We start from the raw sequence: 56,749 nt of genomic DNA, 5'->3' as shown, positions 1-56,749 counted from the left end.
CGCGTCACCCAGGTTCTAGCCTGGGTGGCGCGGCATCGACGTATGCGCACAGTTGGGACGCGTGCAGGTACGCGTCAGGCACAGGAACGAGGCACCACATGACCGACCCCGTGACGCTGGACGGCGAGGGCACGATCGGTGAGTTCGACGAGAAGCGCGCTGAGAACGCCGTACGCGAACTCCTGATCGCGGTCGGTGAGGACCCGGACCGCGAGGGCCTGCGGGAGACCCCGGCGCGGGTGGCCCGGGCGTATCGGGAGCTCCTGGCCGGGCACACCCAGGAGCCCGAGGACGTCCTGACGACCACCTTCGATCTCGGTCACGACGAGATGGTGCTGGTCAAGGACATCGAGATCGTGAGCCTGTGCGAGCATCACATGCTGCCGTTCCACGGTGTGGCCCACGTCGGGTACATCCCCGCGGAGACGGGCAAGATCACGGGCCTGTCGAAGCTCGCGCGTCTGGTGGAGGTGTTCGCCCGCCGTCTGCAGGTGCAGGAACGGCTCACCACGCAGATCGCCGACTCGCTGATGCGCATCCTCGAGGCCCGGGGAGTGATCGTGGTCATCGAGGCGGAGCACATGTGCATGTCGGTGCGCGGTATCCGCAAGCCGGGCGCCAAGACGACCACGTCGGCGGTGCGGGGCCAGCTCCGGGACGCCACGACCCGAGCCGAGGCCATGAGCCTGATACTGGCGCGCTGAACCGGCTGCCGGTGCCGCCCGACAACCGTTTTGAATCGGTGGACCGGCCGGTCGACCCGTCGCCGAGCAGGGGTGTCAGGGGAACCTCAGGCGGCCGGGGCCGCGCCGGCGCCGTTGTGTTCGTCGTCCTCCGGGAGCTTGCAGATCTTCTCCAGGAAGATCGCGGCCGCTATGACGGCGACGCCCGCGACCACCGAGCTGCCGGCGTAGATGGCCTGGTCCCGGCGGGCCGGGATGTCCAGGAACTCCAGCAGGAAGACGCCCGCGCCGCCGTACATTCCGGCGACCAGGGCGGCCACCAGGGCGCTGGCCTGGCCGAAGACAACCGCGCGGGCCGCCATCAGCGGGTCGACGCCCTTGGCGCCGGGACGGCGCTCGCGCTGGGCCCTGAACCGGGCGCGCAGCGAGAGCGCCGTGGCGAGCAGCACCGCGGCGATCAGGGCCAGGACGACGGGGGCGGCGAGGGGGACGCTCGGGAGCGTGCCGACCGAGTTCCAGAGGCGGGCGCCCGCCCACGACAGGATGCCCGCGACGACGCAGACGCCGGCCAGCACCCTGATGCGCAGCTCTCTCACGGTGTCCCTTCGGTTCCCCGGATCCCCCGGACTGTGGTCGTCTCGACCTTAACGACTACTCGGGCAGCCGGAGTTCCAGGTCCGCGCGGGCGGCCACCCCGTCGCGGGTGACGACGCCGAGCAGCTCGGCGACGGCGCCACGGCCGGGAAGCTGCGCGTCGGGGTCCACATCGTGCCAGGGGGCGAGGACGAAGGCACGTTCGTGGGCGCGCGGGTGGGGAAGCGTGAGCCGCGGATCGTCGGAGACGACGTCCGCGTAGGACACGATGTCGACGTCGAGCGTGCGCGGACCCCAGTGCTCGTCGCGGATCCGGTGGAAGGCCTCCTCGACCGCGTGCGCCCGCTCCAGGAGCGAGGACGGGGGCAGGGTGGTCTTCAGGACCAGCACCGCGTTGAAGTACGAGGGCTGGCTGCCGGGCTCGACGCCCCACGGCTCGGTCTCGTAGACGGGGGAGACGGCCTTGACGCGCACGCCCGGGGTGTCCTCCAGGGCGTCGATGGCGCCCTGGAGGGTCTCCAGGCGGTTGCCGAGGTTGGAGCCGATGGAGATCACGGCCCGTTGGGGGTTGTGCAGGGTGGTGTCGGCGGCGTCGACCGTCTCGACGACGGAGGCGGGTACCGGCTGAACGGTCGGGTCGCTGTGACCCTCGGTGAACGAGGCAGTCATACTCGGCTCCGGGTGATGGTGACGGTCACGTCGTCGAAGGGGACCGTGATCGGTGCGTCCGGTTTGTGGACCGTGACCTCGACCTCCTGGACGCCCTCGTGCTTCAGGCAGGACTGGGCGATGCGTTCGGAGAGCGTCTCGATCAGGTTGACGGGCTCGCCCTCGACGACGGCCACGACCTCCTCGGCCACGACGCCGTAGTGGACGGTCTTCGTCAGGTCGTCGTCGGCTGCGGCCGGCCGGGTGTCGAGGCCGAGGACGAGGTCCACGATGAAGGTCTGGCCCTCCTCGCGCTCCTTGGGGAACACCCCGTGGTGCCCGCGGGCCTTCAAGCCGCGCAGCGCGACACGATCCACGCGAATCACTCCTGCAATCGTCGGATGCGACCGGTACGTACCGTGTGCGGGCGGCACACCGGCCTCGAACGAATCTACCTGCGGACACCGACAGCCCCGGGACACGGACGCGGAAGCCCCGGCGGTGGCCGGGAGGTTTCATCACGTGTTCTCCCTGGGGAATCCGGCGGCTCACTGCCTGGTGGCCGCTCATACCCGGGGTTCGTGATTCCCACCACTTCTTGGTCCCTTCGGGCCCCGCGACGGCCCGGCCCGAGGTGCCGCGGGGACGCCCACCGGTTCAGGCGGGCGATTCGTCCTCCTCGTCCTCCTCGCCGTTCTCGGTCAGCACGGGGGAGGCGTGGTGCGACCAGAGTTTCCAGCCGTCGGGAGTGCGCCGGAAGACGTTGGTGGCGACCACCAGCTGGCCGACGAGCGGTCCCGGGCCGTCTCCGTCCTCGGGGGCGGGGCCGCCGCTGAGGATGTTCTCCGTGCAGCTCACCAGGGCGGTGTCGCCGGTGACGGAGACGTGCACGTCGGTCAGGAAGAACTGGATGTACTCGGTGTTCGCCATGATCAGGGCGTACGACCGGAGCACCTCGCCGCGGCCGGTGAGAACCGGCCAGCCGGGATGCACGCACGAGATCACGCCGCTGTCCGCAGGGTCGTGGTAGGTCTCGTCGACGCCCAGGTCGGAGGGGGTGAGCCAGAGCGTGGACAGCTCGTCGAAGTCGCCGCGCTCCAGCGCCTCGTAGAAGGCCGTGTTGGCGAGTTCGACCTCTTCGACATCGGTGTGCGGAACGGTCACCGGGCTCCTTCCACGGCGCGCGCGACGCGTACCGCGTCGGCGGTGGCGCGGACCTCGTGGACGCGCACGGCCCATGCGCCGGCGTGCGCCGCCAGCGCCGAGACGGCGGCGGTGGCCGCGTCGCGTTCCCTCGCCGGGGGCGGCGCGCCTTCCGGGCCGGCCAGGACGCGGCCGAGGAAGCGCTTGCGGGAGGCGGCGACGAGCAGCGGGTGCCCGAGGCCGCGCAGGCGGTCGAGGTGGGCGAGCAGGGTGAGGTCGTGCCCGGCCTCCTTGGAGAAGCCGAGCCCGGGGTCGATCACGATCCGGTCGGGGGCGACGCCGCCCTCCAGGACGGCCTGCACGCGCGCGTGCAGTTCGTCGGCGACCTCGGCGACCACGTCGTCGTACACGCCCTTGACGTTGCCGCCCTCCAGGAAGCCGCGCCAGTGCATGACGACGAAGGGGGCGCCGGTCCGTGCTACCACGGGGATCATCGCGGGGTCGGCCAGGCCGCCGCTGACGTCGTTGACGAGGACGGCGCCGGCGGTGAGCGCCTGTTCGGCGACGGACGCGCGCATGGTGTCGACGGAGACGGTGACGCCTTCGGAGGCGAGGCCCCGGACGACGGGGACGACGCGGCGGAGTTCCTCGTCCTCGTCGACCCGGGAGGCACCGGGGCGGGTGGACTCGCCGCCGACGTCGACGAGGTCGGCGCCCTCGGTGACCAGGTCGAGGCCATGCTTGACGGCGGCGGTGGTGTCGAACCAGCGGCCGCCGTCGGAGAAGGAGTCGGGGGTGACGTTCACGACCCCCATGACCGCGCAGCGGTCCCATTCCGGAAGGCCCGCGATCCGCCCGCGCCCGCTGTGATTGCTCATACGTTCAGCGTAGGCCCAGGGTGGGGCCGGGCTCCTCACCTGGGCGGGCCCGGCGGGGAGCCCGGCGGGGCGGGGCGGTGCGTGCTCCCCGAGCCGCGTGAGGCGTGTGAGCGGTGTGCGCGGCGCGACCGGGGTGGGGTGGGGGCCTTCGCGGCGGGCCTGTCCGGGTCGGACCGGGCCGCGGATGCGGTGGACGGGTCCCGAAAGCGCGGGGCGGCCGCCGGACCTCGGAGCGTCATGGACGGGCTGACCGACCGGTGACTTCTGCCGCTGTCGAGTTGTCACAAAGTGGCCCCCGCTTCGGTCTTTCATGTGAAAGGGGTGAAGTGGGTTCCATGGCTGATATTGCTCTCGATTGTCCGTGAGCCACAGCGTGACGGCCGAGTCCGGCGCCGACCGAGTGACCCCCGGTACGCAGCTGAGGACGGCTGTGAACCGTGGCGGGCGGGTTCGCCGCGCTCGCGGTTGCCGTCGCTCAGGAGAGCTCCGACGACGAGCCGTCGTCCGGCCCTCGTACGGCCGCTGACAGGCCGTCCCGGCCGGCCCGCCCGGGCCTGACCCGTCCCCCCTTGATCCCGTTCCATGCCTGTCGAGCAGGCATGTCACCGACCCGCGCACTTCTGGAGTCGTGCAATGACCGCGCTCACCGACCTCCTCTCCCTCTCTGCCGTCCGGCTCGACGTCGACGCCTCCGACTGGCGTGCGGCGATCCGCGCGGCCGGACAAGCTCTGACCGACGACGGGATCAGCACCGCCGAGTACACCGCCGAGATGCTGGCCAACGTCGAGGAGAACGGTCCCTACATCGTCATCGCCCCCGGCCTGGCCTTCGCTCACGCCCGACCCTCGCCCGCCGTGCTGAAGACCGGCATGTCCTGGGTGCGGCTGGCCCGCCCCGTGCCGTTCGGGCACGACACCAACGACCCGGTCGGCCTCGTGGTCGCTCTGGCGGCCACCGACTCCTCCGCGCACACGGAGGCCCTGGGAGCCCTGGCCCGTGCGCTGACCGACCCGGCCACCGCCACCGGCCTGGAACAGGCCCGCACCGCCGAGGAGATCCTCGCGCTGCTCGACGGCGGCCGGTCCGAGGCCGCCACCGCGAAGACCGGCTCCGCCGCGCCCGTCGAGCCCGTCGCCGCGCCGTCGGCGTCCCATCACAAGATCCTCACGGTCTGCGGCAACGGTGTGGGCACCAGCGTGTTCCTGAAGCACACCCTCGAGCAGGTCCTCGACCGCTGGGGCTGGTCCTCGCACGTCGACGTCGAGGCGACCGACACCATCTCGGCCAAGGGCAAGGCCTCGGAAGCCGTCGCCATCCTGACCTCCCGCGAAATCGCCCGCACCCTCGGCGACGTCGGCGTGCCCGTGAAGGTCATCCAGGACTTCACCAGCACCGCCGAGGTCGACAGCGCCCTGCGGGACACCTACAGCGTCTGACCGGGAAAGGACCCCCTCTGATGGACTGGCTGATCAGCCTTGCCAAGTTCCTCGTCAACGAAGTACTCAGCCAACCGGCCTACCTCATCGGCGGCATCACCGCGGTCGGTCTGATAGCCCTGAAGAAGTCGGTGGGGCAGATCACCGGCGGTGCGATCAAGGCCACCCTCGGTCTGCTGCTCGTCGGCGCCGGCGCCGGCCTGGTCACCGCTTCCCTCGATCCGCTGGGCAGGATGATCCAGGGCACCACGGGTGCCCATGGCGTCATCCCGACCAACGAGGCCATCGTCGGTATCGCGCAGGACCAGTTCGGCGCCCGCGTCGCCTGGCTGATGATCACGGGCTTCCTCATCAGCCTGCTGCTGGCGCGCTTCACCCCTCTGCGTTATGTCTTCCTGACCGGCCATCACATGCTGTTCATGGCCACCATGCTCACCATGGTCATGGCCACCGCCGGGCAGTCCGCGGTGGCCGTCGTCCTGGGCGGCGGAGTCCTGCTGGGCATCCTGCTGGTGTCCCTGCCCGCCCTCGCCCACCCCTGGACGAAGCGGGTCACCGGCAACGACAGCGTCGCCATCGGTCACTTCGGCACGGCCGGCTACATCACCGCGGGCGCCACCGGCCAGCTCGTCGGCAGGTTCGGAAAGCCCAGCCGCAGCACCGAGGACATGCGCCTGCCCGAAGGACTGCGGTTCCTGCGCGACTCGATGGTGGCCACCGCCCTGTCCATGGTCCTCATCTACCTCGTGATGAGCGTGCTCTTCCTCGCCAAGGCCGGTCGCGAGACCGCCTTCAAGGCCTTCGCGGCGCCCGGCGGCCCCGGTGCCACCGGGCTCGGCGACTACCTGATGCAGTCCCTCATGCAGGGCCTTCAGTTCGGCATCGCCGTCGCCGTCATCCTCTTCGGTGTGCGCACCATCCTCGGCGAGCTCGTCCCGGCCTTCCAGGGCATCGCCGAACGGGTCGTCCCCGGTGCCAAGCCCGCCCTCGACGCCCCCATCGTCTTCCCCTACGCCCAGAACGCCGTCCTGATCGGCTTCATCTTCAGCTTCCTCGGCGGACTCACGGGCCTGGCCACCCTCATCTGGTTGCTCAACCCCGCGTTCGGCCTCGCACTGGTCCTGCCCGGCCTCGTCCCCCACTTCTTCACGGGCGGTGCGGCCGGCGTCTACGGCAACGCCACCGGCGGTCGGCGCGGAGCCATCGTCGGTTCCTTCCTCAACGGCCTGCTCATCACCTTCCTGCCCGCCCTCCTGCTGAAGGTCCTGGGCGACTTCGGCAGCGCCAACACCACGTTCGGCGACGCCGACTTCGGCTGGTTCGGCGGCGTGCTCGGCTACATCGCCAAGCTCGACGGCACCGCGGGACTCGTCGGCATGCTCGTCTTCGGCGCCCTCCTCCTGGCCGGCGCCTGGATCATGCAGACCCGCGTGGTGGACGCCGGCTGGATGCCCGGTTCCCTCACGGCTCCGGCGGGGCCCGCCGCGGCGCCCGCCGGCGCCGACCCGGCCCTTCGCGCCTTCGGCAAGATCGCGCCGCCGGCCGGCGCCCCCGCACCGCCGCCGGCCCCCGCGCGGCAGGAAGCGGCCCGCTGACCTGCCCGGAACATCCCTCAGGCAGCGGAGCCACCACCCCGCGTGCGCGCCGGGGACGCCCGGTCCTTCGACCAGGCGTCCCCGGCGCCGTACGGCAGCGGGAGCGCGCGGGCGGCACCGTCGCCCGCCCGCACCCCTGACGCCCCGACGAGCCGGCGGAGGGGGAGGTGCGCTCCGTCGCGCACAGCCGTTTCCACGGCCGCGGTGTCGCCGTGTCGCGGGAGCGCGCGGTGGTGCCGAGGCCGGGTCGCGGGCGGGGGTGTTCCCCGGAGACGGGGTGGCACGTTTCAGGGGCTTGTGGTGGCCGTGTTTTTACCACCGGGGGCACCACGATTCGCCTACGCGCGGTAAGTTTCTGGCCATGCCACGTGGACGTCACCGCCATTCACCGCCTTTGCACAGGCTGCTGCCCCCGTCGGCGATCGCAGGCGTCTCCCTCGTCTGCGCTCTCGGCCCCTGGGTGTTCACGGAACAGGCGCTGCTCCGCGGCCTCGCCGCCGCCGCGGCGGCGACGGCCGCCGCCGGTGCGGTCGTCATGCGCCGCTGGGACATCCAGGCCGGCAAGCAGGTGGCCGACCTCCTCCGCGCGCGGGCGAGCGACGAGTGGCGGCACGAGGAGCGCGTCGCCGAACTGGAGACCGATCTGGAGGAGTCGCGCGAGCTGCGCGGCAAGCTGGAACAGCGCCTCCGTGCCAAGCGCACCGAACTCGCCGGACTGCGCAACGAACACGCCGCTCTGCTGCGCCGGTACGCCAACGCCGAGACCGAGCGGGCGAGCGCCCTGGAGGGCCGCCGCCGGCTGGAGATCGAGGCCGCGGTTCCCGCGCCCGCGCTGCCGCCCGGGGCGGTCGCGGTCGCCGAGGACGCCGCCGAGGCCGGGGGCGAGGGCACCGACGAGGTCCTGACCGACGTATCCGACGCGGTATCCGACGAGGTCTCCACCGACATGTCCGACGCGGTATCCGCCGAGGTCTCCACCGACATGTCCGACGAGGTCTCCACCGACGTGTCCGACGAGGTCTCCGCCGAGTCCGTGGAGGAGAAGCCCGAGGCCCCGAAGCTGTTCTCCCCGGAGGGGTCCCGGCTGTTCCTGCGGGCCCAGGCCGCGTTGGTCCGCTTCGAGGCCGACCGGAACGCCGAGCCGGTACTGGAGCCGGCCGACGGGACGGAGGCGTCCGTCAAGGAGCCCGTGCCGGCCGATGCCGGGCGCGCCGCCGGTCCGGAGGCCGCGCAGGAGGACGAGGCGCGGGGGAAGACCGAGGCGGCCGACGCGCACGTGCACGCGGCCGCCACCACCCCCAGGGCCCCCCTGCAGCAGCCCACCGGCCACTACACCGTGCCCACCGCCGTCGCGGTGGTGCCCGCGTCCACGCCGGTACGCCGGCCCAGGGTCGAGGGCGGGTTCGACTTCTTCGGTACGAAGGGCGAGGCGTCCGCCGCGCTGGAGTCCGTCCAGAACGAGGACCTCGCCGACGTGGTCGGCCGGGAGGCGCTCGACCTGCACAAGGCCGACGCGGAGTTCAAGCCCGTGACCGCGGAGTCGCGGGGCGTCGGCCAGGTGATCGACCTGACGGCACACGACGAGACCGAGCAGATCGACATGCAGGGGCTGCGCAGCGCGGCCTCCTGAGCCCGCTCACCCGGAACCCCGCTCACCCGGAACCCGTTCCCGCGGGGGACTTCTCGGACGGCTTCACCGGAACGCCGTGCCGGGCGCGTCGGCGCCGGGCACGGCGTTCCTCACGCCATCCACCGGTCCGGCCGCGCCTCCCTGCGCCCGGTCCGTGACCGCTCGGCCTGGGCGCGCAGCATCCCGGCTGCCTCCTCGGCGTCCCGCAGCCGGGCCGTGACCGTCTTGCCGGCGCCCGTGTCCACGTGGACGTCCGCGAGCCGCCAGACCCGCATCCAGGGCCCCCGCGCCCACCGGACGCTCTGCACCTTGGCGTGCGGCACGAGCGCGACGGTGCGCCGGAGCAGTCCGTGCCGGGCCACGAACGCCGTGTCCGTGACGGTGCAGCCGTAGCCGCGCCACCACAGCGGCACGCAGCGGCCCGCGCGCCGCGGCGGGCGGGACAGGGACGCGGCGGGCGGTACGGTCACGCCGGGCAGCACGCGCGTGACGAGGGACTCCGCGATCTCGCGCGGGGCGACCGGCAGCAGCAGGGAGTTGGGCGAACCCGCCACGTCCAGCTCGACCCGCACCCAGCCGCGCCGCCGCCACAGCAGCGGCTCGACGATCCGCACCGTCTGGACCCGGCCCGGCGGCACCGTCTCGTGCGCGCGGTCCAGGAGCCCGCGGTCGATCCGGATGCCGTCCGGGGACTCGGCCACCGTCCAGTCGTACTCGGCGACGAACCGGCCCACACTGCTCGCGCCCGCCGCGCCGATCAGCGGGACGGCCGTCGCGACCACCGTCCACAGGTTGTGGGTGAAGAGCCACAGCACGATCGGTACGACGACGGCGGCGGCCAGCGTGGCCCAGGTGGCGCCGGTCAGCAGCAGCGAGACGGCGAGCACGCCGCCCGGCACGTGCAGCAGCCGCCGCTCCGGCGCCTCGCCCACCTCGTGGGCGGTCTCGGGCGCGAAACCGGCGGCACGCGCGAGGAGTTCGGCCCGCAGGGCGCGTGCGTCCGCCTCACTTAGGTAGGCGAGCTCGTCCTTCTTGTCCGTTCCTATGACGTCGAGTCTGAGTTTGGCGACGCCCGCCACGCGCGCGAGGAGCGGTCTGGTGACGTCGACGGCCTGGATGCGCTCCAGCCGGATGTGCGCGGTGCGCCGGAACAGCAGGCCGGTGCGGATGCGCAGTTCCGTCCCGGTCACCGCGAAGTGGGTGAACCACCAGCTGAGGAAGCCGTACAGCGCGGCGGCCGGTAGGACGACGGCCAGTGCTATGAGGAGCGTGGTCGTCGTGAGCCGGCTCAGTTGGCGGTGCGCCCCGTCCGGGTCGTGGACCGCCCATCCGATGAGCACCGCGACCGGTGCCCAGGCCCGCCGGAACGGCGTGACCGGGTGCAGCCGCCGCTCGGTCACCGTCACGTCGCCGCGTGCCTTGCCGTCGGTGCCCGGCTCGTCGGTGCCCGGCGTCGTCACAGCCCCGCCGATCGGGCCTGGCCCAGCTCGGTGAGCCGGTCGCGCAGCCGCTCCGCCTCGGCCGGGTCGAGTCCGGGGATGGTCGCGTCCGTCGCGGCGGCGGCCGTGTGGAGCTGGACGCTGGCCAGCCCGAAGTGCCGCTCGACGGGACCGGAGGTCACCTCGACCAGCTGCATCCGGCCGTAGGGCACCACCGTCACGGTGTGCCACAGCACGCCGCGGCTGATCAGCAGGTCGTCGGCGCGCTCGGCGTACCGCCAGGAGCGCCAGTTGCGTCCGATCAGCCACCAGCCCCACACCAGGAGCGCCAGCGGCAGCAGGGCGAAAGCGGCCCACGCGGGGCCAGCCAGCAACCCCGGCAGCAGGCCCGTGGCCAGCGTCAGCGACCCCATCCACACCACCAGCAACAGCCGCCGCATGCGCAGCAGGCCGGGCGGCAGCGCGGTCCAGGCCGCCTCGGCTTCCGCCGTCACCGTCGCCGTCGCCGGTCCGGCTTCCGCCGCTGCCGTTTTCCGGCCGTCCGCCGTCGTCGGCCCGGCTGCCGTCGTCCTGCCCTCCGCCGTCGCCGGCCCGGCTGCCGTGGTCCCGCCGTCCGCCGGTGCCGTCGTCCCGCGGTCCGCCGGGCGTGTGGACCCGCCGTCCTGCGGACCCGCCGTTCCGCCGGCCTCAGTGCTCCCCGTCTCCATACGGCCAGCCTACGTAGGACAGACTGTGTCCATGACTCCCAGGACGGAGACCACGGTCGGAATCGGCGGCGCCGCGGAGAGCACCGACATGGTGCTCAACATCGGCCCGCAGCATCCGTCCACGCACGGCGTGCTGCGCCTGCGACTGCTCCTCGACGGCGAGCGCATCACGAGCGCCGAACCGGTGATCGGCTACATGCACCGGGGCGCGGAGAAGCTGTTCGAGGCGCGGGACTACCGCCAGATCATCATGCTCGCCAACCGGCACGACTGGCTGTCGGCCTTCTCCAACGAGCTCGGCGTCGTCCTCGCCGTGGAGCGCATGCTCGGCATGGAGGTGCCCGCGCGCGCGGTGTGGACCCGCACGCTGCTCGCGGAGCTCAACCGGGTGCTCAACCATCTGATGTTCCTGGGCTCGTACCCGCTGGAGCTGGGCGGCATCACGCCGGTCTTCTACGCCTTCCGGGAACGGGAGGTCCTGCAGAACGTCATGGAGGAGGTCTCCGGCGGGCGGATGCACTACATGTTCAACCGCGTCGGCGGCCTCAAGGAGGACCTGCCGGCGGGCTGGACCGCACGCGCGCGTACCGCGGTCGCGGGGGTGCGCTCACGCATGGACCGGTTCGACGACCTGGTCCTCGGCAACGAGATCTTCCGCGGGCGCACGCGCGACGTCGGCAACCTCACGCCGGCCGCCGTCCACGCGTACGGCGTGAGCGGCCCGATCGCGCGTGGCTCGGGCGTCGACTTCGACCTGCGCCGCGACGAGCCGTATCTCGCCTACGGGGAGCTCCAGGACACCCTCAAGGTCGTGACCCGCTCCGAGGGGGACTGCCTGGCCCGGTTCGAGTGCCTGCTGGAGCAGACGCACAACGCGCTCGACCTGGCCGACGCCTGCCTCGACCGGATCGCCGAGCTGCCGCCGGGGCCGATCAACCAGCGGCTCCCGAAGGTGCTGAAGGCGCCCGAGGGGCACACGTACGCGTGGACCGAGAACCCGCTCGGCATCAACGGCTACTACCTCGTCAGCAAGGGCGACAAGACGCCGTACCGGCTGAAGCTGCGCTCGGCCTCGTACAACAACATCCAGGCGCTGACCGAGCTGCTCCCGGGGACGCTGGTGGCGGACATGGTGGCGATCCTGGGGTCGATGTTCTTCGTGGTGGGGGACATCGACAAGTAGGCGGTCCCGCGGGTGGCCCGGCCCGCGGCTCAGTCGGTGAGCGGGTCCCGGACGCCGACGGGCTGCACCAGCCAGCCGAAGCCGCCCAGCCCGCCTGGCGCCGTCAGCTCGGCGGCCTCGCCGGCGCCCGCGAGGGCGCGCAGATAGGCGGCGGGGTCGGTGGTGGCCAGCGTGAGCGGGGGGCGTGCGCCCGCCACGCCCAGGGCGCGCAGGGCGTCGCGCTGGGTCAGCGCGCGCCCGCCGGGGAGCCCGCACGCGTCCAGCGCCACATGGGCCGTGATGTCGCACGACCCGTCCGGCACCGGCGCCGTCCCCCGCCCGTCGCGGAAGCCGGTGAGGGTGCCGAAGGGCGGGCGGGCGTCCGCCGTGTGCCCGTAGTCCACGGCGACCGCCAGTCCCCGCTCGACGCGCGCCACGACCGACGCCCACGCCGTGTCCCTCGGCAGCCCGATCTCCGCGCGCCGCCCCTCCTCGGCCGGCCCCGGCCACCAGCGCGCGAGCCACTCGGCCGCCGCCCCGGCCACCGGCTCCCCGAGCCGTTCGGTGCCGTCCCGCCGTACCAGCACCAGCCGCCACACCCCCGCGGAGTCGGCCTCGGCGACGTCCAGGGGGACGTTGTCCAGCCACTCGTTGGCGAACAGCAGCCCCGTGACGCCCTCGGGGCACTCCGTCCGCCACTCGATGCGGTGATCGAGCCCGGCCGGACGGTCGGCGATCTCGACGGCGTACGCGCGCGTGCGGGCGGCCAGTGCGGCGGGCAGCGCGGCCAGCACCCCGGTCACCAGTTCGCCCCGCCCGGCCGCCATGTCGACGAAGTCGAGGTAGTCCGGGTGCCCCAGCGCGTCGTCGAGGCGGCTCAGCAGCCGTGCCACCGCCTGCGCGAACAGCGGCGACGCGTGCACCGACGTACGGAAGTGCCCGGCAGGTCCCTCGGGCCTGCGGTAGAAGCCGCCGGGGCCGTACAGCGCCGCCTCCATGGCCGCGCGCCACCCCCGCCACCGCTCTTCCCCGGACTCCGTGCCGCCCGCCGCGCCGCTGTTCACGGGGCAAGGCTAGGCGCATGCCCGCAGGGCGGGGCCGGGTGCAGGGGAAAGCGGAACCTCCACCTTGCGGAGTACACGTATCGCGTCCGGATCGGCCCTCCGGTTGACTCCCGCACGCACGACGCTTCCCTACGCTGGGTCACGTGCAGCGCCTCTACGACTTCCTCCGCCGACACCCGACATGGGTCGACGGCTTCTGGGCCCTCGTCCTGTTCGGGATCTCCGTCGTGGGCGCGGTCACCGCGGAGGAGAGCGGCCGGGGCGATGAGCCGGCCTTCTTCGTGCCGGTCACGCTGGCCCTCTGCCTGGTGCTGACGCTGCGCCGGCGCATGCCGGAGAAGATGCTGGTGCTCGCGGCGGCCGTGGGGGTCGCGCAGCTCGCACTGGACGTGGGTCCGCTGCCCGCGAACTTCGCGATGCTGGTGATCGTCTACACCGTGGCCGCGGTGGGGGAGCTCTGGGCCTCGCGGTTCGCCCTGGCCGGCGGTCTGTGCGCGGCACCGCTGGCGCAGTTCCGCTGGCCGGAGCCCGGGACCGGCGTCGCGGGCAATATCGCGCTGGGGATCTTCCTGACGGTGCCGTTCGCCCTCGCCTGGGTGCTCGGCGACTCCATCCGCACCCGCCGCGCCTACTTCGCGCAGCTGGAGGAGCGCGCCTCCCGGCTGGAGAAGGAGCGCGAGGCGCAGTCCAAGGTCGCGGTCGCCGCCGAGCGCGCCCGGATCGCGCGCGAACTGCACGACGTGGTCGCGCACAACGTGTCGGCCATGGTGGTGCAGGCCGACGGCGCCGCGTACGTCCTCGACGCCGCGCCCGACCAGGCCAAGAAGGCTCTGGAGACCATCTCCTCGACCGGCCGCCAGGCCCTCGCCGAGATGCGCCGCCTGCTCGGCGTGCTGCGCACCGGCGAGCACCAGGAGGGCGGGGAGTACGTCCCGCAGCCCGATGTCCAGCAGATCGAGGACCTGGTCGAGCAGTGCCGGACCTCCGGACTGCCTGTCGACTTCAAGGTCGAGGGCACGCCGCGCCCGCTGCCCAGCGGCGTCGAGCTGACCGCCTACCGCATCGTGCAGGAGGCGCTGACCAACACGCGCAAGCACGGCGGGCCCGACGCCGGCGCCAGCGTGCGCCTGGTCTACTTCGACGACGGCCTCGGTCTGCTCGTCGAGGACGACGGCAAGGGCGCCCCGCACGAGCTGTACGAGGAGGGCGGCCTCGACGGCCAGGGCCACGGCCTGATCGGCATGCGGGAGCGCGTCGGCATGGTCGGCGGCACGCTGGACGCGGGCCCCCGCCCCGGCGGAGGATTCCGCATCAGTGCGCTGCTACCGCTCAAACCGGCGCATTGACGCATTCGCACGCCGCCCGTTGACACCTGTCACGCCCCGGACGACTTCGCACCCACGACCTTCGAGACGGATACGGAAGAGGACCCCATGACGATCCGCGTGATGCTCGTCGACGACCAGGTGCTGCTGCGCACCGGGTTCCGGATGGTGCTCGCCGCGCAACCGGACATGGAGGTCGTGGCGGAGGCGGGCGACGGCGTCGAGGCCATCCAGGTGCTGCGCTCGACCGCGGTCGACGTGGTGCTGATGGACGTACGCATGCCCAAGCTGGACGGTGTGGAGGCCACCCGGCGGATCTGCGCGGACCCGAACCCGCCGAAGGTGCTCATCCTGACCACCTTCGACCTGGACGAGTACGCCTTCTCGGGGCTGAAGGCCGGCGCCTCCGGCTTCATGCTCAAGGACGTGCCGCCCGGCGAACTGCTCGCCGCCATCCGCTCCGTGCACAGCGGTGACGCCGTCGTGGCCCCGTCGACCACCCGGCGCCTGCTGGACCGGTTCGCGCCGATGCTGCCCAGCGCCGGGAAGGAACCGCAGCACAAGGAGCTGGAGCGGCTCACCGACCGGGAGCGCGAGGTGATGGTGCTGGTCGCCCAGGGGCTGTCGAACGGGGAGATCGCGGCCCGGCTGGTGCTCTCCGAGGCGACGGTCAAGACACATGTCGGGCGCATCCTCACCAAGCTGGGGCTGCGGGACCGGGTGCAGGTGGTCGTCCTGGCGTACGAGACGGGGCTCGTACGGGCCGGCGGCAACGGCTGAGCCGCCGCGGCCGGCCGACCACGGCTGCCCCGGGAGCGCGGGCGTCGGGGTGTACGACGAGATCGTCGCGGTGAAGGAGGCACGGCTGCCCTCGGCGCGCGGGCGTCGGTAGGGTCTGCGCATGCTCCTGTGGATCAACGGCCCCTTCGGGGGCGGCAAGACACAGACCGCACACGAGATACGGCGCCGGCTGCCCGGCAGCGTGCTCTGCGACCCGGAGCAGGTGGGCTTCGGCCTCCACCGCATGCTCCCGCCTGCTTTGCGCGGCGACTTCCAGGACCTGGTCTCCTGGCGGCAGGGCGTCGTCGAGGTCCTCGACCTCGCCCTCACCCGCCACGAGGGTGTCGTCGTCGCCCCGATGACGGTCACCGACTCCGGCCACTTCGCCGAGACCGTCGGACGGCTGCGGGAACTCGGCCACGACGTGCGGCACTTCACGCTCCTCGCCGAGCGCGAGACCGTGCTCGAACGGCTGCGGGAGCGGAGGATCGGACATCAGCTCCAGCACGTCGCGGGGAGGAACCCCGGGCCGGGCGGCGAGAGTCGGGCGGTACGCCAGCTCGACCACTGCCTGGAGCGGCTGCGCGAGCCGGAGTTCGCCGAGCATCTGTGGACCGACCACACGACCGTGCCGAAGACGGCCGACCGGATCGCCGTCCTCGCCGGGCTGAGCCTCCGGCCCAACGACGAAGGGCCGCTGCGCACCCGGCTGCGGCAGGCGCGGGTGGGCATCCGGCACATCCGCTTCGACTGACGCGCGCTCCCGAGGTCGCACCTGGCTCAGCGGGGCCCTGCGGGGCCGCCGACGGCTGTCTGAGGATGCCCTCCAGGAAGTCGCTGCCGAGCCGCGCCACCACCGACACGTCCAGCTGGTGCAGGACGTACCGCCCGCGGCCTGCCTTCCCGTCGGCGCCGGCCGGGATGCTTCCCGCCCACGACAGGGAAAGACGCTCCCGCTACGGCAGCCGGAACGCTCCCGCCGGCGGCAGCCGGAACGCTCCCGCTACGGCAGCCGGAACGCTCCCGCTACGGCAGCCGTGCCGCGAACTCCGCGACCGCCGCCCTCACGTCCTCGGCCGTCCACTCCAGGCCCGGGGCCCTCATATGGACCTCGGTGAGGGACAGCCCCGGGCCTTTCCACTCCCAGCCGTGGGTGAAGAGCATGGTCCCCGTCTCCTCGGCCGTCCGGACCGCGGCCTCCATGGCGACTTCGGCGTCGTAGGGCAGCCAGACCTGGAAGTCGTGGGTGTGCGGCACCTCGGGGTACACGCGCGCCCACGGCACGCCGGCCGCCGCGAAACCCTCGCGCAGCGCGGCGGCCACCACGCGCGCGTGGGCCACGTACCGCGGCAGCCGGGGCAGTTCCCGCTCCAGACCGATCAGCGCGGACAGCACGGTGGGGAACTGCTGGAACACCTGCCCGCCGTACCTGTGACGCCAGACCTTCGCCTCCTCGACGAGGGTCTTCGGGCCGGCCAGCGCGGCGCCTCCGAAGCCGTCGAGCGACTTGTAGAACGACACGTACACGCTGTCCGCCAGACCCGCGATCTCGCTCAGCGGGCGGTCGAAGTGGACGGTGGTCTCCCACAGGCGCGCGCCGTCGAAGTGCACCACCGCGTCGCGCTCCCGGGCGGCCTCCACCACCTCGGTCAGCTCCTCCCAGGTGGGCAGCACGAAACCGGCGTCCCGGAGGGGGAGTTCGAGCATGAGCGCCCCGAAGGGCTCCTCGAAGTCGCGGACCTCGGCGGCGGTCGGCAGCCGTGGCTCACTGGTCACCCGCACCGGACGCAGACCGCTGACCTGGCTGAAGGCGTTCCGCTCGTGCACCTCGGGGTGGCTCAGCGCGTGCAGGGCGACGGTGGTGTCGCCGGTGCGGCCGGCCCAGCAGCGCAGGGCCACCTGCTGTGCCATCGTGCCCGTCGGGAAGACGGCGGCGGCCTCCAGGCCGAGCAGTGCGGCGACCCTCTCCTCCAGAGCCTCGACGACGCCGTTGCCGTAGATGTCCGACGGCTGGTCCAGGTCGTAGACGTCCTTCGCCGCGTCCAGCACGGCCAGGCGCTCCTGGAGGGTCTTCTGGAATCCGTGGCGCGCGAACACGCGCCGCGCACCGCGCTGGGCGGCGATCCGCCGGTCGCGGAGCCGCTCACGCCGTTCCTCGTCGGACACCTGGTCCTCGTCGGACACCCGTTCTTCGTCGGCCACCTGGCCCTTTTCGGGTACCTGGCCCTCGTCGGCTACCTGGTCCTCGTCGGACACCTGGCCCTGGTGGCCTTCGCCCCGCCCCGTCGTGTCAGTCATGCCCGGATCATGCCCCGCGACCGTTCGCTCCGGCACCCGCATTTCCCCGGGGCGCTCCCCGCGTGCGCGGCGTGCGACGGCCCACAGCCTGTGGACGACCGGACGCCGCCCGAACCAATCGCGTTAACATGACGAGAAATCGTCCGGTACCCGGAGCGGACTGGAACGGGAAGGCCACCGTCGCGTGAGTACAAGCCAACAGCCAGATCCGAGGGAACGCCCCGCGCGGCTCAGCGTCGGCGTCGTCGGCGCCGGCCGGGTGGGCCCTGTGCTGGCCGCCTCGCTCCAGCTCGCCGGGCACCGCCCGGTGGCCGTCTCCGCCGTCTCCGACACCTCCAGGAAACGGGCGGCGCTGCTCCTGCCCGGCGTTCCCGTGGTCCCGCCCGCCGAGGTGCTGGAGCGCGCCGACCTGGTCCTGCTGACGGTCCCCGACGACACCCTGCCGGGCCTCGTGGACGGCCTCGCCGCCACCGGCGCGGTACGGCCGGGGCAACTGCTCGCGCACACCTCCGGGCGGTACGGCGCGAAGGTCCTGGAGCCCGCTCTGCGGGCCGGGGGGCTGCCGCTGGCCCTGCACCCCGCCATGACGTTCACAGGGACGCCGGTGGACGTCCAGCGCCTCGCAGGGTGCTCTTTCGGGGTCACCGCCCCCGAAGAACTGCGGCTGGCCGCCGAGGCGCTCGTCATCGAGATGGGCGGCGAGCCGGAGTGGATCGCCGAGGAGAGCCGCCCGCTCTACCACGCGGCCCTCGCCCTGGGCGCCAACCATCTGGTCACGCTGGTCGCCCAGTCCATGGAACTGCTGCGCGCGGCGGGCGTGGACGCCCCCGACCGGATGCTCGGCCCGCTGCTCGGCGCCGCCCTGGACAACGCGCTGCGCTCCGGTGACGCGGCGCTGACCGGTCCCGTCGCGCGCGGGGACGCCGGTACGGTCGCCGCGCACGTCACCGAGTTGCGCCGGCACGCCCCGCAGGCCGTCGCCGGCTACCTGGCGATGGCCCGCGCCACCGCCGACCGCGCGCTCGCGCACGGGCTGCTGAAGCCGGAACTCGCACAGGACCTGCTCGGGGTACTCGCCGCGGACACGAACCCGCCCGGGAACGGGGGAGAGCGATGAGCCGCCGCAGGAGCCTCGCACTCGTCCCCACGCCGGACGACCTGGCGGGGGTGCGCGCACAGCACGCCGCACCCGGCCGCGCCGCCGTGGTGATGACGATGGGCGCCCTGCACGACGGCCACGCCACCCTCGTCCGCACCGCGCGCGGGCACGTCGGGCCGGACGGCTTCGTCGTCGTCACGGTCTTCGTCAACCCGCTGCAGTTCGGCAAGGGCGAGGACCTCGACCGCTATCCGCGCACCCTGGAGGCCGACCTCAAGATCGCCGAGCAGGCGGGCGCGGACGTCGTGTTCGCCCCCGCGGTGGACGTGGTCTACCCCGGCGGCGAGCCCCAGGTCCGCATCAGCGCGGGCGTCATGGGGGAGCGCCTGGAGGGCGCCTCACGGCCCGGCCACTTCGACGGCATGCTCACCGTCGTCGGCAAGCTGCTCCACCTCACCCGTCCCGACGTGGCCTTCTTCGGGCAGAAGGACGCCCAGCAGCTCGCCCTCATCCGCCGTATGGCGCGGGACCTGAACTTCGGCGTCGAGATCGTCGGCGTGCCGACCGTGCGCGAGGACGACGGCCTCGCCCTGTCCAGCCGCAACCGCTACCTCTCGCCCCAGGAGCGGCGCACGGCGCTCGCGCTGTCCCACGCGCTGTTCGCGGGCCGCGACCGGCACGCGGCCCAGGAGGCGCTGCGCGCGCGGGCGCGTGAGGTGCCCGCCACGCACGCGCGTGCCGAGGCGCTGAGCGCCATCGGCGAGTCCCGCGCCGCCGCCGACGCGCACGCCGTCGCCAAGGCGGTCCCCGGCGGCCCGTCCGCCGTACGCGCCGCCGCCCGCACGGTCCTCGACGACGCCGTCCGCCTCGACCCGCCGCTGGCACTGGACTACGTGGCCCTGGTGGACCCCGAGGACTTCACCGAGATCGACGACGGCTTCACGGGAGAGGCCGTCCTCGCGGTGGCCGCCAAGGTCGGTACGACCCGGCTGATCGACAACATCCCCCTCACCTTCGGAGCCGCCTCGTGACCAGCACAGGCATACGACTGCACGCCCCCGCTCCGGGCTGGTCCATCTCCGCCGACGTCGTGGTAGTCGGCTCCGGCGTCGCCGGCCTGACGGCCGCGCTGCGCTGCGAGGCCGCCGGCCTGCGCACGGTCGTCGTCACCAAGGCACGCCTCGACGACGGCTCCACGCGCTGGGCGCAGGGCGGCATCGCCGCCGCCCTGGGCGAGGGCGACACCCCCGAGCAGCACCTGGACGACACCCTGGTGGCCGGCGCCGGGCTGTGCGATGAGGACGCGGTGCGCATCCTCGTCACCGAGGGCCCCGACGCCGTTCGCCGCCTCATCGAGACCGGCGCGCACTTCGACGAGTCCACCGAGGGCGAACTGGCCCTCACCCGCGAGGGCGGCCACCACCGCCGCCGTATCGCGCACGCGGGCGGCGACGCGACCGGCGCGGAGATCTCCCGCGCCCTCGTCGAGGCGGTACGCGCGCGTGGTCTGCGCACGATCGAGAACGCCCTGGTCCTCGACCTGCTCACGGACGCCGAAGGGCGCGCGGCGGGTGTCACCCTGCACGTCATGGGCGAGGGCCAGCACGACGGCGTGGGCGCGGTGCACGCGCCCGCGGTGGTGCTGGCGACCGGCGGCATGGGCCAGGTCTTCTCGGCGACGACCAACCCCTCGGTCTCCACGGGCGACGGCGTGGCCCTCGCCCTGCGCGCGGGCGCGGAGGTCAGCGACCTCGAGTTCGTCCAGTTCCACCCCACCGTGCTGTTCCTGGGCCCCGAGGCGGAGGGCCAGCAGCCCCTGGTCTCCGAGGCGGTACGGGGCGAGGGCGCGCACCTGGTGGACGCCGGCGGCGTGCGCTTCATGGTGGGACAGCACGAGCTCGCCGAACTCGCCCCCCGCGACATCGTGGCCAAGGGCATCATGCGGCGGATGCAGGAGCAGGACGCCGAGCACATGTTCCTCGACGCCCGGCACTTCGGCGCCGACATGTGGGAGCACCGCTTCCCCACGATCCTGGCCGCCTGCCGCGCCCACGGCATCGACCCGGTCCACGAACCGATCCCGATCGCCCCGGCCGCCCACTACGCCTCCGGGGGCGTCCGCACGGACTCCCAGGGCCGGACGACGGTCCCCGGTCTGTACGCGTGCGGGGAGGTGGCCTGCACGGGCGTGCACGGTGCCAACCGGCTCGCCTCCAACAGCCTTCTCGAGGGCCTGGTCTACGCCGAGCGGATCGTCCACGACATCGTGGTGACGCACGGTCGTGACGGCCTCCACGCGCGCGTGCCGGCCCCTCTCCCGCATCCGGAGCAGCCCGCGCACCCCCTCCTGGCCCCCGAGGACCGCTTCACGATCCAGCGGATCATGACCGAGGGCGCCGGGGTGCTGCGCTCCGCCGACTCCCTCAGCAAGGCGGCCGGGCAGCTCCAGCGCCTGCACGCCGACGCCCGCGAGGCCCTGCACGAGAACGGCAAGACGGCCGAGCCCGGCGTGGACACCTGGGAGGCCACCAACCTGCTCTGCGTGGCCCGCGTCCTGGTGACCGCCGCGGAACTCCGCGAGGAGACCCGGGGCTGCCACTGGCGCGAGGACCACCCCGACCGTGACGACACCGCGTGGCACCGCCACATCGTCGTCAGGCTCAATCCGGACCGCACACTCGCCGTATGCACCACCGATACCGCAGACTTCCCCCCAACCGGGCAGTACCACCCGGCGCACCGTCCCCAGGAGCAGTGACAGCAGTGAGCACCCCCGACCTTCCCCTCGTCCCGTCCGACGGCTGCGGTGACGGCTGCGCCTGCGGCGCGGACGAGGAGGCGTACCTGGAGTGCGGGCTCGACCCCGCGCTCGCCCAGCTCCTGGCCGACGCCGGACTCGACCCCGTGGAGGTCGAGGACATCGCCAACATGGCGATCCAGGAGGACCTCGCCGGCGGCGTGGACGTGACGACGGTCGCGACCATCCCCGAGGACGCGGTGGCGACGGCCGACTTCGTGGCACGCGAGGCGGGCGTCGTCGCCGGCCTCCGGGTCGCCGAGGCCGTGATGTCGATCGTCTGCGAGGACGAGTTCGAGGTCGAGCGGCACGTCGAGGACGGCGACCGCGTGACGGAAGGCCAGAAGCTCCTCTCCGTCACCACCCGCACCCAGGACCTCCTGACGGCCGAACGCAGCGCGCTGAACCTCCTGTGCCGCCTGTCGGGCATCGCGACGGCCACCCGCGCGTGGGCGGACGCGCTCGAAGGGACCACGGCGAAGGTCCGCGACACCCGCAAGACCACGCCGGGCCTGCGCTCCCTGGAGAAGTTCGCCGTCCGCTGCGGCGGCGGCGTCAACCACCGCATGTCCCTCTCCGACGCGGCTCTGGTCAAGGACAACCACGTGGTCGCGTCGGGCGGCGTCGCCCAGGCGTTCAAGGCGGTCCGGGAGACCTTCCCGGACGTCCCGATCGAGGTCGAGGTCGACACGCTGCACCAGCTCCGCGAGGTCGTGGACGCCGGCGCCGACCTGATCCTGCTGGACAACTTCACGCCCGGCGAGTGCGAGGAGGCCGTCGCCCTCGTGCACGGCCGCGCGGCCCTGGAGGCGTCCGGCCGCCTCACCCTCGCCAACGCCAGGGCCTACGCCGACACCGGCGTCGACTACCTGGCCGTGGGCGCCCTGACGCACTCCGCGCCGATCCTGGACATCGGCCTGGATCTGCGAGCGGCGGAGTAGGGAGCGGGAACCGGCCATGCTGCTGACGATCGACGTAGGCAACACCCACACCGTCCTCGGCCTGTTCGACGGCGAGGACATCGTCGAACACTGGCGCATTTCCACCGACGCCCGCCGCACCGCGGACGAGCTCGCGGTCCTCCTCCAGGGCCTGATGGGCATGCACCCCCTCCTCGGCGACGACCTGGGCGACGGCATCGACGGCATCGCGATCTGCGCCACCGTCCCCTCCGTCCTCCACGAACTCCGCGAGGTGACCCGCCGCTACTACGGCGACGTCCCCGCCGTCCTCGTCGAACCGGGCGTCAAGACGGGCGTCCCGATCCTGACCGACAACCCCAAGGAGGTCGGCGCCGACCGCATCATCAACGCCGTGGCGGCGGTCGAGCTCTTCGGCGGCCCGGCCATCGTGGTGGACTTCGGCACGGCGACGACGTTCGACGCGGTCAGCGCGCGCGGGGAGTACATCGGCGGCGTCATCGCCCCCGGCATCGAGATCTCCGTCGAGGCCCTCGGCGTCAAGGGCGCCCAGCTCCGCAAGATCGAGGTGGCCCGCCCCCGCAGCGTGATCGGCAAGAACACGGTCGAGGCCATGCAGTCCGGCATCATCTACGGCTTCGCGGGCCAGGTCGACGGAGTCGTCAACCGCATGGCCCGCGAACTCGCCACGGACCCCGACGACGTCACCGTGATCGCGACGGGCGGCCTGGCCCCCATGGTCCTGGGCGAGTCCTCGGTGATCGACGAACACGAGCCCTGGCTGACCCTGATAGGCCTCCGCCTGGTCTACGAACGCAACGTCTCCCGCATGTAGCCCCCAGAGCCCCCCACAACAAAGGAACCGACCCCGCACCCGCCCACGCCGGGAAGGGACCGCGCCCGGGCCCGGGCGCAGGCCCGCCCGCAACGGAGCCGCACCCGCGCACGGACAGGAGGGCACCGTGCCGTGGGCGTCTGCCCCCGGGACCCGCAGTCGCACGCGGCGGGAAGGGGTCGGGCCGGGGGGTGTCCGCCCGCAGCGGTTGGCGCGTCAACCCGGGTGAGTCGGTGAGAGACCGATTCCGCGCCGTTCCGAGGACGGACACCCCCCGGCCCGGCCCCGACGAAACCCGCACCGTGGGCGCCACGCGCACCCCCACCGAACAGCCGATGCGCCGCAGGCACCCGGCACCCCACATCCACACCCCACCCCCCGTCCACCCGAGTGGCACCCACGCCACACCCACCCTCCTACCGCCCGGTTTGTCTGATTAGCGCGTATCGTCGCCGCATGCCCACGCCACACGGATCCCGCGGCGGCATGGCGTTCGGTGCGGCGGAGCTGCGTGTGCTCCGACGCGCTCTCGCCCTCGCCCTCCACCCCGGCCAGAGCTCGGCCGAGGACGTCCAGGACTGCCATCGCCTGGCCGAGTCGCTCGACGAGGCGATGCACGAGGGTGCCCGCCTGCGGGCCTTCCTCGTGGCCGACCTGGCCCGGTACCGCGCCGCCCTCCCAGGCACCGCGGCCGGCTACCTCACGCTCCTGGAGGAGGCCATGCGCGCCGGACACCGCCCCCACCCCGACGACCTGGCCGCCCTCCGGGCCCTCCGGGGCAACCCCAGGGCCGCGGCGCTCCTGGACGACCGCCAAGCCGCCGCACCCCTCACCGCCCGCATCCCGGCCTCCCGCAGCCACCTCCACGCCCTTCCCGGCGGTCTGGCGAACCCCGCGTCCGCGCTCGCCCCGCACGCCGACGCGGAGGATCCGGCCGCGACACCGGAGCGCAAACCCGAGAAGCAGCCGACGGAGAAGCCCGCGCCGCCCTCCCCGGCCGCACCCGGCTCCACTCCGAAACCGGCCCGTCGCCCCGTCCCCACCCCCGGCGAGGTCTTCCCCCGTCGCAAGCCACCCCAGCCCCCGGCGACGCCTTCACAGCGGCTCGCGGCGGTCTGACGCCCGCCGGTACCCGCCCGACGCCCGCCCGGCGCTCAGGCGCGGCCCCCGGCGAGCCCCCCGGACGCCCGCCACTACCCTGGACCCATGGACTACGTCTCCGCGCTTCTCCCCCCGGTCGTCATGGCCGTCTTCTTCATCGGCGTGATCCGGGTGATCGTGAAGACCCAGGGCGGCGCCAACAAGGCCAAGGAGGACGCGGCCGTGGACGCCGCGCTCGCCCGCGCCGAGGGCACCCGGCAGTCCTCCACGACCTCCGTGACCGGCGACGCCTGACGGACGGCGGCACCAGCCCAGGGCGTACGACTCGACCCGAGTCGTACGCCCTTTTTGTTCGCCTTCGCCCAGAAAAGTTCCTGTCCGCCACGCCATAAGCCTGATTTCCTACTATTGTGCTGAGTTGTGCCTCGCCCATTGGGAGAACTCGAAGACGCGGTCATGACGCGGGTGTGGAAGTGGAACCGCCCGGTGACCGTCCGAGAAGTCCTGGAAGATCTTCAGCAGGGACGGTCCATCGCCTACACCACGGTGATGACCGTGCTGGACAATCTCCATCAGAAGGGCTGGGTCCGCCGCGAGTCGGAAGGCCGCGCCTATCGATATGAGGCGGTCTCCACCCGGGCCGCCTACGCCGCGGCGCTGATGAACGACGCCTGGTCGCAGAGCGACAACGCCGCGGCGGCGCTCGTCGCCTTCTTCGGCATGATGAGCGAGGAACAGCGCCAGGCGCTGCGGGACGCGATGCGCGTCGTGAGCATCCCGGAAACCGAGCCGGCCCGGAGCGCCGGAGGAGCCGCAGCGGCCGAAGCCGCGAATACCCGCTCCGATACGACGGACAACGGGCCGGACAAGGCGACCGCCGACGAGAACGACGGCAGGCCCGACAAGCCCACCGGTCCCCTCCCCGACATCTCCGCCGAGAACCCCGGCTCCGCCCCGGAGGCCTCCGGGCGATAGCGTCCGCTCATGTCCGCAGAGAGCCCCTCCGCCGAGAACCCCGAAGTCACCGCTAAAGCCATCACCGTCCGCCGGGCCCGGACCAGCGATGTTCCCGCCGTCCGCCGTCTCCTCGACTCGTTCGTCCGCGGCGGCATCCTGCTCGACAAAGCCACGGTGACGCTTTACGAGGACATCCAGGAGTTCTGGGTCGCTGAACGGGACGACAACGCCGAGGTCGTCGGCTGCGGCGCACTGCACGTGATGTGGGAAGACCTCGCGGAAGTCCGCACTCTCGCTGTGAAGCCCGGCCTCAAGGGCGCCGGCGTCGGCCATCAGTTGCTGGAGAAGTTGCTGCAGACGGCACGGTGGCTCGGTGTTCGCCGGGTTTTCTGTCTGACCTTCGAAGTCGACTTCTTCGGCCGGCACGGCTTCGTGGAGATCGGCGAGACGCCGGTGGACACCGATGTCTACACGGAGCTGCTGCGTTCCTATGACGAGGGCGTAGCGGAGTTCCTGGGTCTCGAACGAGTGAAACCGAACACCTTGGGCAACAGCCGGATGCTTCTGCATCTGTGATCGCCGGGGGTATGCCGCCGGTTTGCGGGTATGCCCGAGTATTCCGCCCCGGTCCGCTGCCCGGGTTCCCTATGTCCGAAACGCGTATGTTTCCGGGCGGGGGCCGTCCACCGGCCTGTCCCGGGGGGTTTGTGTTTTTCCAGCAAAAGCGGTTTGCTTTCCGACGTACTGCAGTACTGCATATAACAGGGGGCGGCGAAACGGCGGACGCCGCAGAACCTCGGCCCTCAACGTTATCGATGAAAGGAAATACGGTGGCACAGAAGGTTCAGGTCCTTCTTGTCGACGACCTCGACGGCGGCGAGGCGGACGAGACGGTGACGTTCGCGCTGGACGGTAAGACGTACGAGATCGATCTCACGACCTCCAATGCGGACAAGTTGCGCAGCCTTCTCGACCCCTATGTGAAGGGTGGCCGACGTACCGGTGGCCGTGCTTCCGGTGGGCGTGGAAAGGCGCGTGCCGTGTCCGGTGGCAGCCAGGACACCGCCGCGATCCGTGCGTGGGCGAAGGAGAACGGTTACGAGGTCAACGACCGTGGCCGTGTCCCGGCGTCCATTCGTGAGGCTTACGAGAAGGCCAACGGCTGAGCACACGCGCGTCGCAGCCGGATCCGGTGGCAGTGTGCCGCCACCGTGTCCAGCAGTCGTACGAGATCGGGGGCGCCCCCAGGGCCCCCCATGGCCGACAGTGTCGGCAGCGAGGCCTCGACCTCGCACCCCGGCTCGGGGGGCCGCAACCACACGGCGGCCCCCTGCAGAGAACCCGGCCCCTCCCCGCAGCGGCCCCCGGGAACCCCGGAGCCCTCGCCCACCCCGCTCCCCTCGGGCCGCGCGGCGAACTCCTCGCCGGCCCGGCCGGCCCCCGCCCCGTCCGGCGGAAGCGGAGCCTCGATGGAGGCGTCCCCGACTTCCCCGCCGATGACCCGCAGATCCAGCGGCAGGCCACCCCACTCCAGCCAGTCGAGCACCCCCGGCAGTTCCTCGGCGCTCCCCGGGGCCACCAGCAGCCGCATCCGGTCCCCCCGGACGGCGACGGGAGAGCCCTGGACGAGGTGGCGCAGTCCCGCACGGCCCGCCTCGGCCGGTACGTCCAGGACGTCGAAGCGCGAGCCCACCGACAGACGGACCGGCGTGCCCGGCACGGTCGGCCAGCCCAGCGCGTGCTCGTACCACCGCCTCACCCGATCGCCCTCGTCGAACGGGCTTCGTGGAGGCGGAACCCAGGGCGCTGCGCCGGCCATGCCCAGCGGAACCGTCAGAACGGCGTTCGAGTTACGCTGGGTGGTGCTGTTGAAGCACAGAGTGGCGAAAAAGGGGGCGTGTGGGGGTGCGGGGTGGCGCAAGGTTGTTCGCCCGTAGCGGAGGGAACGGGGGCGCACGGCATGGAGTGTCAGTGCGAGCGGGTAAGACATCCCTAGTGGGAGGGGGCGACACGCAGACAGGGCCGTCTCGCGTTCGCCATCGGCGTACTGATGGTGAGGGTAACTGCCTGGCCTGCGGGAACATCGTCTCGCACCATCAGGTTGGAGCATATGTCGGCGTTCGAGGTCAGGAGGCCATCGACGGTGTCGGCAGTTGGAATGAGCGGTCCCCGCTTGCGGGACTAAGCTGCGGAAGGACAGGGAGGGGAAGTTCCCCCCACTGCCTGACCGCTCTGAGGAGCGATTAACGATGTTCGAGAGGTTCACCGACCGCGCGCGGCGGGTTGTCGTCCTGGCTCAGGAAGAAGCCCGGATGCTCAACCACAACTACATCGGCACCGAGCACATCCTCCTGGGCCTGATCCACGAGGGTGAGGGTGTCGCCGCCAAGGCCCTTGAGAGCCTCGGGATTTCGCTCGAGGCGGTCCGCCAGCAGGTGGAGGAGATCATCGGCCAGGGCCAGCAGGCCCCGTCCGGGCACATTCCCTTCACCCCTCGTGCCAAGAAGGTCCTGGAGCTGTCGCTCCGCGAGGCCCTTCAGCTGGGTCACAACTACATCGGCACGGAGCACATCCTGCTCGGCCTGATCCGTGAGGGCGAGGGCGTCGCCGCCCAGGTCCTGGTCAAGCTGGGCGCTGATCTGAACCGGGTGCGGCAGCAGGTGATCCAGCTGCTCTCCGGCTACCAGGGCAAGGAGACCGCCACCGCCGGCGGGCCTGCCGAGGGCACCCCCTCGACGTCCCTGGTCCTCGACCAGTTCGGCCGGAACCTCACCCAGGCCGCTCGTGAGTCCAAGCTCGACCCGGTCATCGGGCGCGAGAAGGAGATCGAGCGGGTCATGCAGGTGCTGTCCCGCCGTACCAAGAACAACCCGGTCCTGATCGGTGAGCCCGGCGTCGGCAAGACCGCCGTCGTCGAGGGCCTCGCTCAGGCCATCGTCAAGGGCGAGGTGCCCGAGACCCTCAAGGACAAGCACCTCTACACCCTGGACCTCGGCGCCCTGGTCGCCGGCTCCCGCTACCGCGGTGACTTCGAGGAGCGCCTGAAGAAGGTGCTCAAGGAGATCCGCACCCGCGGCGACATCATCCTGTTCATCGACGAGCTGCACACGCTGGTCGGTGCGGGTGCCGCCGAGGGCGCCATCGACGCCGCGAGCATCCTCAAGCCGATGCTGGCGCGTGGTGAGCTGCAGACCATCGGCGCCACCACGCTGGACGAGTACCGCAAGCACCTGGAGAAGGACGCGGCCCTCGAGCGCCGCTTCCAGCCCATCCAGGTCGCCGAGCCGTCCCTGCCGCACACGATCGAGATCCTCAAGGGTCTGCGTGACCGGTACGAGGCGCACCACCGTGTCTCGATCACCGACGAGGCGCTGGTCCAGGCCGCCACCCTGGCCGACCGCTACATCTCGGACCGCTTCCTGCCGGACAAGGCGATCGACCTGATCGACGAGGCCGGTTCCCGGATGCGCATCCGCCGCATGACCGCGCCGCCGGACCTGCGCGAGTTCGACGAGAAGATCGCCGGTGTCCGCCGGGACAAGGAGTCCGCGATCGACTCGCAGGACTTCGAGAAGGCGGCCTCCCTGCGCGACAAGGAGAAGCAGCTCCTCGCCGCCAAGGCGAAGCGGGAGAAGGAGTGGAAGGCCGGCGACATGGACGTCGTCGCCGAGGTCGACGGCGACCTGATCGCCGAGGTCCTCGCCACGGCCACCGGCATCCCGGTCTTCAAGCTGACCGAGGAGGAGTCCTCGCGTCTGCTGCGCATGGAGGACGAGCTCCACAAGCGGGTCATCGGCCAGATCGACGCCGTCAAGGCGCTGTCGAAGGCGATCCGCCGTACGCGTGCGGGTCTGAAGGACCCGAAGCGCCCCGGTGGTTCGTTCATCTTCGCCGGCCCGTCCGGTGTCGGTAAGACCGAGCTGTCCAAGGCCCTCGCCGAGTTCCTCTTCGGTGACGAGGACGCGCTGATCTCCCTCGACATGTCGGAGTTCAGCGAGAAGCACACGGTGTCGCGTCTCTTCGGTTCGCCCCCCGGCTACGTGGGCTACGAAGAGGGCGGCCAGCTGACCGAGAAGGTCCGCCGCAAGCCGTTCTCCGTCGTCCTCTTCGACGAGGTGGAGAAGGCCCACCCGGACATCTTCAACTCGCTGCTGCAGATCCTGGAGGACGGTCGACTGACCGACTCCCAGGGCCGGGTCGTGGACTTCAAGAACACGGTCATCATCATGACGACCAACCTCGGCACCCGGGACATCTCCAAGGGCTTCAACCTGGGCTTCGCCGCCGCGGGTGACACGAAGTCCAACTACGAGCGCATGAAGAACAAGGTCTCGGACGAGCTCAAGCAGCACTTCCGGCCCGAGTTCCTCAACCGTGTCGACGACGTGGTCGTCTTCCCGCAGCTGACCCAGGACGACATCCTGCGGATCGTCGACCTGATGGTCGGCAAGGTGGACGAGCGCCTGAAGGACCGGGACATGGGCATCGAGCTCTCCCCGTCCGCCAAGGAGCTGCTGGCGCAGAAGGGTTACGACCCCGTGCTGGGTGCCCGGCCGCTGCGCCGCACCATCCAGCGCGAGATCGAGGACTCCCTGTCGGAGAAGATCCTCTTCGGCGAGCTGCGCCCCGGCCACATCGTGGTCGTGGACACCGAGGGCGAGGGCGAAGCCAAGACCTTCACCTTCCGGGGTGAGGAGAAGGCGGCCCTGCCGGACGTCCCGCCGATCGAGCAGGCGGCCGGTGGAGCGGGTCCGAACCTGAGCAAGGACGCGTAACTCCGCAGACGAGAGGGGCCGGTGCCGTCGAGGCACCGGCCCCTCTCGCATGCCCGGGTGCTACGAGAGCTGGCCGTCGTAGTCCGGAAGCTTGTAGGTCTTCTCGGCGTGGCCGCCCGACAGGTCGGTCGTGTTGTTGCCGATGTTGGCGATGATCGTGTAGCCCTTGGACTCGATGTTCACCCGCTGGGCCGTCTTGTAGTCGGCGACGTTCTTGAACAGGTCGAAGAAGCCGCGGACGTAGAGGCCGTCGACCTCGTAGCCGACGTGCTCCAGGTTCCACTCGGTGGGCAGGTGGATGATGCCCGGGCGGGCGGTGACGAAGAAGATGTCGACGCCGCGCTCCTGCGCGTACTTCGCCACGTTCAGCGCGGGCTTGTTGGCCGGCTGCGGGAAGCTGAAGCCGAAGTCGGTCTCCAGCGTGGTGTTGTCGATGTCGAAGACGATCGCCTGCTTCTCGCCCGGCTCGGCCTGGGCGATCCGCTGCTTCAGGTACGGCAGAGCCTGGTCCATCACGGCCTGGCAGTCCCGCTGCCAGGTGGCGTAGTCGACGTCCGCGGCGGCGGTGCTCGAGACGGTGCCGGTGGCGGCCTCGGCGGGGGCGGCGATGGCCACGAGGGCGGCCGCGGCGACAGCGCTCGCGGCGGTGCGGCTTACCCAAGGGTGGCGTCTTGTCATGGGGGGTCCCTTCACATCCGTACGCGATGGGTACGGTGACCGGCATGTCGTGTGCATGTTCGTGCGTGAGGGTGGCGCGAGGGGAACCGTAGGGTTACCGGACGGTAGGTGTACAGGGATGTGCGTCACACAACGCCGGTGATTTTCCCGAGAGTTGGCCGTATGGGCAGCCGGGCCAGGGCGTGTTCCGGTACGTCGGTGACCCCCGCGGCGAGGTGGACGCCGATCTCGCGCAGGTCCGGAAGGAGGGCCGCGAGGCCCGAGAGGTCCTCGGTGCCGTCGAAGTCGTTCAGCCGCAGGCTGGTGACGCCGGGCAGGGGCGGCCCCGGCCGGCCGACCGCCCGCCAGTTGAGGCGCAGTTCCTCCAGGGCGGGCAGCCGTGCGATCTCCTCCAGGTCCTCGGTGGTCAGTGCCACGGACAGGGTGGCGAGGCTCAGTTGCCGCAGGGACCTCAGGCGGTGCAGCCCGCGCAGTCCGGTGTGCAGAGTGGCGTTCCTGGTGAGCCGCAGACAGCGCAGGGGCAGGGTCTCGGGCAGCGCCTCGTCGAGGGAGTTCGCCGGCAGCGCGATGCCGAGGTCGAGCCGGTCCAGCGTCGAAGAGCCCGCCAGCTCCCACAGGGCTCCCGGCCGTTCCAGCCCTGGCAGAAGGTGGAGCGAGAGCCGTCGCAGGGGCAGGTGGGCCAGCGGGGCGAGGCTCTGGACGTGCGGGCATCCGGAGAGGTCCAGGTGGGTGAGCCGGTTCAACCCGGCGAGGCACTCCAGATCGCGCAGCCGCTCGTTGCCCTTGACGACCAGCTCGGCCGTGTCGCCGGGCAGCGCCGCGGGGTCGAGGTCGCCGACCAGTTGCAGCGCCCGCCGCCCGCCCAGTTCGCCCAGGATCCGCAGGTGTTCCTCGGAATGCGCGGCGAAGAAGAGCCCGTCCTCGCGCAGGTGCGCGACGACCTCGGTGCCGTACCGCCGGGCCGGGAATCGGTGCCACGTCCAGCTCAGCTGAGCCCGCACCTCCAGGGCCGGGTGGGTGCGGTAGCGGGCCAGGACGGGCAGCGCGGCCTCGGTGCCGATGAGCGACGCCGTGACGACCACGGCACGGGCCTCGGCGTCGTCCAGCCCGTCCGGGCCGGGCAGCAGCTCCAGGGCGAGCGGGCCCACCGACGCCAGCGCGCGGGCCTCCTCCGTCGTCCGGGGCGGGATCAGGGCGGCGGCGTCGCGCTCGACCTCCTGGCGCACCCCCGGATCCAGTTCCGTCGCATGCTCCAGCGCGGCCAGCGCGAGCAGCCGTACCCGAGCGCTCGCGGCGCCCTCCAGGCGGTCCGCCGAGGCCAGCAACTCCCGCAGCAGGTCGGCCCGTTCCCGGGGCCGGGCATGGGCCACCGCCATCCGGATCACGTCGGCCCACTGCGCGTCCGCCGCGCCCCGCACCAGCAGGCCGAAGTCCCCGTCCTCCACGGCCGCCTTCGCGCCCAGGTAGTCCTGGAAGGTGCGGTGGACGAACTCCACGGTGCCGGGGGACGGTTCGCGGAGCAGACCGCTGCGGACCAGCAGATGCCGCAGGATCGACGGCGCGTCGCCCTGGGAGGCCGCGGCCGGGAGGGACGGCAGGACGTCGGCGATCAGGCGCTCGGCCCGCTCGCGGTCCATCTCCGACTGGTGGTTGCGGATCAGCCAGTACGCGAGCCGCTGGAGCAGCTGGATCTGGGGGAGCTCGGTGAGGCGGATGCCGTCGGGTCCGGCCATGTCCCGCTCCTCGTCGCGCCGGGCCAGCAGCATCGACAGGGCGGCGTCGTACAGCTCCTGACGGCCGTGCGGGAGATAGCCCCGCCGGTCGCGGTGCAGGGCGCAGACCAGGCCGCACATCAGGGGGTTGGTGGCGAGGCGCCCCAGGTCGGGCTTGGTGCGCACGGCGTCGAGGAGGGAGCGCTCGTAGGCGTCGAGGCGGTCGCCGTCCTCGGGGGCGCCGGCACGGGCGGCGGTGTGCCAGCGCGTGACGAAGGCGGTCACGTCGTCCGCGCTCATCGGGGTGAGCGTCAGCTCCGTGAAGCCGTCGGGGGCGAGCCAGTCCTCCCGTACCGCCGAGGGACGGGAGGTGACCAGCCACTGGTTGCCGGGATAGACGTCGAGCAGGTCGCGCAGCCAGCGACGGGTGCGCTCGCGTACGCGCTCGGGGATCTCGTCGATACCGTCCACCAGGAGCAGTCCCCGGCCGGCGCCGAGCACATGGTCCGCCCAGCCGTCCGGCTGGTTCGCGTGGAAGGGGACGCGCACGGCGGACAGGAAGGCGTCGGGTGCGGGCAGGCCGTCGGGGCGGCGGACCAGGGTGCGCAGCGGGAGGACGAACGGGACGCGGTCGCCGCGCGCGCCCCGGGCCGCGGTGACCGCGAGCCACTGGACGAGTGTGGTCTTGCCGGAGCCGGCCACCCCGCGCAGCAGTACGCGGTCGTGCGCGGCGAAGACCTGCTCGGCGGGGAGCGCGGTGGCGGCGGAGGGGAGGCCGGGGCCGGCCGTCTCGCCGTCGCCGGAGTCCGGGTGCAGGGCCTGGAGGCTGAGGTAGGCGGCGTCCAGGGGCCAGCGGTCGGGGGAGTCGACCAGGTCGATGCCGTAGATGGTGAGATGGCCGTGCTTGGAGGTGACGTACGTCATGTAGCGCTGCTCGAAGGCGTCGTCGGACGCCGGTGCGGTGCGGGCGAGCAGGGCGTCGATCTTGCCGACGAGCTCGTGCTGGCGGCGGGACTGCTCGACCAGGGTGCGAGGTACGAAGGTCGAGCGCCGGGTGAAGAAGTGCAGGACGTGCAGGCAGGCGGTGCTGAGGGTGCCCAGGTAGAACTGGGCCGCGTCGAGGGAGAGGTCACGGTCCGGCATACCGCTCGCGGCGCGCAGCCGAGCGGCCAGTTCCTCGTGGCCGAGCTCGACCGCCTGCACGTCCGTCATGTCCAGCCCGCCGAGCGCGTACAGGCTGTCGGCGAGGGCGTGCGCCACGGGCTCTTCCTCGTCCGGTGGCAAGTGGCGCTCCCCGCCCCCCTTCAGCGCCTGCCGGACCAGTTCGGAGGCGAGCAGGGTGAGGTCCCCGCGGTCCAGCCGCCGTTTCTCGCCGCGGAACGAGACGTACGAGGAGATCCGCACCGGCCGTTCCACCAGCCCGGCGCCCGCGCCCTCGCCCACGAACAGTCTCTTCACGAGCGGCGCCGCCACGGCCGACGCCAGCCGTACGCCGATGACCGACGGTTCCACCCGGCCTCCCCCTGAGCCCTGTTGGCAGGAAACAGCAGAGTAGCGCCGGTCACATTCCGGGGTGCCGGCAGCCAGGGCCTCGGTGACATGCCGCACAGGCGATATGTCCGGTACTAGGCGGATTAGGAGAGGTGTGAATGCGAATAAAACGGACTATCCACGCAGAACTCATGTGTCGGAATTGAGGAGTTGTCCTTAATTATCCGGAATGGCGACTCTGTCAAGAGTCGGCAGAATATGGGGCGAATTACTAGCTTCTGTAGTACGTCACACGTTTTGGGCTGACCCGGTGCGGCGGGTACCAAGGGATGGCCCGCCCGGCAGAAGGCTTTTGCGCCGAGCGGTCCTTCTGTCCCCGTCTCACGAGGTATCGAATGTTCTCGCGTGTCACGTCCCTTTCTTCCCGTACGCCCCAGCTCCGCACTCGCGCGGCCGTGCTGGCCGCCGGCATCGGCGCCTCGGTCGTGCTGGGGGCCGGGGTCGCGGCCGCCGCCAACACCTCCACGGCCGCCGCCACGACCGCCACCACCGGGGTCGCGCACGCCGTCGAGGTACAGGCCGCGGCCCAGGCGAAGGCGGCCACGGTCGCGTCCGCGCAGAAGGCCAACGCCCAGTCGGTCGCCGCGAAGAAGGCCGTCGGCTGGACCACCCCGGTCAAGGGCTACAGCCTCAGCGCCAGCTATGCCCAGGCGGGCGGCATGTGGCAGTCCACCCACAGCGGGCAGGACTTCGCCGTCGCCACCGGTACCAAGGTCATGGCCGCGCACGGCGGTACGGTCGTCAAGGCCGGCGGCAATGGCGCCGGTGACGGTCCCGCGTACGGCAACGCCGTCGTCATCAAGCACGGCAACGGCACCTACACGCAGTACGCCCACCTGTCCCGCGTCGACGTGAGGGTCGGCCAGATCGTCGCCACCGGGCAGAAGATCGCCCTGTCCGGCAACACCGGCAACTCCAGCGGCCCGCACCTGCACTTCGAGATCCGCACCTCCCCCAACTACGGCTCGGCGATAGACCCGGTCGCCTTCCTGCGGACCAAGGGCGTCACCCTCTGACGACGGTGACCTAGGACACACCTCTGTGGGCCTGGGTCACCATACCGACGGCGACTTCGAGGATGGCTTCGCGCTTCTCCTCGGGGTCGCCTTCGAGTTCCTGCATCGCGAACACCATGCCGGCGTGCAGTGTGAAGATGGCGCTGATGCAGCGGACCTGGTCGGCCAGACCCGCGTCCCGGTCGACGATGATGAGCCGCAGGTCCTTCATACGCTCCTTGAACAGCTCGCCGATGCGCAGCTCGCGGATCGTCGCCTGGTTCTCGTGCATGAAGCGGAACAGCGGTTCCGCGGCGGTGAGGTGCTCGCTGTAGCGCCGTACGATCTGCTGCTTCGTCTCCAGGGTGTGCGGCTGACTCCGGCCCCATTCGATCAGTTCGTCGATCGGCCGCATCAGGTCGTCGAAGATCCCGACCAGGATCTCTTCCTTGGTCCGGAAGTGGTAGTAGAGCGCCGCCTTCGTGACGTCCAGGTGTTCGGCGATCTCGCGGAGCGACGTCTTCTCGTAGCCCTGCTCGGCGAAGAGGTCCAGGGCCACGTCCTGGATGCGCTGGCGGGTGTCGCCCCGTCGGCGCTGCTTGCTGCCGTCCATGCTGCCGCCCGTCCTCGCGCTCTCCCGGCCACTCTTTGGCAAAGAAAAACTTACTTGACGCCCGGCTAGTTCGCGAGCTACGTTCTCGCGGTAACTAGCCGGGCGGCAAGTAAGTTGGGGGAGCGGTGCAAGAGGGGAAGCGGCCGAGGAGCGTGCGGGTGGTCCTGCTCGCCCTGATGATCGCGATGATGCTCGCGATGCTGGACAACATGATCATCGGTACGGCGATGCCGACGATCGTGGGCGAGCTGGGCGGTCTGGAACATCTGTCCTGGGTGGTGACGTCGTACACCCTGGCGACCGCGGCCTCCACGCCGATCTGGGGCAAGCTCGGCGACATGTACGGGCGCAAGGGCGTCTTCCTGAGCTCGATCGTGCTCTTCCTGATCGGCTCCGTGCTCAGCGGCATGGCCCAGGACATGGGACAGCTGATCGCGTTCCGGGCCGTGCAGGGACTGGGCGCCGGCGGTCTGATGGTCGGTGTCATGGCGATCATCGGTGACCTGATACCGCCCCGGGAGCGCGGCAAGTACCAGGGCATGATGGCCGGCGTCATGGCGCTGGCGATGATCGGCGGCCCGCTGGTCGGCGGCACCATCACCGACCACTGGGGCTGGCGCTGGACCTTCTACATCAACCTGCCGCTCGGCGCGGTCGCCCTGGTCGCCATCAGCGCCGTTCTGCACCTGCCGAGGAAGCGCTCCGAGGCCCGGATCGACTACCTCGGCGCCGTGCTGCTGACCGTCGGCATCACCGCGATCGTCCTCGTCACCACCTGGGGCGGTACGGAGTACGCCTGGACCTCGGCCGTGATCATGGGGCTGACCGGGATCGGCGTCGCCGCGCTCGTCGGCTTCGTGTTCCGGCAGACCCGGGCCGCCGAGCCGATCCTGCCGCTGCACATCTTCCGCAGCCTGAACTTCACCCTGATGTCCTTCATCGGCTTCATCGTGGGCTTCGTGATGTTCGGCGCGACCCTCTTCCTGCCGCTCTACCAGCAGTCCGTGCAGGGCGCCTCCGCGACCAACTCCGGACTGCTGCTGCTGCCGATGCTGGGCGCGATGCTCGTCACGTCGATGGTGGCCGGGCGGATCACCACGCAGACCGGGCGGTACAAGCTGTTCCCGGTGGTGGGCGGTGCCCTGATGGTCGTCGGCCTGTATCTGCTGTCCCTGATGGACACCGAGACCTCACGGCTGACGTCCGGTGTCTACATGGCCGTGGTCGGGCTCGGCATGGGCTGTCTGATGCAGATCACCATGCTGATAGCGCAGAACAGCGTGGAGATGAAGGACATGGGCGTCGCGTCCTCCTCCACCACCCTCTTCCGCACCCTCGGCTCCTCCTTCGGCGTCGCGATCATGGGCGCGCTCTTCAACCACCGGGTCCAGGACGAGATGGCCCGGCGGGAGGGAGCACTGGGCTCCAGGACGACCGAGCAGTCCGCCCAGCTGGACGCCGCGAGCCTGGCCAAGCTGCCGGAAGCGGTCCGCGAGGCGTACCAGTACGCGGTGACGTCGGGCACGCACGGGGCGTTCCTGCTGGGCGCGGCGGTGGCCGTGCCGGCGCTGATCGCGGCGGTGTTCGTCAAGGAGGTGCCGCTGAAGGGCGCGGGCCCGAACGACGAGGGCGCGGCGGCGACGGCGCCCGTGAGCGAGGCGGTCTGAGCCGGGTGTCCGCGGGGGGCGCGGGTGCCGGGGGGTTCCGGTACCCGCGCCTCCCGTGTGAGGCCGGTGGCGTTGTCGGTGGCCCGTGTCACCATCGGCTCATGGACAAGTTGCGTCAGCTACGGCTGGCGAAGGACGCGATGGACCGGGACTGGGCCGACCCCGCACTCGACCTGGCCGCGGTCGCCGCGCACGCCGGGTACTCCCGGTTCCACTTCGTCCGCGCCTTCAAGGAGGCGTACGGCGAGACGCCCGGCCAGTACCTCACCCACCGCCGGATCGAGCGGGCCGAGGAGCTGCTGCGCGCCGCCGACCTCACCGTCACGGAGATCTGCCACCTGGTCGGCTTCAGCAGCCTCGGCACCTTCTCCACCCGGTTCAAGGCGCGCACCGGCCTGACCCCGAGCGCATACCGGACCGAGCACGTCGGCAGCGGCGCGGCCCTGATACCCGGGTGCTACGCGATGCTGTGGTCCGGCGGTTTCCCGCGCCGCGCACCGGTGGAGCCGCCCTCACCGGGAGGGCGGGCCGCTGCCGGGGGCGGCTGCTGATCCGGTGCCCGACGCGGTGTGCGCACACCCGCAGGGGCGGCCGCATTCCAGGGAAGCCTCGGCCCGGCAGCGGCAGGACGCCTCCGGCACGAGCGGCCGGTGACGCGGGCGACGGGGCACGGCACACCCGTCCGTGGAGCCCCGATGCGGAAGAGGGACGGCCGGCCCGTCAGCGGGGGATCTCCGCGGCGCGCAGCGCGAGAGCCCAGCCCAGACGGGCCTCGCCCGACTCCGGGGGCCAGCCGGTGAGTTCGGCGACGCGGATGATGCGGTTCAGGACCGTGTTGCGGTGACAGTGGAGCTGCTCGGCGGCACGCGGCGCCGAGCAGCCGGCGTCCAGCCACACCCGCAGGGTCCGCAGCAGCACGGGAGCCTCGGCACCGCAGCCCAGAACGCCGTCGAGGTAGCGGGCGACCAGGCGGCCGGCTATCTCCGGGTCGCCGGTCAACGCCGCCTCCACCAGGCGTTCGTCGAGCTGCGCCACCGCTGTCCCGCCCGGCGGCAGCGTACGCAGGGCGCGCTCCGCCAGGCGCACCGCCGTGTCCGCCGCGGCCAGTTCCGTGAACGGCGGGGAGATCCCGGCCGTGCCGCCCAGTTCCTCGCGCAGCACCCGCGTCAACTGCTCCGGCGCGGCGGACCCGAGCCGTACGAGGCCCGCGTACCGCGCGGCCCGGGGGCGCCAGAAGGACCACATGCCCGCCGCCCGGAGTGCCGGCCCCGGGTGCGGCGGCGCCGCCGGGTTCTGGTCGGCCACCACCACGGCGTAGGTGTCGCGCACCGGCAGGCCGAGCGCCGCCGCCGCGGCGGCGACGACCGCCGGATCACCGCCGCGGCCTTCCAGAAGGGCCTCGAAGAGGGCGCCGCGCCGTGAGTCCTGACGGTGCTGCAGTTCCAGCTGGGTGCGCCGGTACGCGTCCGACATCACCGTCGAGAAGCGGTCGATCGTCTCCCACAGCGCCCCCGCGACGTCGAGAACGAGATCCTGCCCGGCCCCCGTCCGGTCCCGCAGCGGCTCCGCCATCGCCTGCCACAGCGCCCGTCCGCCGCACCGGTACGCCTGGAGCACGTCCTCCAGTGGCATGCCCTGCTCGGCCCGGCGCCGCCCGGCCTCGGTCGCGGCGGCCTCGATGCCGCCGGCGCTCGCGGGCAGTCCGCCGAACTCCTCCAGCGACAGGACGAGGTCGGCGCGGCAGACGGCACGCAGATCGGCGAGCGGGACGGGACAGCCGGAGGCGTACGCCGGGCTGTGGGCGCGAAGGTCCGCCACCACCTCGCCGGTGAGGCGGTCGATGTCCGCGAGCAGCGTCAGCGCCAGCCGGGAGCGCAGCGCCGGTTCCCCATCGGTCATGGCGGCACGGTAGGCGTCCGCGTCGGCGGGGGGTGGCCCCGAGGTGCTCGCGCCCACGCCGTGCGCCCGGATGCTGGGCGACCGCACAGGGGCACTGAGCAATTCCGGAGAAGCGCCCCGGCCGCCGCCCTGCCTACCGTGACCGTGACGAACACAAGCCGTCGACCGCAGCAGGAGAGCAGAGCGATGATCACCGGCCTGGGCATCACCACCGTGTGGACCTTCGACCAGCAGCGCACCAAGGCCTTCTTCACGGAGAAACTGGGCTTCGAGGTGCGCAGCGAGGTGCCGATGGGTGACATGCGATGGGTCACCGTGGGCGCGAAGGAGCAGCCGGACGTGGAGCTGGCGCTGATGAGCCTGGACGGTCCCGGCCTCGACGCCGAGTCGTCCGAGGCGCTAAGAAGCTGGTCGGCAAGGGGGTGATCGGCGCGGGAGCGCTGCGGACGGACGACTGCCGGGGTGACTACGAGACGTTCCGGTCGCGCGGGGTGGAGTTCCTCCAGGAGCCGCAGGAACGGCCGTACGGCATCGAAGCGATCTTCCGCGACGACAACGGGAACTGGTACTCGCTGACACAGCGCAGCGAGCAGCTGGACTTCTCGAAGGACTTCGGCTGCTGAACGGGGCCGGGCCCACCGCCCGGGCGGGTGGTCGGGCAGGTGGTCGGCCGGCCGACCGGCTTACGGGCTGAGGGGCCGACGGGCTGACGGGCTGACGGCACGGGTCTCCGCCGGGCGCCTGCCGGTGTCCCCGGTCCGCGGATCTCCACGCGGCCGGCTGCCGGTATGCCCGGTCTGCGGGCGGGATGTGTCCGGTCCGGCCGCCTGCCGGTCTCCCCGGTCCGGCCGGTGGGATGTCCCCTTCAGGCCGGCGGGATGTTTCCGTCAGGCCGTCGGGACGGGCTCGCTCGACAGCGTCCCTATTCGGCCAGCACCGGATAGCTGCCCGTGTTCGTCGGCGCGTGTTCCGGCAGCCAGAGGACGGCGACCGCCCCCTCGGCCGCCATGTGGTCGGCGGCGCCCGGTGGGCGGACGTTGCGGAAGGTCAGTCGGGCCCCCAGCACCCGTGCCTGGCCGGCCGCGATGGTCAGTCCCAGCCCGTGGCCGACGCCGGCGCGGTCCACGCTGCCGGTGCGGAACCGGCTCGGCCCCTCCGCCAGCAGGTCCTCGGGGAAGCCCGGCCCGTGGTCGCGGACGCGGATCACCCGGCCCTCGACGGTGACCTCTATGGGCGGCCGGCCGTGCCGGGCGGCGTTGGCGAGCAGGTTGAACAGCACGCGTTCCAGGCGGCGCGGGTCGGTCGTCACCTCCGACTCGTGCACCACCTGTACGTCGATCTCCGCGTCCTTCGCCGCGACCCGCCGGGCGACGAACTCGCCCAGCATGATGTCCTGCAGCTCGGCCCGCTCGGACGCCCCGTCGAGACGGGCCACCTCCAGCACGTCCTCGACCAGCGTGCGCATGGCCTTCGCCCGGTCCAGCACCAGCTCCGTCGGGCGGCCCGGCGGCAGCAGCTCGGCGGCGGTCAGCAGCCCCGTCACCGGGGTGCGCAGCTCGTGCGCGATGTCCGCGGTGACCCGCCGCTCCGCCTCCAGTCGCTGCTGCAACGCGTCCGCCATCGCGTCCACGGCCCGCGCCAGGTCGTCGGTCTCGTCCCGGACGACCCCGCCGATGGCCTCGCGCACCCGCACGTCCCGCTCGCCCTTGGCGACCTGGTTCGCCGCGGAGACCGCCTTGCGCAGCCGGCGTGACAGCTGCCCGCCGACGAGCACACCGAGCGCGCTGCCGCCGAGGACCACCGCGATGGAGCCGATGACCAGCGCCTTGTCGAGGTCCTTGAGGATGTCCGTGCTCCGGTCCGTGAACCCCGTGTGCAGGGACAGCACATGCCCGTCCTTGAGCGGGACCGCCGCCCAGATGTCCGGCGCGCCCCCCGGCCGGTCGGTGACGTACGTCGCCCGGCGCCCGGCCTGGACCTTGGCGCGCAGCGCGGACGGCAGGTCCGGGTCGTCGATCTTGATGTCGGGGAAGTTGGGCCGCCCGGACAGCTCGTAGTTGCGCTGGGCGATCTGCACCCGCTCGTCGGCGAGGTCGCGCGCGTTGTCCAGCATCGAGACCCGCGCGGCATTGTGCACGACCAGGCTGAGCACGATCGCGATCAGCGCTCCGACCAGCGCGATCGCCGCGCTGAGCTTCCATCTGAGTCCCGTACGGATGCCCGTACGCCGTACACGCGCCCCGACCAGGCGCCGGGTGATCCCCCGCATCGACGTGTCCCGTCCCGTCCTCAGGCCCTCAGCTTGTAGCCGAAGCCGCGGACCGTCTCGATCCGGTCCTGGCCGATCTTCGTCCGCAGCCGCTGCACATGGACGTCGACGACGCGGGTGTCCCCGCCCCAGCCGTAGTCCCAGACCCGCTCCAGCAGCTTGTCCCGGGACAGCACGGTGCCCGGCGCCGAGGAGAACTCCAGCAGCAGCCGCATCTCGGTCGGGGTGAGCGCCACCGGCCGGCCGGCCTTGCGCACCTCCATGCCCTCGGTGTCGACCTCCAGGTCCCCGAAGGTCAGCACCCCGCCGGCGGCCGGGGAGTCCGTTCCCTCCCGGCGGCCCGCCGCGCCGCCGCTCGCGTGTCCGAACCGGCGCAGCACCGCCCGGATGCGTGCCACCAGCACGGCGCCGTCGAACGGTTTGGTCACGTAGTCGTCCGCGCCCGCCTCCAGACCGAGCACCACGTCGATCGAGTCGGCCCGCGCCGACAGCATGATCACCGGGACGGTCGACTCGTCGCGGATGCGGCGGCACAGGCTGACCCCGTCGAGGCCGGGCACCATGACGTCCAGCAGGGCGATGTCGGGCCGGTTCGCGCGGAACGCCTCCAACCCCGACAGTCCGTCGGGCATGGCGGTGACCGCGAAGCCGTCCCGCTCCAGTGCGAGCTGGGTGGCCTCGCGGATGACGTCGTCGTCCTCGACGAACAGGACGTGGGTCTGCTCTGCCATCCGTGCTCTCAGTCCGTATCCGTCGGGTCGGTACCGGGTATCCGGTACCGGAACCCGGTGTCGATGCCTGTCTCGATGCCTGTCTCGATGCCCTGTCGCGGTGCCTGTCCCGTCGTCCGGTCAGTTGCTCTCGGGTGCCGGCGTCGGTTCCGCGCCCACGACCGCGCTGTAGTCGTTGCGCGTGCGGTACTCCTCGGAGAAACGGTCCGCCCTCCAGCGGTACGTGATCACGTTCTCGCCCGAGGGGCTCGACACCGGGTCGCCGCGCTCGTACACCTGCTTGGTGACCACCAGGTCGCCGCGGTCTATCTCGGCGTAGACCGGCGGCTCCTCGGCCTGGAAGACGTTCTCGTAGGTGCCGTTCTCCTCGCGATACACATACGAGCCGATGCCGACGACGTCACTGCAGGTCACGACGTTGACGACGACGTCCTCCGCGGTCCCGCCGGTCAGATCGCCGTAGGACAGGTCGACCGGGTACTCGTCGGCGACGCACGGCTTCAGGACGCGCTTGACCGCCGGCGAGACCTGCGGATCCGCCTGAAGCAGCTTGACCGCCGTGGCCCGGGTCAGGCTCCTGGACCGGGGCACCGCGGAGACAGGGGCGGCCGGGCTCATCGCGCTGCCCGCCACCGGCTCGTCGTGGGCCGGGCCCTCGTCGCGGGCGCCGGTGCCGCCCGTCGCGCAGGCGGTGAGCACAAGGCTGAGGGCGGTGAGCACGGACGCCGCCGTGGTCACCGCCTGGAAGGTGCCTCGGGCCGGGGTGGGCCCGGGGCCGGTGCCGACACCGGCCCTCCCGGTCAGGCCGCGCAACGCTCCCGCTCCTCACGCTCCAGCGCGCGTGCGTCCAGATCGCGGGCCTCCAGCTCCTCGCGGAGCCGGGCGAGCGCCCGGTGCAGCGTGCTCTTGACCGTTCCGGCCGACATGCCGAGGGCGGCGGCCGTTTCCTCCGTGGACATCTGCTCCCAGTGTCGCAGCACGACCACGCTGCGCTGCTTGGGGGCCAGCACCTTCATGACGTCCATCAGCAGGGCGCGGTCCGCGTGCTGCTCCGAGGAGTCGTCCACGCACGACTCGGGGAGCTGCTCGGTCGGCACCTCCTCCAGCTTGCGGGCCCGCCACCACTCCGTCCGGGTGTTGATCATGACCCGGCGCAGATAGGCGTCCGCGAGCCGCTTGTCGGCTATGCCGTCCCAGCGGCCGAACGTCCGCGCCAGTGCGGTCTGGAGCAGGTCCTGGGCGTCGACCGGGTCCGGGACCAGCCGTCGGGCACTGCGCAGGAGCGCGTCCTGCCGAGTGCGGACGTACTCCTCGAACCCGAGCACCTGGCCCATGTCACCCTGCGCCATGATCAACCGCCCTCCATCCCCGTCTTCCCTTGCCATGCCCTCTGCCGGGCACGGAAATGAAGCTACGGAGGGGTTGTCACGGGGCTGTGCGGAGCAGCCTGCGGTGAACGCTCGACTGTCCGTCGGTTGTGTAACGGAAGGAGGAAACGGTGAAGAGCGCAGGGGAGTTGGGGCCGCTATGGGGTGATTTGTCTGATGAAGGAGTGGCCAACGCTGTGACATGAGGAGGCGCGCCGCCGTGACCCTTCGGCGCGTCAGGTCAGCGGCAGCCGGTACAGACCGCCCTGCAGCGGCTCCACCAGACCGTCGGAGACCAGGCCGTCCAGGGCGCGGGCCCGCTGGACGGGCTCGTGCCACACACGGTCAAGACGCGCCTGCGGGACGGGCGCGTGCGCCTCGCGCAACACGGCCAGCAGCTTGCCCCGCACCTGCCGGTCCGTACCGGCGTACGTCTGGGCGCGCCGCGGCGGGCCCTCGTGCTCCGGCTTGCCCGCCAGCCGCCACGCGCACTGCGCGGCGATCGGGCAGTGGTGGCAGCCCTCGTTCTTGGCCGTGCAGATCAGCGCGCCCAGTTCCATCGACGCGGCGGCCCAGCGGGCGGCGATCCCCTCGTCGTCCGGGAGCAGGGCCCTGGCCAGCCTGCGCTCGGCGGCCGTCGTCGCGTTCGGCGGGTACCGCACCCCGGTGACCGCGCGGGCGAACACCCGGCGGACGTTGGTGTCGAGCACGGCGTGCCGCTGCCCGTAGGCGAACGACGCCACCGCCGCCGCGGTGTACTCGCCGATGCCGGGCAGCGCGAGGAGCTGCGCGTGGTCGGTGGGTACGTCGCCGCCGTGCCGTTCCGTTATGGCCACGGCGGCGCCGTGCAGACGCAGGGCGCGGCGCGGGTACCCGAGCCGGCCCCAGGCGCGGACGGCCTCGCCGGGGGCCTCCTTGGCGAGGTCGGCGGGGCGCGGCCAGCGGGCGAGCCACTGCTCGTAGACGGGCAGCACGCGGTTGACCGGGGTCTGCTGGAGCATGAACTCGCTGACCATCACGCCCCACGCGCCGGCCTCCGGCCGCCGCCAGGGCAGGTCGCGCGCGTGCTCGTCGAACCAGGCGATGACGGGGGAGTGGAGGCCGTCCCCGCTCGGGGAGCCGGTGACGGCCTCGGCGGGGCTGGTGTGCGGGGGCTTCGTGGGAGCAGTCATGGCACTTCCGATCCTGCCATGCCGGTGCGGATCGGCCGTGCTGCTGCGAAGCGTTTCGCGGGCCGGCGGACAGCGGCCCAGGAGCGGGCGGCGCGGGCGCCCGGACCCGCCGCTGTGCCCCTTGCGCCCAACTGACCCCCGTCCGCCCGGCGTTTCCGGGATGATGATCCGGAAAAGTTGTGGCTCCAGGCGGCGGGTGGGGCCAGTGACGCCACCGATCTCTCGTACAGTTTGCGCCGTGGGATCTCTGCGCAATCCGGTCGGGCCGCTTCCCTCCTCCATCTACTGGCGACGGAGGGTGATCATGCTGTCCGTGGTCGCCCTGCTGGCCCTGCTGGTCACCTGGGTCATGACCTCCGGTGGCGGCGGCCGGAGCAGCAACGGCGCAGGAGGCTCCGACGGCAAGAATCCCGCGCCCTCCATCACGCCGGGGCCGTCCGGTTCCGGGCCCGCGATCAGTGAAGCGCCGGGCGGACGCGACGAGTCGGACGACGAGGACTCCGGCGGCGGCGACACCGGGGACGGCGGCGACGCCGGGGACGGATCGGACGAGGGCACGGGCGGCGGCGCCGGCTCGGGTACGGGCGACGGCGAGGGGGCCGGCGGCGCGGACGGTTCGGGTGCCGGTGGTTCCGGCGCGGGTTCCTCCGGCGGTGGCGTCGGTACGGGCGACGCGCTGCCCGCCGGGTCCTCGTTGCCCGACTGCACCCCGAAGAAGGTGACGTTGACCCTGCGCAGTGTGCGCAACGCGTACTCGCCCGACCAGACGCCCGCGTTCCGGCTGACCGCGAAGAACACCTCGGGTGGTGACTGCAAGGTCGATCTCGGCCCGAAGGGGACGGTGCTGACGGTCACCCAGGCCGGTGGTGACGACGACGCGTACTGGTCGTCGGCCGACTGCCCCAAGGGCTCCGGGAGCCTGTCGTACCGAGTCCCGGCGGGGGAGAGCATCACGTACACCGCCAAGTGGAACCGCAAGCCGAGCGCCCCCGAGTGCGGGACGCCTCCGGCGGGGGTGGCCGGGGCGGGGACGTATCTGCTGGAGGGGAAGGCGGCCGGGTTCGGGACGCTGCGGGGCTCGTTCGTGCTGAAGGCGGACTGAGCGCGGCGCTTCGTTGTTTTGCCGCGGGGTGGCTCGCTGGGGCCGGTGTCGTCGGGTGCGGGCCGTTGTGGCGGGGCGTGGTCGCGCGGTGCTTCGGGTGCGGGTTTCGTCGTGGCTGGTCGCGCAGTTCCCCGCGCCTCTTTAGGGAGTCGGGCCTCGGGGGCGTTGATGGCCGCGCAGTTCCCCGCGCCTCTTGAGGGAGTCGGGCCTCGCGGGGTTGATGGTCGCGCAGTTCCCCGCGCCTCTTGAGGGAGTCGGGCCTCGGGGGGTTGATGGGCGCGTGGTTCCCCGCGCCTCTTGAGGGAGTCGGGCCTCGGGGGGTTGATGGGCGCGTGGTTCTCTTGGGGCCTTCAGGGTGTGGGGTCTGGCGGTGTCAGACGTAGCGTTCCAGGATCGAGGACTCCGCCAGGCGGGACAGGCCCTCGCGGACGCTGCGGGCGCGCGCCTCGCCCACGCCGTCCACCGTCTGGAGGTCGTCGACGCTCGCGGCGAGCAGCTTCTGGAGGCCGCCGAAGTGCTCCACCAGCCGGTCGATGATGGCGCCCGGCAGCCGCGGCACCTTGGCCAGCAGCCGGAAGCCGCGCGGTGAGACCGCGGAGTCGAGGGCCTCGGGGGAGCCGGTGTACCCCAGGGCACGGGCCACCGTCGGCAGTTCGAGCAGCTCGGCGTGGCTGAGGGCGTCCAGCTCGGCCAGGGCCTCGTCGACCGTGCGGGAGCGCTTGGCCGTGGGCTCGGGGACATAGTCCCGGACGACCAGCTCCCGCTCGGGCTCCACGCCCGCGATCAACTCGTCCAGCTGGAGCGCGAGCAGCCGCCCGTCGGTGCCCAGTTCCACCACGTACTCGGCGATCTCGGTCGCGATCCGGCGCACCATCTCCAGCCGCTGCGCCACCGCCGAGACGTCCCGGACCGTCACCAGGTCCTCGATCTCCAGGGCGGACAGCGTGCCCGCGACCTCGTCCAGACGGAGCTTGTAGCGCTCCAGGGTCGCGAGCGCCTGGTTGGCGCGGGACAGGATCGCCGCCGAGTCCTCCAGGACGCGGCGCTGCCCGTCGACGTAGAGGGCGATCAGCCGCATGGACTGGGAGACCGAGACCACCGGGAAGCCGACCTGCTTGCTGACGCGGTCCGCGGTGCGGTGGCGGGTGCCGGTCTCCTCGGTCGGGATCGTCGGGTCGGGCAGCAGCTGCACGCCCGCCCGCAGGATCTTCGACAGGTCGGAGGAGAGCACGATGCCGCCGTCCAGCTTGCACAACTCGCGCAGTCGGGTGGCCGTGAACTCGACATCCAGGACGAATCCACCCGTACACATGGACTCGACGGTCTTGTCGGAGCCGAGGACGATCAGGCCGCCGGTGTTGCCGCGCAGGACGCGCTCCAGGCCGTCGCGCATGGACGTGCCGGGCGCGACGGCGCTCAGCGAGGCGCGCATGAGGCCATCGGCACCGGCGCTCCCGCCGTACTTTCCGGGAGCTGCTGCCCGGTCGTTGGCTGCCACTGCACTCCTCCGGTCGCAGGTTCTGGGGCGCCCCCGGATCCGCACGCGGTTCGTACGGACGGGCGAGACCAGGGCAAAGTCTACCGGCGGTCCTCCGCATCCTGGGGGGCCTCTCGGCGACGGGAGCGGGGGAGCACCCTCAGGGCGTCCCCTATATCCGCGACTTCCAGCACCTTCATACCTGCCGGAACCTTCCCCGGGTCGCCCGGTACGAGGGCGTGCGTGAAGCCCAGCCGGTGCGCCTCGCTGAGCCTGCGCTGCACGCCCGTGACCCGTCTGACCTCGCCCGCGAGCCCGACCTCGCCGATCGCGACGAGGTTCTTCGGTAGCGGGGTGTCGCTGGCGGCGGAGGCCAGCGCGAGGGCGATGGCGAGGTCGGCGGCCGGCTCGGACAGCTTCACCCCGCCGACCGTCGCGGAGTAGATGTCCCGCTTGCCCAGGGCGCTGATCCGGCCGCGCTGTTCCAGCACCGCGAGCATCATCGAGACGCGGGAGGTCTCCAGACCGGACGTCGTGCGGCGCGGGGAGGGGATCTGGGAGTCGACCGTGAGCGCCTGGACCTCGGCCACCAGGGGGCGACGACCCTCCAGGGTGACGGTCAGGCAGGTGCCCGGTACCGGTTCGGTCCGACGTGTCAGGAAAAGTCCGCTGGGGTCCGCGAGGCCCGTGATGCCCTCGTCGTGCAGTTCGAAGCAGCCGACCTCGTCCGTGGTGCCGTAGCGGTTCTTGACGCCGCGCACGAGCCGCAGGCGCGCGTGGCGGTCGCCCTCGAAGTGCAGCACGACGTCGACGAGGTGCTCCAGGAGGCGGGGGCCCGCGATCGCGCCGTCTTTGGTGACATGGCCCACCAGAAGGGTGGACATGCCGCGTTCCTTCGAGGCGCGGATCAGGGCGCCGGCCACCTCGCGGACCTGGGCCATGCCGCCGGGCGCGCCGTCGATCTCGGGGGAGGCGACCGTCTGCACCGAGTCCATGACCAGCAGCGACGGCTTCACCGCGTCCAAGTGGCCCAGCACGGCCGACAGATCGGTCTCCGCGGCCAGATACAGGTGGTCGTCGATGGCGCCGATGCGGTCGGCGCGCAGCCGGACCTGACTCGCGGACTCCTCGCCGGTCACATAGAGGGTGCGGTGCTCGTCGCTCGCCGCCTTGGCCGCCACGTCCAGCAGCAGCGTCGACTTGCCGACGCCCGGCTCGCCCGCGACCAGCACCACGGCCCCGGGAACCAGGCCACCGCCCAGCACCCGGTCCAGCTCGGGGACGCCGGTGGAGCGCGCCGCTGCCTGCCGGCCGTCGACCTGGCCGATGGGCACGGCGGACGTCGTGACGCGACCCGGTGTCGTGGTCCGCACCGCGGGCGTGCCGTACTCGTCGATCGTGCCCCAGGCCTGGCATTCGGGGCAGCGACCGAGCCATTTGGCCGTTTGCCAGCCGCATTCCGTGCAGCGGTAGGACGGACGGTCCTTGGTGGTCTTCGTACGGGCAGCCATGACGAAACCGTAGCCGCCGGCACCGACAGCCGGGGCGCGGGCCTCACGGAGCAGTGCGTCGTGGGTCACGGGGCAGGCCGTCGTGGGTCACGCGGCGACGCGTCGTGGGTCGCGGAGCAGCGCGCGTCGTGGGTCGCGCGTGCGCGCCCGGTCGCGCGCCCGCGCGCCCGTGCGCACCCCCGACCGGCGGTCCCGTCACGAACGAGCAAGGGAAGACAGGTTCCTGTCCCCTTATGAGGGATCGTTTCACCCGTACGGATTAAATGTGCTCAAGGGGGCGGAAGCGGCCACGCGCCGCCGCCTACGGTCGCCGGGTGATGAGCAGCAGCCCGGACACCACCACCCGCACGACCGGCGCACATCGTGCGCGCCGTGAGGCGCGTGACCGCGCTGCGGCGCGCACCTTGGTGCAGCGCCCTCCCGCGCGCTACGAGCCCTATGTGGACGGTCTGTTCACGTACTGCCTGTCCGTGCTGTGCGACCACGAGGCCGCCACGGCCGCCCTGGGCGAGGTCCTCGCGCTCGCCGAGCGCCGGGGACAGCGTGCCCCGGAGGCCGCCGGTGACCGCAGGGCCTGGCTCTACGCGCTGGCCCGCTGGGCCTGTCTGCGCAAGCTGGCCGAGGCCAAGCAGAAACGTCAGGCCACCCACGCCGCCGGCCGCCATGGAGCCGACCGCAAGGGCGGCGCGCAGCCCGGCTCGCCCCCCGTCTCCGAGTACGCGCAGGAACAGCGCAGACGCGAACTCGCCCTGCTCGCCTGGCCGGAGGCCGCCGGCACCACTCCCGAGCAGCGCGAGGCGCTCGAACTGGCCGTGCGCCACCATCTGTCCGCCCACGAGGTCGCCGCCGTCCTCGGTATGGACCTGGCCGCCGCCCGGGACCTGCTCTCCTCGGCCGCCTGCGAGGTGGAACGCACCCGCGCGGCCCTCGCCGTCGTGGAGACCGGCGCCTGTCCGAGCGTCGCCCGGCTCACCGGCGACAACCAGCTGGTGCTCAGCAGCGCCCTGCGCCGGGAACTGGTCCGGCACGTCGACGACTGCCCCCACTGCCGACGCACCGCCGAGCGCGCGGCTTCCGGCAGCTGGCCCGGCGCGGGCCCCGCCCCCACCCAGCTGCCCGTCCTGGAGGCACCCCGCGCGGTCCTGCACATGGCCATGGCGCACCACCCGCGCGCGCGGAGCGCCGTACCCCGCTTCGACCGGCGCGGCTTTCCGATGGACCCCAAGGACCGCGCGGCCCGGCGGGACCGTCTTCGCGCGCGTGCCGTCACCACGACCGTCGTCGCCACGGTGGTGGCCGCCCCGGTGCTCGCCCTGTGGTCGGCCTACCGGGGCACGCCGATCACCGGAGAGGGCACGGACGGCCGCGGAACCACCGCCAGCCGGGACGACGGCGCCGGCACGCTCGACGGCGAGACCGCGGACGGCGGCTACCAGAACGCCGGCAACGCCGACACCAGCCGCGGCGGCCGGTTCTCCCGGGGTGACGAGCCCGATGTGTCGGTGGAGGTCGTCAGTGTCGCGGGCACCGGGCAGAAGGGCGCTGGCCGGCTCTCGGTGGCCGCGGACAACTCCGGCGACACCACCCTCATCACCCTCACCGCCTCCGGCTCCGCCCCCGTCCGCTGGTCCGCGACCACCGCCGCGTCCTGGCTCTACATGAGCCGGTCCTCGGGAACGCTCCGCCCCGGCGAGACGTTGACGATCAAGGTGTACGTGGACCCCCTGCGCGAGCCCTCCGGGCTCTGGAGCGCTCGGGTCGCGATCTCACCGGCCGGCGCGATCGTCTCGATCCGGGGGTACGGCAGCGCCCCCACCCCGTCCGACCCCGGCCCCGGTCCGGATCCCGTGCCGAGCACCCCGGGCGGCTCGGGCGAGCCGACCCCGCCCGGCCCCGAACCGACGCCCACGACCCCCGCGCCCCCCGATCCCACGCCGACCGACCCGACCACTCCGCCGCCCGACCCGGAGCCGACGCCGACCGCGTCCAACCCGTCGGCGCCGACCAGCCCGTCGCCGACGCCCAGCGACGGCGGCGACCCGAGCCCCAGCACCTCCTAGGGCCGTGTCGAGGAAACGGCGTCTGCCGCGTCAGCCCACGGGGTCCGCCGGATGCGGCGCCAGCAGCGGCAGCTGGGAGGCCAGCCGCTGCTCACAGAGCTTGGCCAGCCGGTCGTACCCCGCTTTGCCCATCAGTTCGGTCAGCTCCGGCCGGTAGGAGACGTACACCGGCTCACCCGCGCCGTGCGCCGAGGTCGCCGACGTGCACCACCAGTGCAGGTCGTGGCCGCCCGGACCCCAGCCCCGGCGGTCGTACTCGCCGATCGAGATCTGGAGCACCCGCGTGTCGTCGGGCCGGTCGATCCAGTCGTACGTCCGGCGGACCGGCAACTGCCAGCACACGTCCGGCTTGGTCTCCAGCGGCTCACGGCCCTCCCGCACGGCGAGGATGTGCAGCGAGCAGCCCGCGCCGGCCGCGAAGCCGGGGCGGTTCTGGAAGATGCACGAGCCCTGGAAGGGACGGGTCTGCCGGGAGCCCTCGTCGTCCTCGGAGACCCAGCCGTCGCGGGTGCCCTCGGCGTGGTTCTGCCAGATCTCCGGCGTGAGCCTCGCCACATGCCCGGCGACCCGCTGCTCGTCCTCCTCGTCGGAGAAGTGGGCGCCGAGCGAGCAGCACCCGTCGTCCGCGCGGCCCGCCTGGATGCCCTGGCAGCCGCTGCCGAAGATGCAGTTCCAGCGAGAGGTGAGCCATGTCAGATCGCAGCGGAACATCTGCTCGTCGTCCGCCGGATCCGGGAACTCCACCCACGCGCGCGGGAAGTCGAGACCCTTCTCGTCGGCTGCCGGGACGGCCGGGTCCTGCTCCGACTTCTTCGGTGCTTTCGCCCGCGAAGAACCCTGGGAAGAACCCTCGGCCGATTTGGCCTTCTTGCCTGCCTTGTCGTTCTTCGCCTTTTTCGTCTTTGGCACCCGTCCAGGGTAAGTCGCCCGAGACCCGTCCGGGACCGTCCGCGGGGCGGTGCACGGCGCGACTGGCAGTAGCGTTTCCGTACATGAGACTCGGTGTCCTCGACGTGGGAAGCAACACGGTGCATCTGCTGGTGGTGGACGCGCACCCCGGCGCACGCCCGCTGCCCGCGCACTCGCACAAGGCGGACCTGCGCCTCGCCCAACTCCTCGACGCGGGCGGTGCCATCGATTCCGAGGGCGTCGACAAGCTGATCGCCGTCATCCACGACGCGCTCCAGGCCGCCGAGGACAAGGGCGTCGAGGCACTCCTGCCGTTCGCCACCTCCGCCGTGCGCGAGGCCACCAACGCCAACCACGTCCTTGCCCGCGTCCGGGAGGAGACCGGCGTCGACCTGCGGGTACTCACCGGCGCCGAGGAGGCCCGGCTCACGTTCCTCGCGGCCCGCCGCTGGTTCGGCTGGTCCGCGGGCAGGCTGCTGGTCCTGGACATCGGCGGCGGCTCCCTGGAGATCGGCTACGGCATCGACGAGGAGCCCGACGCGGCCGTCTCACTGCCGCTCGGCGCCGGCCGGCTGACCTCGACCTGGCTGCCGGGCGACCCGCCCGCCACCGACGACATCAGGGCCTTGCGCCGTCATGTCCGTGCCGAGATCGCACGCACCGTGGGCGAGTTCACCCGCTTCGGCGCCCCCGACCACGTGGTGGCCACCTCCAAGACCTTCAAGCAGCTCGCCCGTCTCTGCGGCGCCGCCCGTTCCGCCGACGGCCTGTACGTCCAGCGGGAACTCAAACGGCAGTCCCTGGAGAGCTGGGTGCCCCGCCTGTCCGCCATGACCGCCCAGGAGTGCGCCGAGCTCCCCGGCGTCTCGGACGCCCGTGCGGGCCAGCTCCTCGCGGGCGCGCTGGTGGCGGAGGCGGCCATGGACCTGTTCGGCGTGGAGACGCTGGAGATATGTCCGTGGGCGCTGCGTGAGGGCGTCATCCTGCGCCGACTGGACCACATGGGATCCGCAGAGCCGGAGGCCGGGGCGGTGCCGTAGAGCGTGGTGGTGGTGCTGGGGGCGCCGTCGTGGGTCGCGGGGGGTGACGAGGTCGCTGTCGTGGGGCGCGGCGGGTGACGAGGGTTGCTGTCGTGGGTGCCGGGGCGTGACGAGGGTTGCTGTAGTGCGTCGCGGGGGCTGGGGCACGGCCCCAGTGCGTCGCGGGGGTGCTGAGGGCGGTGCCCCAGTGCGTCGCCGGGGGGTGCTGAGGGCGCTGCCGTAGCCGGTGCCGAGGCGCGAGCCCCGGGCGGATCGGCCGCAGGGGTTCGGCGGTGGGAGCCTCGGGCGGATCGGCCGCAGGGCCTCGGCGGCGGGATTCCGTCGGTCGTCCGGCCCCCGGCCTCCGCCCGAACGCCGCCGATCAAGGCACGCCGTTACCCTGTCCCCGTGGCAGAACCAGTCGTACGCGTCCCGGATGCGAAGGTCGCCCTCTCGACGGCCTCCGTCTATCCGGAGTCGACGGCGACGGCCTTCGAGATCGCCGCGCGCCTCGGGTACGACGGCGTCGAGGTCATGGTGTGGAACGATCCCGTCAGCCAGGACATCGAGGCCCTGCGCAGACTCAGCGACTTCCACCAGGTCCCGATCCTCGCCGTCCACGCCCCGTGCCTGCTCATCACCCAGCGTGTGTGGTCGACCGACCCGTGGGTGAAGCTGCAGAAAGCCCGCGCGGCGGCGGAGAAGCTCGGCGCGACGACCGTCGTCGTGCACCCCCCGTTCCGCTGGCAGCGCCAGTACGCGCGTGACTTCGTCGCCGGGATCTGGCGGATGGCGAACGAGACGGATGTGCGCTTCGCCGTCGAGAACATGTACCCGTGGCGCTACCGCGACCGCGAGATGCTCGCCTACGCCCCCGACTGGGACGTCACCAAGGACGACTACCGGCACTTCACGATCGATCTCAGCCACGCCGCGACCGCCCGTACCGACGCCCTGCAGATGGTCGACCGCATGGGCGACCGCCTCGGCCACGTCCACCTGGCCGACGGCGCGGGCTCCAACAAGGACGAGCACCTGGTGCCCGGCCGCGGCACCCAGCCCTGCGCCGAACTGCTCGAACGCCTCGCCCTCGGCGGTTTCGACGGTCATGTCGTGATCGAGGTCAACACCCGCCGCGCGATGTCCAGCGCCGAGCGCGAGGCCGACCTCGCCGAGGCGCTGGCCTTCACCCGCCTCCACCTGGCCTCCGCGGTGAAGGTGCCCCGCCGGTGACCGGCGCGACGTCCCGCGGACGCGGCAGGCCCCCTCGCGCGGAGTCCGGGGACACCCGCGACCGCATCCTCGCCGCGGCCCGCGAGGAGTTCTCGGAGCGGGGCTACGAGAAGACGTCCGTACGCGGCATCGCCAAGGCCGCGGGTGTGGACTCGGCGCTGGTGCACCACTACTTCGGCACGAAGGAGCACGTCTTCCAGGAGGCGCTGGAGGCGGTCTTCGCGCCCGCCCTGAAGGCGCCGGACGTGATCTTCGAGGGGCCTGCCGACCAGGTCGGGGAGCGTTTCGCCCGCTTCCTGTTCGGGATCTGGGAGAACCCCGTCACCCGGACCCCGCTGCTGGCCGTCGTGCGGTCCGCCGTGACCAACGAGGTGGCGGCGGCCGTCTTCCGTCGCCTGGTCGCCGCGCAGCTGCTGCGCAAGGTCGCCTCCCAGCTCGGTCTGCCCGACGCGGAGCTGCGCGCGGAGCTCGCGGCCGCGCAGATGGTCGGAGTCGCGATCATGCGGTACGTGATCAAGCTGGAGCCGATGGCCTCCGCCGACCTGGAAGTGATCATCCGGCGTGTCGCACCGGTCGTACAGGGGCATCTGACCGGGCCCTGACCGGGCGGGAACGAATCACCCTGAGACGGGTATCCCGCATTTCGGACACCTTGTCCATCCCTTGGAGCGGCGGCGTACGCTCGTAACAGTCAGATTTCTCCGAAGGAGCGAGCGACGATGCCCGAGCTGAGGTCCCGCACAGTCACCCACGGCCGCAACATGGCGGGCGCCCGCGCCCTTATGCGCGCCTCCGGTGTACCCGGCGCGGACATCGGCCGGAAGCCCATCATCGCGGTCGCCAACAGTTTCACGGAGTTCGTGCCGGGCCACACCCACCTCCAGCCGGTCGGCCGGATCGTCAGCGAGGCGATCTCCGCGGCCGGCGGCATCCCGCGCGAGTTCAACACGATCGCCGTCGACGACGGCATCGCGATGGGCCACGGCGGCATGCTGTACAGCCTGCCCTCGCGCGACCTGATCGCGGACAGCGTGGAGTACATGGTCGAGGCGCACTGCGCCGACGCCATGGTCTGCATCTCCAACTGCGACAAGATCACGCCGGGCATGTTGAACGCGGCGCTCCGCCTCAACATCCCCACGGTCTTCGTCTCCGGCGGCCCCATGGAGTCCGGCCGTGCCACGCTGGTCGACGGCACGGTCCGCACCCTCGACCTGGTCGACGCGATCTCCGACGCGGTCAACGACAAGATCTCGGACGAGGACATCCTCCGCATCGAGGAGAACGCCTGTCCGACGTGCGGCTCCTGCTCCGGCATGTTCACCGCCAACTCGATGAACTGCCTGACCGAGGCCATCGGCCTCTCCCTCCCCGGCAACGGCTCGGTCCTCGCCACCCACACCGCGCGCAAGCAGCTGTACGTCAACGCCGCCCGCACGGTCATGGACCTGACCCGGCGCTACTACGAGCAGGACGACGAGACGGTCCTGCCCCGCTCCGTCGCCACCTTCGCGGCCTTCGAGAACGCGATGGCCCTGGACATCGCGATGGGCGGCTCCACCAACACGATCCTGCACCTGCTGGCCGCAGCCCAGGAGGCGGAGGTGCCGTTCGGGCTGGAGCAGATCGACGTCGTCTCGCGCCGTGTGCCCTGCCTGGCGAAGGTCGCGCCCAACGTCGCCAAGGACCGCACGTACTACATGGAGGACGTGCACCGCGCCGGCGGCATTCCGGCCCTGCTCGGCGAACTGCACCGCGCGGGCCTGCTCAACGAGGACGTGCACTCCGTCCACAGCCCGTCGCTCGCCGACTGGCTGAAGACCTGGGACGTCCGCGGCGGCTCCCCCTCCCAGGAGGCGGTGGAACTGTGGCACGCGGCCCCCGGCTGCGTCCGCTCCGCCGAGGCCTTCTCCCAGTCCGAGCGCTGGGAGGCCCTGGACGAGGACGCCGAGGGCGGCTGCATCCGCTCCGCCGAGCACGCCTACAGCACGGACGGCGGCCTGGCGGTCCTGCGCGGCAACCTCGCCGTCGACGGATGCGTCGTGAAGACCGCCGGCGTCGACGAGTCGATCTGGACCTTCGAGGGCCCGGCGGTCGTGTGCGAGTCGCAGGAGGAGGCCGTCGAGAAGATCCTCAACAAGAAGGTGACGGACGGTGACGTCGTCGTCATCCGCTACGAGGGTCCCAAGGGCGGCCCCGGTATGCAGGAGATGCTCTACCCGACGTCCTTCCTGAAGGGCCGCGGCCTCGGCAAGACCTGCGCACTGATCACGGACGGCCGCTTCTCCGGTGGCACGTCGGGCCTCTCCATCGGCCACGCCTCGCCCGAGGCGGCCTCCGGCGGCACCATCGCCCTCGTCGAGGACGGCGACCGCATCCGCATCGACATCCCGAACCGCTCGATCGAGCTGCTCGTCGACGAGGCGGAACTGGCGCGGCGTACCGAGGCGTTGGACGGCGCCTACGCCCCCAGGAACCGCGAGCGCAAGGTGTCCGCCGCGCTGCGCGCGTATGCCGCGATGGCGACGAGCGCGGACAAGGGCGCGGTGCGGGACGTCAGCAAGCTGGGCTGAGGCACGTTCGGTGAGAGGGGCCGCCTGTGACGGTGCGGCCCCTCTCGCGTTCCGTCGCCCGCCCTGGTCCTGGTCCCTGGCCTGGTCCCCGTCCTGTTCCAGTGCGTGCACACCGCGGCGGGCGCCCTGCGTCACCGCGGCGCCCGTGCCACGTCACCAGCGTGCGAACAGCACTCCGTCCGGGGGCCCGGCGAACACCTTCCCGTCCGCCGCCACGTCACCAGCGTGCCGCGCCGCTCCCGTCCACCGCGAACAGCACTCCGTCCGGGGGCCCGGCGAACACCTTCCCGTCCGCCGCCACGTCACCAGCGTGCCGCGCCGCTCCCGTCCACCGCGAACAGCAC

50 protein-coding genes and 1 pseudogene are annotated in these 56,749 nt (G+C 72.1%); 29 read left to right on the top strand and 22 right to left on the bottom strand.

What is annotated here, in order from left to right; translation table 11 throughout:
* The first annotated feature begins 98 nt into the window (after positions 1 to 98).
* The gene (folE, locus tag ACWCPM_RS01800) at positions 99 to 704 is read left to right on the top strand and encodes a GTP cyclohydrolase I FolE (RefSeq protein ID WP_263211068.1); all 606 of its coding nucleotides are present in this window, start codon (positions 99 to 101) and stop codon (positions 702 to 704) included.
* An 86-nt stretch (positions 705 to 790) separates the two neighbouring features.
* Here the strand turns inward: folE and ACWCPM_RS01795 are convergent, their stop codons facing one another.
* The 5 genes from ACWCPM_RS01795 to folP all read right to left on the bottom strand — a co-directional run bounded on the left by ACWCPM_RS01795 (position 791) and on the right by folP (position 3,946).
* Positions 791 to 1,279, bottom strand: coding sequence for a DUF3180 domain-containing protein (locus tag ACWCPM_RS01795; RefSeq protein WP_450974149.1), 489 nt, complete (start codon positions 1,277 to 1,279; stop codon positions 791 to 793).
* A 55-nt stretch (positions 1,280 to 1,334) separates the two neighbouring features.
* Complete coding sequence (gene folK / locus ACWCPM_RS01790; protein WP_450974148.1) at positions 1,335 to 1,946, bottom strand: 2-amino-4-hydroxy-6-hydroxymethyldihydropteridine diphosphokinase; 612 nt, start codon at positions 1,944 to 1,946, stop codon at positions 1,335 to 1,337.
* Positions 1,943 to 2,302, bottom strand: coding sequence for a dihydroneopterin aldolase (gene folB, locus ACWCPM_RS01785; RefSeq protein WP_450974147.1), 360 nt, complete (start codon positions 2,300 to 2,302; stop codon positions 1,943 to 1,945). Before folB ends, folK begins: the two co-directional genes overlap by 4 nt.
* Positions 2,303 to 2,582: 280 nt before the next feature.
* On the bottom strand, positions 2,583 to 3,089 hold the full coding sequence (locus ACWCPM_RS01780) for a nuclear transport factor 2 family protein (protein WP_450974146.1): 507 nt from the start codon (positions 3,087 to 3,089) through the stop codon (positions 2,583 to 2,585).
* Positions 3,086 to 3,946: a dihydropteroate synthase gene (folP, locus tag ACWCPM_RS01775; protein WP_450974145.1), complete on the bottom strand. Its 861-nt coding sequence runs from the start codon at positions 3,944 to 3,946 to the stop codon at positions 3,086 to 3,088. Before folP ends, ACWCPM_RS01780 begins: the two co-directional genes overlap by 4 nt.
* A gap of 633 nt (positions 3,947 to 4,579) precedes the next feature.
* On the opposite strand from folP, the gene ACWCPM_RS01770 reads away from it, so the two are divergent.
* The 3 genes from ACWCPM_RS01770 to ACWCPM_RS01760 all read left to right on the top strand — a co-directional run bounded on the left by ACWCPM_RS01770 (position 4,580) and on the right by ACWCPM_RS01760 (position 8,608).
* Positions 4,580 to 5,383, top strand: coding sequence for a PTS sugar transporter subunit IIA (locus ACWCPM_RS01770; RefSeq protein ID WP_450974144.1), 804 nt, complete (start codon positions 4,580 to 4,582; stop codon positions 5,381 to 5,383).
* 20 nt (positions 5,384 to 5,403) lie between these two features.
* The gene (locus ACWCPM_RS01765) at positions 5,404 to 6,978 is read left to right on the top strand and encodes a PTS ascorbate transporter subunit IIC (protein ID WP_450974143.1); all 1,575 of its coding nucleotides are present in this window, start codon (positions 5,404 to 5,406) and stop codon (positions 6,976 to 6,978) included.
* A 361-nt stretch (positions 6,979 to 7,339) separates the two neighbouring features.
* The gene (locus ACWCPM_RS01760; RefSeq protein WP_450974142.1) at positions 7,340 to 8,608 is read left to right on the top strand and encodes a hypothetical protein; all 1,269 of its coding nucleotides are present in this window, start codon (positions 7,340 to 7,342) and stop codon (positions 8,606 to 8,608) included.
* Positions 8,609 to 8,718: 110 nt separating this feature from the next.
* Here ACWCPM_RS01760 and ACWCPM_RS01755 read toward each other — a convergent pair whose 3' ends face one another.
* Both ACWCPM_RS01755 and ACWCPM_RS01750 read right to left on the bottom strand, forming a co-directional pair.
* Positions 8,719 to 10,068, bottom strand: a complete 1,350-nt coding sequence (locus tag ACWCPM_RS01755; protein WP_450974141.1) for a PH domain-containing protein — start codon at positions 10,066 to 10,068, stop codon at positions 8,719 to 8,721.
* A complete protein-coding gene (locus ACWCPM_RS01750) occupies positions 10,065 to 10,541 on the bottom strand; it encodes a PH domain-containing protein (protein WP_450974374.1) in 477 nt (158 codons plus the stop codon). Before ACWCPM_RS01750 ends, ACWCPM_RS01755 begins: the two co-directional genes overlap by 4 nt.
* Positions 10,542 to 10,785: 244 nt before the next feature.
* Here ACWCPM_RS01750 and ACWCPM_RS01745 point away from each other — a divergent pair, with 244 nt between their 5' ends.
* Complete coding sequence (locus tag ACWCPM_RS01745; RefSeq protein ID WP_450974140.1) at positions 10,786 to 11,937, top strand: NADH-quinone oxidoreductase subunit D; 1,152 nt, start codon at positions 10,786 to 10,788, stop codon at positions 11,935 to 11,937.
* Between the two features lie 29 nt (positions 11,938 to 11,966).
* Here ACWCPM_RS01745 and ACWCPM_RS01740 read toward each other — a convergent pair whose 3' ends face one another.
* On the bottom strand, positions 11,967 to 12,914 hold the full coding sequence (locus tag ACWCPM_RS01740) for an SAM-dependent methyltransferase (protein WP_450974373.1): 948 nt from the start codon (positions 12,912 to 12,914) through the stop codon (positions 11,967 to 11,969).
* 209 nt (positions 12,915 to 13,123) lie between these two features.
* On the opposite strand from ACWCPM_RS01740, the gene ACWCPM_RS01735 reads away from it, so the two are divergent.
* The 3 genes from ACWCPM_RS01735 to ACWCPM_RS01725 all read left to right on the top strand — a co-directional run bounded on the left by ACWCPM_RS01735 (position 13,124) and on the right by ACWCPM_RS01725 (position 15,839).
* Positions 13,124 to 14,326, top strand: a complete 1,203-nt coding sequence (locus ACWCPM_RS01735) for a sensor histidine kinase (RefSeq protein ID WP_450974139.1) — start codon at positions 13,124 to 13,126, stop codon at positions 14,324 to 14,326.
* 87 nt (positions 14,327 to 14,413) lie between these two features.
* Positions 14,414 to 15,085: a response regulator transcription factor gene (locus ACWCPM_RS01730; protein WP_450974138.1), complete on the top strand. Its 672-nt coding sequence runs from the start codon at positions 14,414 to 14,416 to the stop codon at positions 15,083 to 15,085.
* Positions 15,086 to 15,206: 121 nt separating this feature from the next.
* A complete protein-coding gene (locus ACWCPM_RS01725; RefSeq protein ID WP_450974137.1) occupies positions 15,207 to 15,839 on the top strand; it encodes an AAA family ATPase in 633 nt (210 codons plus the stop codon).
* 272 nt (positions 15,840 to 16,111) lie between these two features.
* Here ACWCPM_RS01725 and ACWCPM_RS01720 read toward each other — a convergent pair whose 3' ends face one another.
* The gene (locus tag ACWCPM_RS01720) at positions 16,112 to 17,383 is read right to left on the bottom strand and encodes a threonine aldolase family protein (protein ID WP_450974136.1); all 1,272 of its coding nucleotides are present in this window, start codon (positions 17,381 to 17,383) and stop codon (positions 16,112 to 16,114) included.
* Positions 17,384 to 17,567: 184 nt separating this feature from the next.
* On the opposite strand from ACWCPM_RS01720, the gene ACWCPM_RS01715 reads away from it, so the two are divergent.
* The 10 genes from ACWCPM_RS01715 to ACWCPM_RS01670 all read left to right on the top strand — a co-directional run bounded on the left by ACWCPM_RS01715 (position 17,568) and on the right by ACWCPM_RS01670 (position 26,258).
* Positions 17,568 to 18,500, top strand: a complete 933-nt coding sequence (locus tag ACWCPM_RS01715; RefSeq protein ID WP_450974135.1) for a Rossmann-like and DUF2520 domain-containing protein — start codon at positions 17,568 to 17,570, stop codon at positions 18,498 to 18,500.
* Positions 18,497 to 19,513, top strand: coding sequence for a pantoate--beta-alanine ligase (gene panC, locus ACWCPM_RS01710; protein ID WP_450974134.1), 1,017 nt, complete (start codon positions 18,497 to 18,499; stop codon positions 19,511 to 19,513). The genes ACWCPM_RS01715 and panC overlap by 4 nt, the downstream gene beginning before the upstream one ends.
* A complete protein-coding gene (locus tag ACWCPM_RS01705) occupies positions 19,510 to 21,240 on the top strand; it encodes an L-aspartate oxidase (RefSeq protein WP_450974133.1) in 1,731 nt (576 codons plus the stop codon). Before panC ends, ACWCPM_RS01705 begins: the two co-directional genes overlap by 4 nt.
* A 5-nt stretch (positions 21,241 to 21,245) precedes the next feature.
* Complete coding sequence (gene nadC / locus ACWCPM_RS01700) at positions 21,246 to 22,220, top strand: carboxylating nicotinate-nucleotide diphosphorylase (RefSeq protein ID WP_450974132.1); 975 nt, start codon at positions 21,246 to 21,248, stop codon at positions 22,218 to 22,220.
* 16 nt (positions 22,221 to 22,236) lie between these two features.
* The gene (locus tag ACWCPM_RS01695; RefSeq protein ID WP_450974131.1) at positions 22,237 to 23,034 is read left to right on the top strand and encodes a type III pantothenate kinase; all 798 of its coding nucleotides are present in this window, start codon (positions 22,237 to 22,239) and stop codon (positions 23,032 to 23,034) included.
* A gap of 456 nt (positions 23,035 to 23,490) precedes the next feature.
* A complete protein-coding gene (locus tag ACWCPM_RS01690) occupies positions 23,491 to 24,153 on the top strand; it encodes a hypothetical protein (protein ID WP_450974130.1) in 663 nt (220 codons plus the stop codon).
* A gap of 87 nt (positions 24,154 to 24,240) precedes the next feature.
* Positions 24,241 to 24,429, top strand: coding sequence for a hypothetical protein (locus tag ACWCPM_RS01685; RefSeq protein WP_450974129.1), 189 nt, complete (start codon positions 24,241 to 24,243; stop codon positions 24,427 to 24,429).
* A gap of 162 nt (positions 24,430 to 24,591) precedes the next feature.
* Positions 24,592 to 25,110, top strand: coding sequence for a BlaI/MecI/CopY family transcriptional regulator (locus tag ACWCPM_RS01680; protein WP_450974372.1), 519 nt, complete (start codon positions 24,592 to 24,594; stop codon positions 25,108 to 25,110).
* Between the two features lie 9 nt (positions 25,111 to 25,119).
* Positions 25,120 to 25,668 carry an amino-acid N-acetyltransferase gene (locus ACWCPM_RS01675; RefSeq protein WP_450974128.1) on the top strand — a complete coding sequence of 183 codons (549 nt, stop codon included), beginning with the start codon at positions 25,120 to 25,122 and terminating at the stop codon, positions 25,666 to 25,668.
* A 254-nt stretch (positions 25,669 to 25,922) separates the two neighbouring features.
* The gene (locus ACWCPM_RS01670) at positions 25,923 to 26,258 is read left to right on the top strand and encodes a histone-like nucleoid-structuring protein Lsr2 (protein ID WP_450974127.1); all 336 of its coding nucleotides are present in this window, start codon (positions 25,923 to 25,925) and stop codon (positions 26,256 to 26,258) included.
* Here the strand turns inward: ACWCPM_RS01670 and ACWCPM_RS01665 are convergent.
* On the bottom strand, positions 26,237 to 26,911 hold the full coding sequence (locus ACWCPM_RS01665; protein WP_450974126.1) for an SCO3374 family protein: 675 nt from the start codon (positions 26,909 to 26,911) through the stop codon (positions 26,237 to 26,239). The genes ACWCPM_RS01670 and ACWCPM_RS01665 overlap by 22 nt on opposite strands.
* A gap of 430 nt (positions 26,912 to 27,341) precedes the next feature.
* Between ACWCPM_RS01665 and ACWCPM_RS01660 the strand changes: the two genes are divergently transcribed.
* On the top strand, positions 27,342 to 29,867 hold the full coding sequence (locus ACWCPM_RS01660) for an ATP-dependent Clp protease ATP-binding subunit (protein WP_450974125.1): 2,526 nt from the start codon (positions 27,342 to 27,344) through the stop codon (positions 29,865 to 29,867).
* A 60-nt stretch (positions 29,868 to 29,927) separates the two neighbouring features.
* Here the strand turns inward: ACWCPM_RS01660 and ACWCPM_RS01655 are convergent, their stop codons facing one another.
* Both ACWCPM_RS01655 and ACWCPM_RS01650 read right to left on the bottom strand, forming a co-directional pair.
* On the bottom strand, positions 29,928 to 30,545 hold the full coding sequence (locus tag ACWCPM_RS01655) for an HAD family acid phosphatase (RefSeq protein ID WP_450974124.1): 618 nt from the start codon (positions 30,543 to 30,545) through the stop codon (positions 29,928 to 29,930).
* 125 nt (positions 30,546 to 30,670) lie between these two features.
* Positions 30,671 to 33,769: an NACHT domain-containing protein gene (locus ACWCPM_RS01650; protein ID WP_450974123.1), complete on the bottom strand. Its 3,099-nt coding sequence runs from the start codon at positions 33,767 to 33,769 to the stop codon at positions 30,671 to 30,673.
* Between the two features lie 374 nt (positions 33,770 to 34,143).
* On the opposite strand from ACWCPM_RS01650, the gene ACWCPM_RS01645 reads away from it, so the two are divergent.
* Positions 34,144 to 34,824 carry a M23 family metallopeptidase gene (locus ACWCPM_RS01645; RefSeq protein ID WP_450974122.1) on the top strand — a complete coding sequence of 227 codons (681 nt, stop codon included), beginning with the start codon at positions 34,144 to 34,146 and terminating at the stop codon, positions 34,822 to 34,824.
* A 10-nt stretch (positions 34,825 to 34,834) separates the two neighbouring features.
* Here ACWCPM_RS01645 and ACWCPM_RS01640 read toward each other — a convergent pair whose 3' ends face one another.
* On the bottom strand, positions 34,835 to 35,416 hold the full coding sequence (locus ACWCPM_RS01640) for a TetR/AcrR family transcriptional regulator (protein WP_450974121.1): 582 nt from the start codon (positions 35,414 to 35,416) through the stop codon (positions 34,835 to 34,837).
* A 158-nt stretch (positions 35,417 to 35,574) separates the two neighbouring features.
* Here ACWCPM_RS01640 and ACWCPM_RS01635 point away from each other — a divergent pair, with 158 nt between their 5' ends.
* Positions 35,575 to 37,083 carry an MDR family MFS transporter gene (locus ACWCPM_RS01635; RefSeq protein WP_450974120.1) on the top strand — a complete coding sequence of 503 codons (1,509 nt, stop codon included), beginning with the start codon at positions 35,575 to 35,577 and terminating at the stop codon, positions 37,081 to 37,083.
* Between the two features lie 101 nt (positions 37,084 to 37,184).
* Positions 37,185 to 37,634 (top strand): helix-turn-helix transcriptional regulator, encoded by a 450-nt coding sequence (locus tag ACWCPM_RS01630; RefSeq protein WP_450974119.1) that lies wholly within the window; start codon positions 37,185 to 37,187, stop codon positions 37,632 to 37,634.
* A 169-nt stretch (positions 37,635 to 37,803) separates the two neighbouring features.
* Here the strand turns inward: ACWCPM_RS01630 and ACWCPM_RS01625 are convergent, their stop codons facing one another.
* A complete protein-coding gene (locus tag ACWCPM_RS01625; RefSeq protein ID WP_450974118.1) occupies positions 37,804 to 38,982 on the bottom strand; it encodes a PucR family transcriptional regulator in 1,179 nt (392 codons plus the stop codon).
* Positions 38,983 to 39,168: 186 nt separating this feature from the next.
* Here ACWCPM_RS01625 and ACWCPM_RS01620 point away from each other — a divergent pair.
* Positions 39,169 to 39,605, top strand: a pseudogene (locus tag ACWCPM_RS01620) (VOC family protein).
* Between the two features lie 299 nt (positions 39,606 to 39,904).
* On the opposite strand, the gene cseC reads toward ACWCPM_RS01620, so the two are convergent.
* The 5 genes from cseC to ACWCPM_RS01595 form a co-directional block, all read right to left on the bottom strand.
* A complete protein-coding gene (gene cseC / locus ACWCPM_RS01615) occupies positions 39,905 to 41,251 on the bottom strand; it encodes a two-component system sensor histidine kinase CseC (protein ID WP_450974117.1) in 1,347 nt (448 codons plus the stop codon).
* A gap of 20 nt (positions 41,252 to 41,271) precedes the next feature.
* Entirely contained in the window at positions 41,272 to 41,982 is a 711-nt protein-coding gene (gene cseB, locus ACWCPM_RS01610; RefSeq protein ID WP_450974116.1) for a two-component system response regulator CseB, read from the bottom strand.
* A gap of 120 nt (positions 41,983 to 42,102) precedes the next feature.
* A complete protein-coding gene (locus tag ACWCPM_RS01605; protein ID WP_450974115.1) occupies positions 42,103 to 42,795 on the bottom strand; it encodes a hypothetical protein in 693 nt (230 codons plus the stop codon).
* Positions 42,783 to 43,331, bottom strand: coding sequence for a SigE family RNA polymerase sigma factor (locus ACWCPM_RS01600; protein ID WP_450974114.1), 549 nt, complete (start codon positions 43,329 to 43,331; stop codon positions 42,783 to 42,785). Before ACWCPM_RS01600 ends, ACWCPM_RS01605 begins: the two co-directional genes overlap by 13 nt.
* A gap of 254 nt (positions 43,332 to 43,585) precedes the next feature.
* Positions 43,586 to 44,521 carry an A/G-specific adenine glycosylase gene (locus tag ACWCPM_RS01595; protein WP_450974113.1) on the bottom strand — a complete coding sequence of 312 codons (936 nt, stop codon included), beginning with the start codon at positions 44,519 to 44,521 and terminating at the stop codon, positions 43,586 to 43,588.
* Positions 44,522 to 44,759: 238 nt separating this feature from the next.
* On the opposite strand from ACWCPM_RS01595, the gene ACWCPM_RS01590 reads away from it, so the two are divergent.
* Positions 44,760 to 45,623, top strand: coding sequence for a hypothetical protein (locus ACWCPM_RS01590; protein WP_450974112.1), 864 nt, complete (start codon positions 44,760 to 44,762; stop codon positions 45,621 to 45,623).
* A 373-nt stretch (positions 45,624 to 45,996) separates the two neighbouring features.
* Here the strand turns inward: ACWCPM_RS01590 and disA are convergent, their stop codons facing one another.
* On the bottom strand, positions 45,997 to 47,121 hold the full coding sequence (disA, locus tag ACWCPM_RS01585; RefSeq protein WP_450974111.1) for a DNA integrity scanning diadenylate cyclase DisA: 1,125 nt from the start codon (positions 47,119 to 47,121) through the stop codon (positions 45,997 to 45,999).
* An 80-nt stretch (positions 47,122 to 47,201) separates the two neighbouring features.
* Complete coding sequence (radA, locus tag ACWCPM_RS01580) at positions 47,202 to 48,611, bottom strand: DNA repair protein RadA (protein WP_450974110.1); 1,410 nt, start codon at positions 48,609 to 48,611, stop codon at positions 47,202 to 47,204.
* Positions 48,612 to 48,925: 314 nt separating this feature from the next.
* Here radA and ACWCPM_RS01575 point away from each other — a divergent pair, with 314 nt between their 5' ends.
* A complete protein-coding gene (locus tag ACWCPM_RS01575; protein WP_450974109.1) occupies positions 48,926 to 50,671 on the top strand; it encodes a BACON domain-containing protein in 1,746 nt (581 codons plus the stop codon).
* Between the two features lie 30 nt (positions 50,672 to 50,701).
* On the opposite strand, the gene ACWCPM_RS01570 is transcribed toward ACWCPM_RS01575, so the two are convergent.
* A complete protein-coding gene (locus ACWCPM_RS01570) occupies positions 50,702 to 51,580 on the bottom strand; it encodes a hypothetical protein (protein ID WP_450974108.1) in 879 nt (292 codons plus the stop codon).
* 83 nt (positions 51,581 to 51,663) lie between these two features.
* Between ACWCPM_RS01570 and ACWCPM_RS01565 the strand changes: the two genes are divergently transcribed.
* From ACWCPM_RS01565 to ilvD, 4 genes are all read left to right on the top strand, one after another.
* Positions 51,664 to 52,620: a Ppx/GppA phosphatase family protein gene (locus ACWCPM_RS01565; protein ID WP_450974107.1), complete on the top strand. Its 957-nt coding sequence runs from the start codon at positions 51,664 to 51,666 to the stop codon at positions 52,618 to 52,620.
* A 387-nt stretch (positions 52,621 to 53,007) separates the two neighbouring features.
* Complete coding sequence (locus ACWCPM_RS01560) at positions 53,008 to 53,832, top strand: sugar phosphate isomerase/epimerase family protein (protein WP_450974106.1); 825 nt, start codon at positions 53,008 to 53,010, stop codon at positions 53,830 to 53,832.
* Entirely contained in the window at positions 53,829 to 54,434 is a 606-nt protein-coding gene (locus ACWCPM_RS01555) for a TetR/AcrR family transcriptional regulator (protein ID WP_450974105.1), read from the top strand. The genes ACWCPM_RS01560 and ACWCPM_RS01555 overlap by 4 nt, the downstream gene beginning before the upstream one ends.
* Before the next feature lie 117 nt (positions 54,435 to 54,551).
* A complete protein-coding gene (ilvD, locus tag ACWCPM_RS01550; protein WP_450974104.1) occupies positions 54,552 to 56,405 on the top strand; it encodes a dihydroxy-acid dehydratase in 1,854 nt (617 codons plus the stop codon).
* Positions 56,406 to 56,749: the final 344 nt, after the last annotated feature.

This window comes from Streptomyces sp. NPDC002309 (genome assembly GCF_053593375.1).
The sequence above is the reverse complement of the archived record's forward strand: the minus strand, read 5'-3'. Positions and strand labels throughout refer to the sequence as shown.

Bases quoted from the DNA above. Each gene is read 5' to 3' on its own strand.
- folE (WP_263211068.1), top strand. From the start codon at position 99: ATGACCGACCCCGTGACGCTGGACGGCGAGGGCACGATCGGTGAGTTC.
- folK (WP_450974148.1), bottom strand. From the start codon at position 1,946: ATGACTGCCTCGTTCACCGAGGGTCACAGCGACCCGACCGTTCAGCCG.
- folP (WP_450974145.1), bottom strand. From the start codon at position 3,946: ATGAGCAATCACAGCGGGCGCGGGCGGATCGCGGGCCTTCCGGAATGG.
- ACWCPM_RS01770 (WP_450974144.1), top strand. From the start codon at position 4,580: ATGACCGCGCTCACCGACCTCCTCTCCCTCTCTGCCGTCCGGCTCGAC.
- ACWCPM_RS01765 (WP_450974143.1), top strand. From the start codon at position 5,404: ATGGACTGGCTGATCAGCCTTGCCAAGTTCCTCGTCAACGAAGTACTC.
- ACWCPM_RS01760 (WP_450974142.1), top strand. From the start codon at position 7,340: ATGCCACGTGGACGTCACCGCCATTCACCGCCTTTGCACAGGCTGCTG.
- ACWCPM_RS01745 (WP_450974140.1), top strand. From the start codon at position 10,786: ATGACTCCCAGGACGGAGACCACGGTCGGAATCGGCGGCGCCGCGGAG.
- ACWCPM_RS01740 (WP_450974373.1), bottom strand. From the start codon at position 12,914: ATGGAGGCGGCGCTGTACGGCCCCGGCGGCTTCTACCGCAGGCCCGAG.
- ACWCPM_RS01730 (WP_450974138.1), top strand. From the start codon at position 14,414: ATGACGATCCGCGTGATGCTCGTCGACGACCAGGTGCTGCTGCGCACC.
- ACWCPM_RS01725 (WP_450974137.1), top strand. From the start codon at position 15,207: ATGCTCCTGTGGATCAACGGCCCCTTCGGGGGCGGCAAGACACAGACC.
- ACWCPM_RS01720 (WP_450974136.1), bottom strand. From the start codon at position 17,383: ATGACTGACACGACGGGGCGGGGCGAAGGCCACCAGGGCCAGGTGTCC.
- panC (WP_450974134.1), top strand. From the start codon at position 18,497: ATGAGCCGCCGCAGGAGCCTCGCACTCGTCCCCACGCCGGACGACCTG.
- ACWCPM_RS01695 (WP_450974131.1), top strand. From the start codon at position 22,237: ATGCTGCTGACGATCGACGTAGGCAACACCCACACCGTCCTCGGCCTG.
- ACWCPM_RS01690 (WP_450974130.1), top strand. From the start codon at position 23,491: ATGCCCACGCCACACGGATCCCGCGGCGGCATGGCGTTCGGTGCGGCG.
- ACWCPM_RS01685 (WP_450974129.1), top strand. From the start codon at position 24,241: ATGGACTACGTCTCCGCGCTTCTCCCCCCGGTCGTCATGGCCGTCTTC.
- ACWCPM_RS01680 (WP_450974372.1), top strand. From the start codon at position 24,592: ATGACGCGGGTGTGGAAGTGGAACCGCCCGGTGACCGTCCGAGAAGTC.
- ACWCPM_RS01675 (WP_450974128.1), top strand. From the start codon at position 25,120: ATGTCCGCAGAGAGCCCCTCCGCCGAGAACCCCGAAGTCACCGCTAAA.
- ACWCPM_RS01665 (WP_450974126.1), bottom strand. From the start codon at position 26,911: ATGGCCGGCGCAGCGCCCTGGGTTCCGCCTCCACGAAGCCCGTTCGAC.
- ACWCPM_RS01660 (WP_450974125.1), top strand. From the start codon at position 27,342: ATGTTCGAGAGGTTCACCGACCGCGCGCGGCGGGTTGTCGTCCTGGCT.
- ACWCPM_RS01655 (WP_450974124.1), bottom strand. From the start codon at position 30,545: ATGACAAGACGCCACCCTTGGGTAAGCCGCACCGCCGCGAGCGCTGTC.
- ACWCPM_RS01645 (WP_450974122.1), top strand. From the start codon at position 34,144: ATGTTCTCGCGTGTCACGTCCCTTTCTTCCCGTACGCCCCAGCTCCGC.
- ACWCPM_RS01640 (WP_450974121.1), bottom strand. From the start codon at position 35,416: ATGGACGGCAGCAAGCAGCGCCGACGGGGCGACACCCGCCAGCGCATC.
- ACWCPM_RS01630 (WP_450974119.1), top strand. From the start codon at position 37,185: ATGGACAAGTTGCGTCAGCTACGGCTGGCGAAGGACGCGATGGACCGG.
- ACWCPM_RS01625 (WP_450974118.1), bottom strand. From the start codon at position 38,982: ATGACCGATGGGGAACCGGCGCTGCGCTCCCGGCTGGCGCTGACGCTG.
- cseC (WP_450974117.1), bottom strand. From the start codon at position 41,251: ATGCGGGGGATCACCCGGCGCCTGGTCGGGGCGCGTGTACGGCGTACG.
- cseB (WP_450974116.1), bottom strand. From the start codon at position 41,982: ATGGCAGAGCAGACCCACGTCCTGTTCGTCGAGGACGACGACGTCATC.
- ACWCPM_RS01600 (WP_450974114.1), bottom strand. From the start codon at position 43,331: ATGGCGCAGGGTGACATGGGCCAGGTGCTCGGGTTCGAGGAGTACGTC.
- ACWCPM_RS01595 (WP_450974113.1), bottom strand. From the start codon at position 44,521: ATGACTGCTCCCACGAAGCCCCCGCACACCAGCCCCGCCGAGGCCGTC.
- radA (WP_450974110.1), bottom strand. From the start codon at position 48,611: ATGGCTGCCCGTACGAAGACCACCAAGGACCGTCCGTCCTACCGCTGC.
- ACWCPM_RS01565 (WP_450974107.1), top strand. From the start codon at position 51,664: ATGAGACTCGGTGTCCTCGACGTGGGAAGCAACACGGTGCATCTGCTG.
- ilvD (WP_450974104.1), top strand. From the start codon at position 54,552: ATGCCCGAGCTGAGGTCCCGCACAGTCACCCACGGCCGCAACATGGCG.